Source organism: Salinicola sp. RZ23 (assembly GCF_003206675.1).
GTDB lineage: Bacteria > Pseudomonadota > Gammaproteobacteria > Pseudomonadales > Halomonadaceae > Salinicola > Salinicola endophyticus.
This window is the reverse complement of record NZ_PZJK01000008.1, coordinates 1-47,290: the sequence shown is the minus strand read 5'-3', so window position 1 is coordinate 47,290 and position 47,290 is coordinate 1. Positions and strand designations below refer to the sequence as shown.

Sequence of the window (47,290 nt, the reverse complement as noted above, 5' to 3'; positions counted from 1 at the left end):
CGCCGACGCCCTCGAGGCCCGCGAGCATCTCAAGCAGGCCGGTGAAGACGCCGACGACCGCTACGGCAATAGCGAACAGCTTGCGGATGCTGATCAGAGCAATGCCCGTGGCGCCACCGATAGCGGCGGCCGTGGCGAAGCGGCACGCATGAAAGCGCCCTGGCTGCATATGGCCTCGCCCGCCGGCATCACGATGAGCACGCCGGAATCGACGCACCTGGCCCAGGGCCGCTCGCTGAGTGTCTCCAGCGGTGAGGACGTCAACCTGGCCACCGGCAAGAGTCTGGTCGCCTCGATCTCCGAGAAGATCTCGCTGTTCGTCTATCGTGCCGGCATGAAGCTGTTCGCCGCCCGCGGCAAGGTCGAGGTGCAGGCGCAGGATGGAGAGATGGCCTTCACCGCGGAGAAAGGCGTCCAGGTGACCTCCACCGAAGGGCGTATCGAAGTCCAGGCCGAGAACGGCATTCTGTTGCAGAGCGGCGGCGGTTATATCCGTATCGAAGGCGGCAATATCGAGGTGCACTGCCCGGGTGCTGCGGACTTCAAGGGAGCACAGCACAACTTCGGTGGGCCGACGAGTCTTAGTCGGACCCAACCCGAGCTACCTGATGCGCAGGGGCCATTCGAAGAGTTCTTCACACTGAAGGACAAGGAGTCGGGCAAGCCTCTCGCCCATGCGCGTTATCGCGTGTCGACCGCCGAAGGACGGGTCATGACAGGGCGCAGCGATAGCGAAGGGAAAACCCAGAAAATATTCACGAGCAAACCTGAGGAAATTCAGGTGACGATACTGGATCGGTTCGACGACGCCGAGGGAGAACTGTCATGAGTCAGGTCGTTAAAGCCGACGGCAATACTCAGACCAGCAACAAGAGCAAAGGCCAGGACGCCTATCACGCGCCGGCGGGTCAGCTTTTCTATATGGTCGGCAAAGGTACGATTCTCGCTGTGCCCCGCGAAGATATGCCGGATCTACTCACTGAAATGCGTCTGCTCGAAAGCGTCGTCGAGTCCCAACAGAAGGCGACGAGCCATCTCAAGAGCTGTCAGGACAAGTATATTCAGATCAAACAGGGCGACTACTTCAAGCCCGAAGATCGCGTCGTGCTGTCAGAATCGGATAGTGCCGAAAAGCTAGAGAGCGAAGTCGTCAAGGCGCAGTCTGCACTGGACGAAGCGAACAACGCGCTCATCGAGCAGATAGCACCGCTGACACAGCTCAGTGACAACACCAACCACATCAGCGAACTCATCCCCATCCAGCGGCGCGGCGGCCACGCGTCTGCCGTGGGCTTCAAGATGACCTACGTTCGCTCACAGAAAATCCAGAATCACTGGAGGAAGTATCGGTTGACCTCTCAAGCCGATACGACGGGCGGTGATGACAGCGTGATCACGCAGGGCAAGGTCGACTGGAAGAAGCTGAAGCAGCAGCTCACGGATATCAGTGGAAGCACCTCGATAAAGACGGACATTCCGTGGTTCGACGACTGGATGAAGCTGGAAGATCAGCATAAGGAGCTCTTCCAGTGGAGCGAGCACATCAACGAAAACCTTCAGGTCGCCCGTTCCTATCAGAGTGGTGGCGAGCATGACGTGGACAGCCTCAAAGTCGATCTCAGCGCGGAAGCGCAACTGATGCGATGGTCCTACGGGGCGAGCGGTCTCAGCGGTGAAGCCAACCCATTCAAGAAAAAAGGCGCCATCAAGGCCAGCGGACACGCAGAGCTGATGCTGGCGGAGGCCAAGGCATCCATTGACTGTTACGAGCCGCCGGGCGGATACATGATGGCCTTTGCGGGCATGAATCTTGGCATGCTGCGCTCTCACACCATTCTGAGCGTGGCCGGCGGCATCGGCGCCAGTATCGCCGCAGAACTCAATATAGATGCGGAGTTCAACGGCAGCGGCGCCAAGATCAAGGGCGTCAGGGGCTCCTCCAAGGGTAAAGATATCCCAGGAAAGCAAACCGTCGATATGTCGCGACCCGACACTAGTAAGGGTGGCGAACTTGGTGCCTTTATCGGCGGTCAGCTCGAAGCCACCGTGGCAGGACAGGTCGAGTGGAAAAGCCCAGAGAGCGAGAAATTCGAGCCGTTTGCGAAAATTGCTCCGGCCATCGCAGGTCAGATCGGCATCGGTGGCGAGGCCACACTCAAGATATCTTATCAAGGTGGGAAGTTTCGAATATTTGCCAGAGCGGCGCTCTGCTACGGCGTTGGTGCCAAAGGCAAGCTAACACTAGAAGTTGATGCGACACTGATCTATGAATTTGCAAAGTGGGTAACCTATCAGCTTAAAAATATTAACTACAAGAAGCTGGATTTCATCGATGAAGTCACCTTTGAAGCCTTATCAAACATGCTAACCTTGGCAGTACAGACCGGAAGAGACATCAAAGAGTTCATGTATGACTCTGCATTAGAAATCCAAAACACTGCAACAGAAATGTTATCAGCCTTAGAGTCAAGCATTGAAGCGGCCAGCGAGCGAGGCGAACTTGTTGAAAGAATTAATGCCAACCCCGATATATTGCGCTACACCACACCCGATTCCAAAGGGGCGCTCTTATACCGATTAATGCAAAGAAACGCCTTTGACAACCTAGACACTTCCAACCGCACGACTGACATTACAGACAGAAACTTTTGGCGCTTCGGCTACATGACCCAAAGAAAGCGAGCCATAATAAGAACATTTACGTGGATACAATCACAAGAAGAATATCACAGCGTAATAAAGAGGATAAAATCTAGCCAAACCGAGAAAAACCTTACCGTTGAAGAGGGGGAACACAAACTGTTGAGATTTCTGGCCCTTGGCGAAACGGGTTGGTGGTCTAGCCACTATGCAGACAACTTGAAAAGATTCTACAACTCATTACGCCCAACGGCATCAAAGGGCGAGCCAATAGTTCGCAATGACATGACAGAATACCTGACGCAACTAGAGACATCTCCCAGCTTTGAAAGACCTTGCTTTAACAACACTTTGTGCGAACCTTTCAAAGAAACATACCGGGCCTAATAAAAATTGCGAGCAGGCAGCAGTCTGCTCGCAAACTCAACAGCTCAAACCTATCACTTTTCAGCGGAATTCAAAACGCACCTAAAAGTATTGGTAGACACCGGCCCCTTAGATAAATAAGGATTGTTTTCAAGCTTCAAACCGGGATCAGCGGGACGCCTATTAACGGTCAAAAGAGCAGTATCGCTTTCCCCGAGAGCTCCACCTCTACGTACCTTTTTCTCGCCCTTCTCAGGTCCCTTAGGGTTACGCTCGGGAGAGTTAGCGTAATAATCTTTAGAATACCAATCCTGAACCCATTCAAAACCATTCAAACCCATTTGATAAACACCAAGCGGGTTTGGCGGATACTTACCGACAAAATAAGGAGAAAAATGGTCTCCCGCTGGTGTCGCACTCTCTCTTTCCTCAACAGTCGGATAATTCACACCGGGGCTTAGTGTCCCGTCATTTGTGGCATAGGGCAAAAACTCGCCGCGACTCCGCGCAGCATACTCCCACTGTGCCTCTGTCGGCAGAGAAAAAGGCTCTCCGCTTTTTTCTGCAAGCCATTGGCAGTAATCATTAGCTTGATACCAGTCTACTCCTGCTGGAACATTGGGCGCTCGATACTTGGCGCTTGTGCCATCCTCGTTTATTTTCTTTTTGCCTGCCACTTGCGTATAGGTGTCATAGTCGGCATAAGACACTTGACGCTCAGAGATATAGAAGCTATCAAGAGTCACTTTGTGCAATTTTTTATTGTCGTCGTAAACACTATAAGGTAGGCCACCTGTTTTCGGGTCAATTGGACCAAAGTCCCCCATCTGGAAGGTGCCACCCTCGACACGGACAAGCTCGTCTTTCGTCTTCTTGATCAGCGCATCGACCGCGTCTTGATTTTTTGAATCAGCCTGACCATCGCCACAGGCAACCAAGCTCAAAGTCGATAGCGCCAACAAAATGAACCGAGACTTCATAGATAATTCCTTTTTTTCCGAAACCTTTAGCTATCACATGCCGCGCAACACCCGTCACGTGAGCTTGTAATCAATCCCATGCAGGTCAATTATAGTACCGTAGGAAGCCTTGCAAATCGAACACCAAAGCCAAACCGCCCCACTACCTCAGACTTTTTTCATTCAACACACAACGAAAAGTGTATGGTGCCGCTGTTCCCTTATCACCATCCGCAGCAATCAAATCAGGTTTCCGATGATAGCGCTCCATCGTTAATGCCGCACCCCAGCCCTCACCATGGGGCAGCCCCCTGACAACCTTATCCTCTCCTTGCTTCGGTCCTTGAGGGTTGTCTTTAGGAGAATCATGATAATAATCAGCCTGATACCAGTCTACAACCCAGGAATATCCATTATCTCCCATCTGATAGAGACCAAGCGGATTCGGAGGGTATAACTTGACTGGATATGGTGCTGCACTAGTCAAATCTCCTGCATTTGTAGCCTTCCCTACATCTTCCTCGGTAGGAATGCTTTTCCCTTTCTCTAGCGTTCCTGTACTGGTGCCGTAAGGTATAAACTTCCCACCCGAACGCGCCGCGTATTCCCATTGCGCCTCTGTCGGCAGAGAAAACGGAAGAGAGGTTTCCTTGGCAAGCCAATCGCAATAATCCTTGGCCTGATACCAGTCCACACCCGCGGGGACATCATCCTGGCGGAACTGCATCTCGAACTGATTAGCGCTATTAATCTTGTCTTTACCCGTCGCCTGAGTATAGATATCGTAATCGGCGTAGGTCACCTTGGTCGGCGACATATAGAATGTATCCAGCGTAACCTTATGCAACGGCTTGTTGTCTTGATCCGCGCTATAGGGCAACCCCTTGTCGCTGCCTTTTAGATTGGGATCGACCGGCCCGAAGTCTCCCATCTGAAAGGTGCCACCCTCGACACGGACGAGCTCATCTTTGGTCTTCTTGATCAGTGCATCGACCGCCTGCTGGTTTTCCGGATCAGCGTTGCTCTGCCCGCATGCTGTCAGAGAGAGTGATATTATCGCTGCCAGTATCGACCAAGGTTTCATGAGCGCCTCGCGCTTCCGATATCGCCAACATGATGCCATATAAGATGGCACGGTAGAGGGCAAAACTGTCAATACCGGTAACGGCGGGCGGTGACGGTCATGTCACCCGGTGATATGTTCAAGAAGCACTAAATTTAATGAGCAGGTACCAAGGGAGAGGCGATGCCCTTGGGGGTGAGAGCAACGCCGCGGCTTCTGAGGCACTCGCTGAGGCCGAGACGGCAGGACGTTGCGCCCTGCCACGTCTCCCTCAATCCCCCTTGAGGCGGCCGCCCATCTCCTGGGCGAGTTCGACCGCGTAGTGGTCGGTCATGCCACCGATGAAGTCGAGCATGCGGCGGTAGCTGGCGTAGAGCGACCAGGAGGGTTTGGGGGTGTTCTCACCGATCAGCGCCAGCACGCGCTGGTGCTTGAAGGATGACTGGCCGGTGTGGTGCAGCTCGTGGGCGGCGCCGATGAAGGCTTCGAGCAGGATGCCCAGGGTGGTGTAGGCGCCGATCTCCAGCTTGGCCTTGCGCTCGTTCTGGAAGATGCGCTCGCGCGCGAGCTGCTTGGCCGCGGCCACGCCCCAGGCCAGATCCGGGTGGCACAGTTCGAGCAGGTCGTCGGTCAGGGTGCCGTTGAGCAGCGCCTGCTCGTGCTGGACGAACACATCGCCGACCTCGTTGACCGCGCGCTCCATCGCCGCTCCGCGCAGGGCAGCGATACGGCGGCGCTGGGATACCCCCGCCTCCTGCATTCCCGGATAGCCTTTGGGCGGCTCTCCGGCGATCTGCAGCAGCACTTCCGCGACTTCATCGAAGCGCAGAATGCCCATCTCCAGGCCATCTTCAAGGTCGAGCAGCGCATAGCAGATGTCATCGGCAGCCTCGACCAGATAGGCCAGCGGGTGGCGGCACCATTTGGAGTCGCCAGCCGGCTTCATGCCGAGACGATCGACCACCTCGGCCAGCAGAGCTTTCTCCGACTGGTAGCAGCCGAACTTGCCCATCTTGCCGCCGTGCTCGACCGTCCACGGATACTTGAGCAGCGTACCCAGGGTCGCCGCCGAGAGCCGCATGCCGCCGCGGAACTGGTTGTATTCGATCTGGGTGACGATGCGAAAGCCCTGCGCGTTGCCTTCGTAGGTGAGCAGGTCAGCACGCTCGGCCTCGTCCAGCCCATCGAGCAAACCGCCGCCCTGCTGCTCGGTCCACTTGAACCAGTCGCGGATGGCGTACTCGCCGGCATGGCCGAACGGCGGGTTGCCGATGTCGTGCCCCAGACAGGCCGCCTGCACGATCACCCCCAGATCTGCCGGGCTGACCCACTCGGGCAGACGCTCGCGTAGCTGTTCGCCGACGATCATGCCCAGGCTGCGGCCGACGCAGCCCACCTCCAGCGAGTGAGTCAACCGGGTGTGGATATGATCGTTGTCGGTGAGCGGGTGCACCTGGGTCTTGCGCCCCAGACGCCGGAAAGAACCGGAGAAGACGATGCGGTCGAAGTCCTTGTGGAAAGGACTACGCCCCACCTCACCACGTGAGGTGCGGGCGTCGTGCAGGCGCACAGGGTCGAGCAGGCGCTCCCAGTGCATGGCGGTCATCGGTGTCTCCCGTTGTGCGGCATCGTGTGAGAGCGGCCTAGGCGGCGTACGAAACTAGCATGCCGCCACGCGGCGGCGAAGCCAAGCCGGCCGCGTTGTTGGCATCAGCCACTGGGCGTCAGGCATCGAGTGCCTTCACTCTTTGACATCCATGTATTCACGCGCCCAGATGCGGTACTCCTCCAGGGTGGAGTAGCGGGTGGAGAGGCGCGAGGCATCGAGGTCGTTGGTGGCGATATCGCGCTGCTCGCGCAGGCAGTCGTAGGTCGCCTTGATCGCGGCGAAGTAGGCGGCGTGGCCGTTGACCACGATGCGCACCCCGAGCTTGGCCAGGCGGGCACGGTCGCGCAGTGCCGGGTTGTCGTAGGTAACCAGCATCAGCGGCACGGTCACCACCGAGGCCAGCGTCTCGAGGTGGTCGAAATCGCGCACACCGACCAGGCAGATGGCATCCACCCCGGCAGCCTGATAGGCACGAATCCGCGCCACGGCGGCATCGTCATCGAGCTGACCGGCGTTGGTGCGGGCGATGATCGCCATCGCCGGGTCGATACGCGCCTCGAGCGCAGCACGCATCTTGCCCACGCCCTCCTCGACCGGAATCAGGTCGGTGGACTTGTGGCCATACTGCGCCGGCAGCAGGGTGTCCTCGATGGTCAGGGCCGCCACCCCGGCACGCTCCAGCTCGGTGATGGTGCGCATGACATTGAGCGCGTTGCCGTAGCCGTGGTCGGCATCGGCGATCACCGGCAGCCGCGCCACGCGGCCGATCCGGGTCGCCTGCTCGACGAACTCGCTCAACGTGATCAGGGCGAAGTCGGGCGCCGCCAGCACCTGCAGCGAGGCCACCGAGCCGCCCAGGATACCCACCTCGAACCCCAGGTCGGCGGCGATACGCGCCGACATCGGATCGAACACAGAGGCGGTGTAGTAGCACTCATCCTGGGCCAACAGTTGGCGGAAGGCGTTGCGCAGATCGTGCTGGGAAGGTGTCGTCACGAAAGACTCCTGTCATGTCGCCCCGCGCCTCGAATCACGCGCGGTGGTAAAGGATGAAAAGCGAACGGGCGCGCGGTCGCGCGACGGGCTGGCTCAGGCTGCCGGCAATTCTACCACTAAAGTCTTACCACCAGACGTCAGCCACGGTGAATAGCGACCCAAGTTGAGCGCGCTGCATGATCGACTTGAGGCGCCTTCATTGGTATCAGTCGTACTGATCGCCCACTATTAGCAGCCTTAGCATGCCGTCGCCTCACTACCGGAGAAAAATGCCATGTCACAAGCGCATCCCCCATTCCGAGCCGATATCGTCGGCAGTTTCCTGCGTCCGGCCGCGCTGAAAACCGCCCGCGCCCAGTATCACCAGGGCGAGATCGATGCAGCCGCGCTCGCCGCAGTGGAGGATCGTGAAATCCGGCGAGTGGTCGAACAACAGGAGGCGGCTGGCCTCGGCGTGGTGACCGACGGCGAATTCCGCCGCGCCTGGTGGCACTTCGATTTTCTCGAACAGCTCGACGGTGTCACCGGCTTCGTCGGGGATCAGGGTATCCAGTTCCAGGGCATCCAGACCGGCGCCAAGCAGATCCGGGTCGACGGCAAGGTCGGCTTCAACCCCGACCATCCGATGCTCGGGCACTTCCGCTATCTGGCCGACGTGGCCACGGCGATGCCCAAGATGACCATCCCCAGCCCCAGCGTGCTGCACTTCCGCGGTGGCCGCAAAAAGATCGACAGTGGCGTCTATCCGAGCCTGGACGCCTTCTTCGCCGATACCGCCGATGCCTACCGCGACGCGGTGCATGCCTTCTACGCTGCCGGCTGCCGCTATCTGCAGCTCGACGACACCGTGTGGGCCTACCTCTGCTCGGAGAAGGAGCGCGAAGCCGCCCGCGCCCGGGGTGACGACCCGGATCGACTGCAGGCGATCTACGCCGAGATGCTCAACCACGCCCTCGCCGACAAGCCCGACGATCTGTTCGTCTCGCTGCACGTCTGTCGCGGCAACTTCCGCTCCACCTGGATCAGCGAAGGCGGCTACGAGCCGGTGGCCAAGACGCTGTTCGGCCAGGTCGGCGTCGATGCCTGGTTCCTGGAGTATGACAGTGATCGCGCCGGCAGCTTCGACCCGCTGCGCTTCGTCCCCGAGGGCCATCAGCAGGCGGTGCTCGGTCTGGTCACCACCAAGGTAGGCGATCTCGAGGACCCCGCCGGCGTGCGTGCCCGGCTCGACGAGGCCAGCCGCTTCGTCGCCAAGTCGCAGCTCTGCCTGAGCCCGCAGTGTGGCTTCGCCTCCACCGAGGAGGGCAACGACCTGGCCGAGCAGGCACAGTGGGACAAGGTGCGCCTGGTGGTGGATCTGGCCCGCGACTACTGGGGCGCCTGAGCCTTCGGCACGGTCTGAAACGTACTGCGCTCGCCCAGGCGGCGCGCGGCCTCAGCTCGGTCGCGCGCTGTCCTCTTCGTGTCCCATCAGCGAGCTCAGCAGGCGGCTCAGGAAACCCTTGCGCTCGAGATCCGGCTCCTGCTCGATCAGCGCCTGCGGGTCGATGCTGTCACGAGCGATCTCGATGAACGCCGCCTGGAACGGCGGCAGCGTCAGTTGCCCCTCCTTCAGCTCAGGGCTGAAGCCCTGGCGGTAGATGATCTCGCCAGCCCCCTCGGGCAGCCCGGTGGTGCGGGTCTCGGCGGTCAGGTTGAACACCGCGAGGATCGCCTGATCGCGGGAGACACGCAGCCAGCCCAGCAGCTCGTCATCGAAGTCGGAGAGAATCAAGGTGCCGTCGACCATCGCCGACTGCGCCTTGCGCCAGTGCAGAAAGGCGCGGGTCACGTTCAGGGTGCTATCGGTACTGGCCAGCTGACGATCCACGCACAGGCGCCGGTGGTGGACATCCACCGGCAGCCACGGCTCGACGCTGGAGAAGCCACCACGATCGCCCTCGCTCCACGGCATCGGCGTGCGGCAGCCATCGCGCCCCTTGTACTCCGGCCACAGCGCCAGGCCGTAGGGATCGACCAGCCGCTCGTAGGGCACGTCGGCCTCGGGCAGCCCCAGCTCCTCACCCTGATAAAGACATACGCTGCCGTAGAGCGAACAGAGCATCACCGTGGCGAGTTTCGCCACCAGTGGCCCGTGCTGCTCCAGATGCTCGTGATCGGTCCAGCGCGAGACCACCCGCATCACGTCATGGTTGGAGAGCGCCCAGCACGGCCAGGCATCGACGGCGTAGTACTGGAAGTGCTCGATCACATCGCGTAGCTGCTTGGCCTCGAAGCGCGCATCGAACAGATCGAAGGTGTAGGCCATGTGCAGGCGATCGCTACCGGTGGTGTACTCCACCATCCGTTCCAGCGGGCGATCATCGGAGATCTCGCCCACTGTGGTAGTGCCGGGGTACTCCTCCATCAGCGTACGCAGCTCGTGCAGGAAACCGAGGTTCTCGGGCTGGCTGATATCGAACTGGTGGCGCTGCATCGCGTAGGGGTTGGACGCCGGCACGCTGGGTGTCTTGAGCTCGCCACTACCCAGCGCCGGATTGTTCTCGAGCCCCTGGCTGTGAAAATAGAAATTGGAGGTGTCGAGACGAAAGCCGTCGACCCCCATGTCGAGCCAGAAGCGCGCGTTGTCGAGCTGCGCCCGGCGCACCGCCGGATTGTGAAAATTGAGATCTGGCTGGCACGACAGGAAGTTGTGCAGATAGTACTGGCGCCGCCGGCTGTCGAAGGTCCAGGCGCTGCCGGTGAAGAACGACAACCAGTTGTTGGGCGGTGTACCGTCGGCCTTGGGGTCGGCCCAGACGTACCAGTCGGCCTTCTGATTGTCGCGCGAGCTGCGGCTCTGCACGAACCAGTGGTGCTGATCGGAGGTGTGGCTCAACACCAGATCGATGATCACCTTGAGCCCCAGCTCGTGGGCGCGTTCGAGCAGCATCTGGAAATCGTGGAAGGAGCCGAACATCGGATCGACGCCGCGGTAGTCGGTGATGTCGTAGCCGAAGTCCTTCATCGGCGAGGGAAAGAACGGCGAAATCCAGATCGCATCGACCCCCAGCTCGGCAACGTAGTCGAGCTTCGAGGTGATACCCGGCAGATCGCCGACCCCGTCGCCACGCGCATCCATGAAGCTGCGCGGATAGATCTGATAGATGACGCTGCCACGCCACCAGGCGGTGTTCTCGCTCATGACATCCCCTGGGTGATGGATTCACGCCCGGCCTCGGCACCGGGCGTCGTGTCAGACTAGCCGCTTTTCTGATCGAGGTTAAATTCGGTTTCAGTCGTCCGCCAACGCCGGCAACAGCACTTTCAACTTGCGCGTCAGGGTGTTGCGCCCCCACCCCAGCAGCTCGGCGGCTTCGCCGATCTTGTGGAGAGCACGCGCCGGTGTGCTCGAGCGCGGTCTCGATCAGGATGCGCTCGTGAACTCTGACAAGCGGCACGAACTCCGGGCTTCAGTCGTCCGCCAGCGCCGGCAACAGCACCTTCAACTTGCGCGTCAGGGTGTTGCGCCCCCACCCCAGCAGCTCGGCGGCTTCGCCCTTGCGCCCGCCGGTGTGCTTGAGCGCGGTCTCGATCAGGATGCGCTCGAAATCCGGCACCGCCTCCTCGAGCAGGTGGGTGTGACCCGCCGCCAGGGCGCGATCCGCCCATTCGCGGAAGGCCGCGCGCCAGTCGCCGCTGGGGGCTTCCAGACCTTCGAGATCGCGCAGCTCCAGCGGCAGATCGTCGACCAGCACCTCGCGTCCCGAGGCCATCACCGTGAGCCAGCGGCAGGTATTCTCGAGCTGGCGCACATTCCCCGGCCAGGGTAGCCGGGTGAGATGGGAGGTCGCTTCCTGGGTCAGCACCTTGGGCTCGGTGGCGAGCTCCTTGGCCGCCTCGGCGAGAAAGTGCTGGGCCAGCCGCGGGATGTCCTCGCGCCGCTCGGCGAGCCGCGGCAGGTGCACACGGATCACGTTGAGGCGGTGGAACAGATCCTCGCGGAAGCGCCCGTCGGCGACCAGTGTCTCCAGATTCTGGTGGGTTGCGGCGATGATCCGCACGTCGACCTTGACCGGGGTGTGCCCACCGACCCGATAGAACTCGCCGTCGGCGAGCACCCGCAGCAGCCGCGTCTGGGTGTCGGCCGGCATATCGCCGATCTCGTCGAGGAACAGGGTGCCACCGTCGGCTTGTTCGAAGCGTCCGCGACGCTGGGAGGTGGCCCCGGTGAAGGCGCCCTTCTCGTGGCCGAACAGCTCCGACTCCATCAGATCCTTGGGGATAGCCGCCATGTTGAGGGCGATGAACGGCTGCCCGCGGCGCGGGCTGTGCTGGTGCAGCGCCTGGGCGACCCGCTCCTTGCCGGTCCCCGATTCGCCGTTGATCAGCACCGTGATATGCGACTGCGACAGCCGGCCGATGGCGCGAAACACCTCCTGCATTGCCGGCGCCTCACCGATGATCTCCGCCGAGAGCCCCTCCGGCAGCGCCGCCGGCGAGCGCCGCTCACGGGCGTGGGCGACGCCGCGGCGCACCAGCGCCAGGGCGTCGTCGACATCGAACGGCTTGGGCAGATACTCGAAGGCCCCACCCTGGTAGGAGGCCACCGCACTGTCGAGATCCGAGTGCGCGGTCATCACGATCACCGGCAGGTCCGGGTGCATCTCGCGCACCTTGGCCATCAGGTCGAGCCCGTCTAGCCCCGGCATGCGGATATCGGTCAGCAGCACCTCCGGTGCCTGGCGCTCGATCGCCTCCAGCGCGGCATCGGCACGGTCGAAGGATTTCACTTCCAGATCCGGCTGCGCCAGCGCCCGCTCCAGGACCCAGCGGATGGCACGATCGTCGTCGACGATCACGATACGGGCGACATCGGTCATGACACTCCTCCTGCACTAAGATGAGTCGCGCTCGCGACGAGGGGATGAATCTCGCTCGTGGCGACGGAATGAATCGCACTCGTAGCGGCTGCGGCAGGGCGCGTCCTTGCGCGCCCGCGGGGATGGCGAGAGACGCTCAAGCCGGCGCCTCGAACGGAATCAGCAGACGGAACTCGGTGGCCCCGGGGCGCGATTCGCACTCGATCAGGCCCTGGTGCTGGTGCAGGATCGACTGCGCAATGGAGAGCCCGAGGCCGCTGCCCTCGGCGCGTCCGGAGACCATGGGAAAGAACAGCGTCTCGCGGATCGGCGCAGGAATCCCCGGGCCGTTGTCGATAATCGCCATCTCGCACACCAGGCGATGACGCTCCGCACCCAGGGTGAACTGGCGCCGCACCCGGGTACGCAGCAGCAGCCGCGGCTCCGGGGTGGCGTGCTCGGTCATCGCCTGGACCGCATTGCGCGCGACGTTGAGCGTGGCCTGGATCAGCTGCGCTTCGTCGCCGATCAGGTCCGGCACGCTGGGGTCGTAGTCGCGCTCGAAGGCGAGCCGGGGATGCTCCGCTTCCAGCAGTGCGCGCACCCGCTCCAGCACCTTGTGCACGTTGAGCGACTCGTGCCGCACCAGGGTGTTGGGGCCGAGCATGCGATCGACCAGATCGCGCAGGCGGTCGACCTCCTCGACGATGATGCGGGTGAACTCGGTCAACTGCGGGTCGGGCAGGTCGCGCTCCAGCAGCTGGGCCGCCCCGCGAATGCCCCCCAGCGGATTCTTGACCTCGTGGGCCAGCCCGCGGGTCAGCACCTTGACCGTTTCCTGACGCGCGATCAGCGCCTCTTCGCGGGAGATGCGCAGCAACCGGTCGCGCGGCTCGATCTCAACCAGCAGCTCGCGGCTGGTGATCGGGGTCGCGGTGAAGTCGACGGTGATCGTCTCGCCGCCGGGCAGCGACAGCGACGCCTCGCGCTGGGTGTAAGGGTGGAACTCGTGCATCGCCTTGCTCAACACCTCGCGCACGCGCCCGGACTCGCCCTCCAGGCACTCCAGCCAATGCCCCACCACCCGTGGCCGGCTGGCCGCCAGCAGCGCTTCGGCGGCGGGATTGAGCCAGCGCACCTGGAGCCGCTCGTCGAGCAGCACGACCGCAGTCGTCAGATGTTCCAGCAAGCGTTGATACATACGTCGTTCCATCGTGGTGATCCGCCATGTCCTGAAGCAGTGCAAGAACCGCGCCACCTCCACACCGCCGGGCTTTGGCGGCCTGGGCGCTGCGCTATCCTATCGCGGATGCACCAAAATGGCGCACCCGGCACGGAACGACACCCTGCCGCAGGCCCTTCTCATTGGCTCGCTTCCCGCTGACAGACCGATGCCCACGCATCGTTCGAGTCGGATGAGCGGCTCAATTCGAGCCGTCGGCGCGATTCGGGCGAGCTGGCCGATTCGGGTTGGCGGGCAGATTCACGCTGGCGCGCTGGACGTAGAGCGTGACCGGCGGCGTGGCCAGCTGCACCGTGCCCTGATCGTCGACGATCTCCGCCAGTAGCTGGTGCTCGCCGCGGTCCAGGCCGCTCACCGCGAATACCTGGGTACGCATCGGCGACTGGCGCACCTCGCCGTCGACGCGCAGCTGTACCCGATCGGAGGAGGCCAGCGGCGGCTGGATCGCCAGGCGCACCTGGACGTCACCGGCACGCCCGGTGGGCAGGGTCGTGCCGTCGGCGGGGCTCAAGATCTCGAAGCGTGAGTAGGCCGCTGCCGCCTCGGACGCCGGCGTCTTGCGCGGTGTCACTGCCGCCCCCGCGGCGCCCTCGGCCGGTTCCTGCGGGTCGACCACGCTGATCGGCGCCAGCTCGACCCGCTGGCCGCCGCTCGGGCGGTCGCTGTAGACCACGTTGCCCTGGGCATCGATATGCCGGTAGACCGGCGACGCCAGCGCCGCGCCCGTCACCCCGGCGGCGGTCATGACGCCCACCAGCGCTCCTGCCATGAACCGTCCGCGGCGGCGCCACCCGCGCCGAGTCCCACGCTGCCTGTCGCTACCCATCAGAGTGCCTCTCCGCTTGCCGTTTCCGCTCTCTATCGGCCGCAGACGAAAAAGCCCCACCGAAGTGGGGCTTGTCGTCGAGCGCGAACGCTATCGTTCACGGATCTTCGCTCACTGGCCGTCGTTTACAGGCTGTAGTAGAGCTCGAACTCGACCGGGTGCGTGGTCATGCGCAGACGCTCGACATCTTCGCCCTTCAGCTCGATGTAGGCATCGATCATGGAGTCGGTGAAGACGCCACCTTCGGTCAGGAAGGCGCGATCCTTGTCCAGCGCTTCCAGAGCCTGATCCAGGCTGCTGGCGACGGTCGGAACCTTCTTGCCCTCTTCCGGCGGCAGGTCATAGAGGTTCTTGTCCATGGCATCGCCAGGATGGATCTTGTTCTTGATGCCGTCGATGCCGGCCATCAGCATCGCCGAGAACGCCAGGTACGGGTTGGCGGTCGGGTCAGGGAAACGCGTCTCGACACGCTTGGCCTTCGGGTTCGAGGTGTACGGAATACGGATCGAGGCGGAACGGTTACGCGCGCTGTAGGCGAGCATGACCGGCGCTTCGAAACCCGGCACCAGACGCTTGTAGGAGTTGGTCGAGGCGTTGGTGAAGGCGTTCAGGGCACGCGCGTGCTTGATGATGCCGCCGATGTAGTAGAGCGCCATCTCGGACAGGCCGGCGTATTCGTCACCCGCGAACTGGTTCTGACCATCTTTCCAGAACGACTGGTGGACGTGCATCCCGGAGCCGTTGTCACCGACCAGCGGCTTGGGCATGAAGGTCGCGGTCTTGCCGTAGGCGTGCGCCACGTTGTGGACCACGTACTTCAGTTCCTGAACTTCGTCGGCCTTCTTCACCAGGGTGTTGAACTTGACGCCGATCTCGTTCTGGCCGGCGTTGGCGACCTCGTGGTGGTGCACTTCGACCGACTGGCCGATCGCCTGCAGCGTGTTGCACATGGCGCTACGGATGTCGTGGAAGCTGTCGACCGGGGGCACCGGGAAGTAGCCGCCCTTGACGCGCGGACGGTGCGCCAGGTTGCCACCTTCGATCTGGCGATCGGTGGACCAGGCACCCTCTTCCGAGGTGATCTTGTACATCGAGCCTTCGATGTCGGACTTGAAGTGGACCTCGTCGAAGATGAAGAACTCGGGCTCCGGGCCGAAGAAGGCGGTGTCGCCCAGACCGGTGCTGTTCAGGTAGGCTTCGGCGCGCTTGGCGATGGAGCGCGGATCACGCTCGTAGCCCTGCATGGTGGCCGGCTCGATGATGTCGCAGCGCAGGATCAGCGTGGCGTCTTCGGTGAACGGGTCGAGGAAGCCGGTACCGTCTTCCGGACGCAGGATCATGTCCGATTCGTTGATGCCCTTCCAGCCTTCGATGGAAGAACCGTCGAACATCTGACCATCTTCAAAGAACTCGGCGTCGACGGCGCTGGCCGGAATGGTGACGTGCTGCTCCTTGCCCTTGGTATCGGTAAAGCGCAGATCGATCCACTTGACGTCGTGTTCTTCGATAAGGGCGAGGGTTTTCTCAGACATGTTGTCCTCCACTGTGAGCCATGGCTCGATTCGTTGGCGAATGTCCAACACCGCTTTTTAGCATGTGACCCGGGCGCTTGCCCATGCGTGCAACCGCTGCCCGCGGATCGATAAAGCGTGTTACGAAACATGAGCAAGTAATGTGCCAAAATGAGGCAGACACGCATACAAGCATAATAACCCGCTGTAATAGCGTCTTTTTTTGCCAAATCCTCGATGCACTAAAATCGTCTAAAAAGGGCTTCAGGTTCATTCTGGTGCGTCATGAGCGGGCCAGCGCACCAAAAAGGTCAGCCAAAAGGCCAACATGCACCAAATTGAAGCATCCTTTAACGGTGCAAGTTTGCGCACCGCCCCTTTTCCACGGCGAGCAGGACAGAGATACTGGGGGAGAGAGGGCGCCTTCGCCGCCACCGTCGCTCCCTGATCACGGAAGGCTACACATGCCCAGGCTGGATCGACCACAGGACGTGGTACAACGCTTGCGCGGCCATTGGCGGCGCAGCCTGAGTGAGCCGCTATGGGGGCGCAGCGCCATCCTGGCGCTCAACCGCGTGCTCGACAGCGAGGACGAAGCCCGCCTGCCGCATCGACGCGACACCTGTCTGGGCCCGGAGAGCCTGGCGAACCTCATCGCCACCCTTACCGAGAGCGCCCAGATCGTCAGTCTCGAGAGCGCCCTGCAGCTCCATCACGATCAGTTGCCACGCATTGCCCTCACCATCGACGGTGGCTGGCGCGACGTCGCCACGCGGGTACATCCGCTGCTCGAACGCCTGGCCTTCCCCGCCAGTGTCTTTCTTCCCGACCCGACGGTCCGCCAGCCGTGGATGCCGGACCGCGCGCTTATCGCCGAGGCGCTCTGGCACGACGAGAGCCCCCACGGCCGCGTCGCGACCCGGCTCGCCGAGCTCGGCCTGCCGGGCGCGCCCCGCGGCGGGCAGGACGAGCGCAAGAGCCAGGCCATCGCAGAGTGCCTGCAGGCGCAGCCAGCGGCACAGGCGCCGCGTCTCAAGGAGATCGCCCAGACGCTGTGGCAGGAGGAGCTGGCAGGCAGAGAGAAGATGGAGCCGGCGCTGGATGCTTTCAGCGTGCGCCGACTCGATCAGGCCGGGCTCTTGCGCTTCGGGCAGTTGACCGACGTCGCCGCGCTCGGCGCCAGCGCCGATGCCCGGCGCGCGCTGCAGACCGGGCAGCAGCGGCTATCACGGCTGTGTCGCGAGCCGTTGACTATCCGCGCCTGCACCGACCCCGGCGATATCGAAACGCTCGACCGCTTCACCCGGCTCGATGCCGATGCCCGCTGGTTGACGCGTGCGCCGGGCTGGCTGGAGCCCAGCAGCGACACCCGGCGGCTGCCGCGTTTCGTCATCGGCCAGCCCCTCGCCAACAGTTCGGGAAAACTGTTTGATTGGCTGCTGGGGCATCTGTCCCACTAGGCTTTTCCTGACAATGACGCTGCCTGACAAGAACGCTTCCCGACAAGGGCGCTTCATGACAAGAACGCTGCCTGACAAGGACACTCTCTGAAAAAAGGGCACGTCATGAAAAGCGCGTTTCATGAAGAGCGCGTTTCATGAAGAGCGCTCTCCCGGAAAAGGAGTGCGCTCGGCCCGCCAGCCTCAGGCCGGCATGACCCACAGCTTGGGCCACTGCTGGCGCCAGCCTTTCGCGGCGATACGCTGGTAGAACACCGCCGCATCGCCATGGTGCGGGTTGTGCGACAGCTGCCCCGCCAGCAGCGAGTCGAGCCCCAGCGGGGCACTCAGCCGCAGCGCCCCCGACGCCTCTAGACGCACGCCCACTGCGGTCTCGCGCTCGACCCAGTAGCGCATCGCATCGCTCGCGGAGGCGTAGGGCGCGTGGCCGTGGCGTTGGTGCATGCGCGCCTGGTTCTTGACCGACCAGGGCAGCCCGCTGGCCGCGCGCAGCTGCTCGCTCAGCGCTCGATCGCGTGCCTCACGGGTGTCGTCGGGATCGTGGAAGATCAGATCGATATCGTTGAACGGCGTGCGCTGCGCGTACCCGTGCAGCCGATCCCACACACAGTTGCGCACGAAGCCGGCGGCCAGCCAGGCATCCGGCAGTGCCAGCTCACGCGCCTGCTGGAGGGCGGCCATACGCAGTGGGTCCTGGGCGATCCAGACCAACAGGCGCATGGCAGCGAGGTTCCCCGCCGCCTCGGCGCTCACTCGGGGCTGGCCAGACACAGCCGTACCCGACGGATACGATGGCGCTCGACATCGCGCACCTCGATACGCCAGCGCTCGATATCCACCCGCGCACCGATATAGGGCAGGGTCTCGAGGCGGTCGACCACCAGACCACCCAGGCTGGTGTAATTGCGCCCCAGCGGCAGCGGCTCGGGCAGCTGCTGGTTGACGTCGACCACATCCTCGCTGGCGTCGATCTCGTAGCAATCCTCCGAGACCCGGCGGATCTTGGCCTGAGCGCCCTGGGTCTGCGGGTCCTCCTCGGCAATATCCATGAGGATATCGAACAGGGTGACCACCCCCTCCAGGGTACCGAACTCGTCGACCACGAAGGCGATCAGCGCCCCGCTGCGCTGAAACTGCCGCAGCGCCTCGACCAGGCTGGTGTTTTCGAGCAGCACCAGCGGCTGTTCGACCAGGGTTTCCAGCGCCAGCGGCGCCTGGGTCAGCAGGGTGTCGATCAGACGCTTCTTGTGCACCACGCCGAGCGGTGCGTCGCGCTCGCCGCCCCGAATCGCCACCAGGGTGGCATGGGTACTCTCGCGCAGTTGGGCCTGCTGTACGCTAAACGGCTCGTCCAGATCCACGCAGTCGAGATCGCGACGCAGGGTCATCACCGCGCTGATCGGCTTGTCCGCCATCGACAGCACGCCGCGCACCATGCGCCGCTCGTCGGCACCGAAGACCGCCGTTTCGGCGTCATCGCCCGTGTCGCCCGGGTGCTCGCCGGCGCGCTGCTCCAGGCTCATGTCGCCACCGCTGATCAGCCGCATCACCGCATCCGCGGTGCGGGCCCGACGCGCCCCCAGGCGGGCACCGGCGCGATCTTCGTTACGCCGACGCCACTCGTGCATCAGCTCGATCAGGATCGAGAAGCCGATGGCGCCATACAGATAGCCCTTGGGAATGTGCAGCCCCATGCCCTCGGCCACCAGGCTGAAGCCGATCATCAGCAGAAAACCGAGGCACAGCAGGATCACCGTGGGATGCTCACCGACGAAGCGGGTCAGCGGCTTGCTCGCCAGCAGCATCAGCCCCACCGCGATGATCACCGCGATCATCATGACCATCAGGTGATCGACCATGCCGACCGCGGTGATCACCGAGTCGATCGAAAACACCGCATCGAGCGCCACGATCTGCGCCACCACCACCGAGAAGGCGGCGTAGTGGCCACGATTGCCGCCCTGATGGGCGGTGGCGGCATTGAGGTGGTCGTGAAGCTCGCTGGTGGCCTTGTAGATCAGGAACAGGCCACCGCCGATCAGAATCAGGTCCCGCCCGCTGAAACCGTGCTCGAACAGCCGGAACAGCGGCCGCGTCAGCCCCATCAGCCAGGAGATCGCCGCCAGCAGCACCAGGCGCATGACCAGCGCCAGCGACAGCCCCAGCACACGGGCACGGTCGCGCTGCGCCGGCGGCAGCTTGTCGGCGAGAATCGCGATGAACACCAGGTTGTCGATACCCAGCACGATCTCGATGATCACCAGGGTCAGAAGCCCCGCCCAGGCGGCCGGCTCGAGCATCCAGGAGAATTCGAACCACGCCATCATCGCCGCTCAGCCTCTGTGGTAAAGCGGTTCGATGCAGTTACGCAAGCCGCCCCTGGGGGCCGGCCGGGTCGCCGGCGGCGAACACGCGAGCGGGATCGGGAGTGCGCCGGGAAACACAGCGGCGCGGAGAGAAAAAACGCGGTGGAGCGACGACAACCGTCGTCGTTAGACGTGGACAAGCCAGGTCCCTCGTTGACTATGAAGCGGCCAGTCTAGGACCGGCAGCGGCCAAAGGGAATCCCGTCGTGTGGCGGCATCGGCGGCGATCGCCATCGAAATGTCATCGCCCGCGCGGGAAACTGCCATCAAGACCAACGACTTCCGCTGTCTACACGACGAAAGTAGCCAGTCTCGCGCCCTTGCCTGTACAATGCGCGGCCGACCTTCCTACCCGTGCCCAGGGTCATTCGTCGATCCCGTGTCAAAAGGCGATCGACAGCCAACGTGGGCGCACACATTTATATGGATACCGCCCCATGAGTGACACTGACGCTCGCATCGAGAGCATCCGCAACATTGCCATCATCGCGCACGTCGACCATGGCAAGACCACGCTCGTCGACAAGCTGCTGAGCCAATCCGGCACCCTGGACCGCAAAGCGGAAGGCCAGGAGCGGATCATGGACTCCAACGACCAGGAAAAGGAACGCGGCATCACCATCCTGGCCAAGAACACCGCCATCCAGTGGAACGATGGCAACGGCCGCGACTACCACATCAACATCGTCGACACCCCGGGACACGCCGACTTCGGTGGCGAGGTGGAGCGCGTGATGTCGATGGTCGACTCGGTGCTGCTGCTGGTCGACGCCGTCGACGGCCCCATGCCGCAGACTCGCTTCGTGACCCAGAAGGCGTTCGCCCAGGGCCTCAAGCCGATCGTCGTGGTCAACAAGATCGACCGCCCCGGCGCGCGCCCGGACTGGGTCATCGACCAGATCTTCGATCTGTTCGACAACCTCGGCGCCAGCGATGACCAGCTCGACTTCCCGATCATCTACTGCTCGGCGCTCAACGGCATCGCCGGCATGGAGCCGGACCAGCTGGCCGACGACATGACACCGATGTTCCAGTCGATCGTCGATATCGTCGAGCCGCCCAAGGTCGAACTCGACGGCCCCTTCCAGATGCAGATCTCGGCGCTCGACTACAACAGCTACGTCGGCGTCATCGGTCTCGGCCGTATCAAGCGCGGCAGCGTCCAGCCCAACCAGCAGATCACCGTGATCACCAAGGAGGGCAACACCCGCCGTGGCAAGATCGGCCAGGTGATGACCCACATGGGCCTGGAGCGGGTGCAGACCCAGCAGGCCACCGCCGGTGACATCGTCTGCATCACCGGGATCGAGGATCTGGCGATCTCCGACACCCTGTGCGACGTCGCCGCGGTCGAGGCGCTGCCGGCCCTGACCGTCGACGAACCCACCGTCTCGATGACCTTCCAGGTCAACGACTCGCCGTTCGCCGGCAAGGACGGCAAGTTCGTCACCAGCCGCAACATCAAGGAGCGCCTGGACCAGGAGCTGATCCACAACGTGGCGCTGCGCGTCGAGCAGGGCGACAGCCCGGAGAAGTTCAAGGTCTCCGGCCGCGGCGAACTGCACCTCTCGGTCCTGATCGAGACCATGCGGCGTGAAGGCTTCGAGATGGCCGTGGGCCGCCCCGAGGTGATCATCCGCGAGATCGACGGCGTCAAGCAGGAGCCGTACGAAGAGGTGATCATCGACTGCGAAGAGCAGCACCAGGGTGCGGTGATGGAAGAGCTCGGCTACCGCAAGGGCGAGCTCTCCAACATGAACCCGGACGGCAAGGGCCGCGTGCGCCTGGACTTCATCATCCCCGCCCGCGGGCTGATCGGTTTCCGTGGCCAGTTCCTGACCCTGACCTCCGGCACCGGCATCCTGACCAGCCGCTTCGACCACTACGGCCCGCTCAAGCCCGACGCCATGATCAAGCGCCGCAACGGCGTGCTGGTGTCGATGGTTTCCGGCAAGGCGCTGGCCTATGCGCTCTACGCCCTGCAGGAGCGCGGCAAGCTGATCGTCGAGCACGGCACCGAGGTCTACGAAGGCATGCTGATCGGCATCAACAACCGTGCCGAAGACATGGTGGTCAACCCGACCAAGGCCAAGAAGCTCGACAACATGCGTGCCTCCGGCAACGACGAGAACATCGTCCTGACCCCGCCGGTGCGCTTCTCGCTGGAACAGGCGATCGAGTTCCTGGACGACGACGAGCTGGTGGAAGTCACTCCCAACTTCATTCGTCTGCGCAAGAAGTACCTGACCGAGAACGAGCGTAAGCGCGCGAAGAAGAATTGAGGAAAGGCTGATACACGATTCGAAATCGGATTAAGATGGGCGGCACTCGCACCCATCGGCGTCGCGGCGGCAGGCTCTGGCCTGCCCTCCCGCGGCGGCGATGCCCCTGCGAGTTGCCGCCTTCTTGCGTTTGAGCGACCAAGAAAGCGGCAAGCGCCAACCCGACATCTCACCTCAAAAGCGACAGGAAGCATGACAGAAGCACGCTAGTCAGGCTCTCAAGACAGATACTTGAGACAAGCTCTCGAGACAGACACTCGAGCCCAGGACGCTAGCCCAAGACAACGCACATCCAGTACGCCAGCAACAACACAACATCAACAAAGCTGCAGGGGAGACGCCGATGACTCCGATCATCGATGTCCGCAACATCAAGAAGTCGTTCGGCGGCCTGACGGTCATCGACGACTGCTCAATCCAGGTCGCCCGCGGCTCGATCACCGGCATGATCGGCCCCAACGGCGCCGGCAAGTCGACGCTGTTCAACATCATCGCCGGCAGCCTCATGCCCGATAGCGGCGAGGTCCTGCTCGACGGCGAGCCGATCACCCATCTCACCGCCAATCATCGCTTCCACAAGGGGCTGCTGCGCACCTTTCAGATCGCCCACGAGTTCAGCCACCTGAGCGCGCTGGAGAACCTGATGATGGTGCCGCCCGGGCAGGAGGGGGAGAACCTCTTCAGCACCTGGTTCAAGCCGGGCGAGGTCCGCCGCCAGGAAGCCGAGACCCGCCGCCGCGCGCTCGAGGTACTCGACTTCGTCGGCCTCGCCCACGTGCGCAACGAGCTGGCCGGCAACCTCTCCGGCGGGCAGAAGAAGCTGCTCGAGCTGGGCCGCACCATGATGACCGACGCCCGCGTGGTGCTGCTCGACGAGATCGCCGCCGGGGTCAATCGCACCCTGCTGGGTGATCTCATGGGCAACATCGAACGCCTCAACCAGGAACTCGGCTACACCTTCCTGGTGATCGAGCACGACATGGACATGATCGCGCGGCTGTGTGATCCAGTGATCGTGCTCGCCCAGGGCCAGGTGATGATGGAAGGCCCGATCGCGCAGATCCAGAACGACCCGGCGGTCATCGAAGCCTATTTCGGGGCCGCCACGGCCTAGGCTGCACGGCCGGCGTACCGGGCAGCCCCGTGCGCCACTCGCCTCAATAACAAACGAGCTCACCATGCCACTACTCGAAGCGATCGACGTTCATGGCGGCTACGGCGGCATGAATATTCTCAACGGCGTCGACATGGCGATCGAAGCCGACGAGATCGGGGTCATCGTCGGCCCCAACGGCGCCGGCAAGTCGACCATGCTCAAGGCCGTGTTCGGCCTTCTCACCATCACCGGCGGCGAGATTCGCCTGCGCGGCGAGCCCATCACCAACCTGGCACCGCACAAGCTGGTGGAGCGCGGGATGGGCTTCGTACCCCAGGAGAAGAACATCTTCCCCAGCCTCTCGGTGGCGGAAAACCTGGAGATGGGCGCCTTTCTCAAGCCGGGCACAGTGTCGCGGCTCAAGCGCCAGATCTACGACATCTTCCCGCCGCTCTATGACAAGCGCCACCAGCCCGCGGGCGAACTCTCCGGCGGCCAGCGCCAGATGGTGGCGATGGGCCGGGCGCTGATGAACGAACCCAGCGTGCTACTGCTCGACGAGCCAACCGCCGGTCTCTCGCCGCGCTACATGAACGAGATCTTCGAGCAGGTGAAGCGCATCAGCGCCACCGGGGTCGGGGTGCTGATGGTGGAACAGAACGCCAAGCAGGCACTCCGTATCGCCCATCGGGGTTTCGTGCTCGCCGCCGGACAGAACCGCTTCACCGACAGCGGCGAAGCCCTGCTCGCCGACCCGCAGGTGGCCAAGAGTTTCCTCGGCGGTTGAGAGCGCCGCTGCCATGCCGACAGGACAAGAGATTTCGCCGTGAATGAGCTGATCTACTTCTTCAACTATGTGGTGGTGGCCGGGAGCGTGACCGGCTGCATCTACGCCATGGGTGCGATCGGGGTGACGCTGATCTACAGCATCCTGCGTTTCGCCCACTTCGCCCACGCCGACATGATGACCCTGGGCGCCTTCGTGGTGCTGCTGTTGACCCTGGCCTTTCCCCACGCCGGCGACGCCCTGGGGCTGCCCACCGCGATCGTGATGCTGCCGCTGGCGATGATCTTCACGTCGCTGGTGGCGGTGGGCATCGACCGCGTCTTCTACCAGCCGCTGCGCGCCCACGGGGTCAAGCCGATCGTGATGGTGATCGCCTCGCTGGGTGTCACGCTGATGCTGCAGGGGCTGATCCGGCTGTTCTCCGGCACCGGCGCGGAGAGCCTCTACGTCGAGGCGCGCAAGGCGATCTTCCGCATCGAGCTGCCCGGCGTGACGCGCCCGATCATCATCACCGAACCGCAGGTGATCCTGTTCGTGGTCACCCTGGTGGCGGTGATCGGGCTGCACCTGTTCCTGACCCGGGCACGCCTGGGCAAAGCGATGCGCGCGATGTCGGACAACCCCGACCTGGCCCGCGCCTCGGGCATCAACACCAAGCTGATCATCACCCTGACCTGGGTGATCGCCGGCTCGCTGGCGACCCTGGCGGGGACGCTGCTGTCGCTGGATGTCGCCTTCAAGCCCGACCTGAGCTTCTTCCTGCTGCTGCCGATCTTCGCCGCGGCGATCGTCGGTGGCGTCGGCCACCCCTATGGCGCCATCGCCGGCGGCTTCCTGGTCGGCTTCGCCGAGACCCTGGCGGTGTTCAACTGGTCGGTGCTGCTGCGCCCGCTGCGCGATAGCCTGCCGAGCTGGCTGGAGCTGCCCAACAACCTGGCGCTGGTGGGCACCGAGTACAAGATCGTGGTGCCCTTCTTCATTCTGATCGCGGTGCTGGTGTGGCGCCCGACCGGCCTGTTCAAAGGGAAGGTGATCTGATGAACCCGACCTCGCAACATACCCCGTCTCAGCGCCCCTTCCCCCGCCGTGAAATCCTGCTGTTCGGCGGCCTGGCGCTGGTCGTGCTCGCCGTCTTCGCCAGCATGGGGCCGGCCTACGCCACGCGCATGATGGTAGAGGCCGCCTGCTACGCCATCCTGGCCCTCGGCCTGACCATCCAGTGGGGCTACGCCGGCCAGTTCAACGCCGGCATCATGGGCTTCGTCGCCCTCGGCGGCTTCTCCGCCACCTTCTTCAGCATTCCGGTCAACCACGCCTTCTGGGCCAGCGATCTACCGGGCCGGCTGGGCTGGGTGCTGCTGGCGATCGTCGCCGCGGTCGCGCTGGTCTTCGCCGTCAGCCGCATCGATCGGCTCGGCGTGCCGCGCTGGCTGCGCACTCTGGTCACCGTGCTCGTCGCACTGGTCGCCTATCTGGTGGTGATCAGCTGGCTGCGCAGTGTCACCGGCGATATCGAGTCCCAGGTCGACTTCATCGGCGGCCTGGGGCTACCGGTATGGCTCGGGTGGATCGTCGGCGGCGTGCTCGCCGGGGGCATCGGCTACTTGATCGGGCATATCTGCCTGGGGCTGCGCAGCGACTATCTGGTCATCGCCACCCTGGGCATCGCCGAGATCATCAAGGCGTTTCTCAAGAACTCCGACTGGCTGACCCGCGGCACCGCCACCATCTCACCGCTGCCGTGGCCGGTGCCCGACCCCGGCGAGGTCGGCTTCGTCACCGCCCGCGCGCTCTACTTCTGTGTGACCGCGGTGCTGATCGCGGTGATCTTCTTCCTGCTCCACCGCGCCTACCACGCGCCCTGGGGGCGCATGATCCGCGCCATCCGCGACAATGAAGTCTCCGCCGCGGCGATGGGCAAGTCGATCAACCGCCGGCGCCAGGAGATCTTCGTCTTCGGCTGTATCCTGATGGGCCTGGGCGGCGCGGTGCTGACCAGTTTCACCGGCATCTTCGATCCCCAGGGCTACCTGCCGCTCAACCACACCTTCCTGGTGCTGGTGATGGTGATTCTGGGCGGGCCGGGCAACAACCTGGGCACGCTGTTCGGCGCGGTGCTGGTCTACGTGATCTGGATCATGTCCGGCCCGCTGGCGCTGGCGTTGATGCACCTGGTGACGGCCCTGGGCGGCGACTGGTTCGGCTGGCAGCCGGGCAACCTCGACAGCCGCGCGCTGCAGGCGCGGGTCTTCGTGATCGGGCTGCTGATCCTGATGGTGCTACGCTTCGCCCCGCGCGGCATGATCCCGGAGCGAATCGCCCAGCACGACTGATGCTCACTGCGGTGGGCGACCCACGAAAAACCCCGAGCCGGCAGCCGCCGACTCGGGGTTTTTACTATCTCGATTTTTTCCTACCTCGGGTGGCGCCGGCGCGATGACTCGCTGACCGGCTCCTGGGTGACGCTATTTATTCACCAACCGGCCCCTTGGTGACGAATTTGCCATTCTCCACCGCCATCTCGACCACCACGCCCGGCACGTCGCCGTTCTTGTCGAACTCGGCGTCGCCAGAGGCGCCTTCATAGTCGACATCCTGACCGGCGTCGATCAGCTTCTTGGCCTTCGCCCACTCGCCCGGCAGGATCTTCTCGCCCGGTGCACCGGCGACTTCGCGCAGCGCCTTGGAGAGCCCTTCGCGATCGGCACTGCCGTTCTTCTCGATCGCCATGGCGAGCAGGAAGGCGGCGTCATAGGACTGGGCAGCGAAGACTGCGGTGGGGTCGATCCCCGCCTTGTCCGCCAGCTTGGCGAAGGTCTCGGTGCCCGGCGACTGCGGCGAACCGGGGCGAGTGGCGATCATCCCTTCGAGCACGTCGGCGCCGACCGCGTCCACCAGCGAGTTGCCGACCATGCCATCGCCGCCCGCGAACTGGGTGAAGGCACCGCTCTCGTAAGCCTGACGCAGGATCGTCTGGCCCGAGGTATCGGCATAGGCGAGCACTACCAGGGTCGGTGCGCCGCTGGCCGCGAGCTGCCCGATCTCGGAGCGATAGTCGGCACGGTTGTCTTCGTGCGCCAGGTTGGCGGCGACGGTGCCTCCCTCGGCTTCGAAGGTCTTGGTGAAGGAGCCATCGAGCCCCTGGCCGTAGTCGTTGTTGACGTAAGTCACGGCGACATCGTCGATCCCCTTGGAGAGCAGCAGCTTGGCCAGCTGTTCACCCTGGAAGGCATCGGAAGGCACGGTACGGAAGACCAGATCGTTGTCGGCGAGATCGGTCACCGCCGGTGCGGTGGAGGCCGGAGAGACCATCACCACCCCACCCGGAATCGCTGCGTTGTTGGCCGCGGCGATGGTCGCCCCGGTGCACAGCGCGCCGACGATCGCAGTCACCTTCTCGCTGTTGACCAGGCGGTCGGCCGCGTTGGACGCCGCAGCGGCATCCGAACAGGTCGTATCGCCGGAAGGCATTACCATCTTCTCGCCGTCGAGCAGCCCGCCCTGCTCATTGACCTCGGCCACCGCCAGCTTGGCACCATCGAAGATCGGCGGTGTCAGACTCTCGATACCGCCGGTGAAGCCGCCGAGAAAACCGACCTTGACGTCCGCCTGCGCCGCGACGCTGCACACCGAGGCCGCCGCGACCGCCAGTGCCATGACTGTCTTTTTCATCGTTGTTGTCACTCATTGTTGGGTTACGAAAGACTCGTTAACTGTGCTGCCGGCGCGGGCAAAAGACAAGCGTTGCCCCCACTCGTGGCGTGCGTCTTTCGGCGGGGTCGGCACGCGGCAGAGGTGGGCAAAGCACGCTACGCTAGGAGCACATGAACCCCTTCGACAAGGAGAGACGCATGCACAAGCATGTCGAGTGGGACGCCCCAGGCGGCGCCAGTGTCGATGCCCACTACGCCAAGGATGAACAGCACCGGGTCGAGCCGCAGCCCGGGATGATCCTTACCGCGCGCTACCACGGTGCCACCGCACGCATTCAGGTCGAGGCCTACAAGGATGGCGTCAGTATCGGCAAGGTCGCCGCCCTGATCGGTGACGGCGGCGAGCGCCACGACAGCCTCGGCGATCTCAGCCTGGGCGACATGGTGCGCCTGCCCGACGACAAGCGCGCCTTCCAATCCCCCCGGGACGAAGACGACTGACACGACACGCGGCGGCTCCGGGCCGCCGCGCTGCTGGGAAGCGTCTCCCCGACGCTTCCTGCTGGCTCAAGATCACTCCCCTCTGACTCGAGACCGCGCACCACCGACTCAAGCCCCCTCCTCATGCCCCGGCTGCATGCCCTCGGCCAGCCCCATCACCCACTCGCGTACAGCGCGAATGGCAGGCTCGTCCCGTCGTGCCGGCGGATAGACCAGATGGAACGGCTCTCCCGGCAGCTCGGGGCCGAACGGTATCACCAGACGGCCATCGGCCAGCTCATCGGCGATCAGCGTGCGACTCATCAGGGCAATGCCCTGGCCACCCAGGGCAGCGGCGATGGTATGGGTTTCATCCGAGAACACCAGCCCCTGGCCGACTTCCAGTGCGGGAACGCGAGCCAGCGCCTGCCAGGCGCCCCAACTGAGCAGTGCGCCCTTGTGATTGGGCGGCTCATAGTGGATCAGCGTGGTGTGATGCAAATCCGCGTGGGTGCGCACCCCCAGACTCGGGCTGCAGGCGGGGACGAAAGTGTTGTCGAACAGCTTCTCGGCCTCTAGCCCCGGCCAGCTCCCGGCGCCGTAGCGAATCGCCATATCCGCCGCGATGCCGTCCAGCGCCACCAGATGGTGGGAGATCTGCAGATTGAGGTTGAGCGTCGGATGGGCTTCGCGCAGCTCACTCACCCGCGGCAACAGCCAGCGCGCCGCCACCGCCGGAATGGTCGAGAGCGTGACGCTGAGAAGCTCAGGTTCCGGGCGTAGACGGGCGATCGTGGCCGCCAGGGTATCGAAGGCTTCGCTGGCAGCGGCGAGCAACTCCCGCCCCTGCGCGGTGAGCTGCAGCTGCCGCGGCTGACGAATGAATAGCGTGATGCCGAGCTGCGCCTCCAACTGGCGAATCTGGTGGCTGATCGCGGTGGGCGTCACCGACAGCTCCGCAGCGGCGCGTTTGGCGCTGAGATGGCGCGCCGCCGCCTCGAAAGCGCGCAGCGCAGAGAGCGAGGGCAGTTTGCGAGGGCTCATGGCACGACCCTATGGATGAATTTTATTTTCCCATTATGGCAAGAAATGGTCGTTTGTCGCTGCGTTAGCGCTGATGTTCCATAGCCATGACGCCAACCACGGCTGAGGCAGGCTCATGCCTAATCCAGCCAAACGAACCTGGGCCAGCCAAAAGCGTCTGGTCCACCCAGCGACTCAGGAGAAACGCCATGACCCGCCTGCTCCATCTCGATGCCAGCCCGCGCCCGGGCCGCTCCGGCACCCACGAACATGGCTCCCTGAGCCGCCGCCTGACACATCACTTCGTCGAACAGTGGAAGGCCCGCCGGCCTGAAGATACGGTGACCCGCCGCGACCTGGGCGCCCAGCCGCCGAGCTATCTCGATGAAGCCTGGATCGCAGCAGCCTTTACCCCGCTGGAGAGCCGTACGCTGGCGATGCACCAGGCGCTCGCCGAGAGCGATCGACTAGTGGACGAAGTGATCGGGGCCGATGTGCTGATCCTGGGCATACCGCTCTACAACTACAGCTACCCGGCACCGTTCAAGGCGTGGATCGATCAGATCGTACGCCTGGGTCGCACGATCGACTTCGACCCCAGCAACCTGGAACACCCGGTAGGCCCGCTGCTCAATGACCGGCCGCGCCAGGCGGTGATCCTCTCCTCCCGTGGCGGCCACGGGCTGGGCACCGGCGGCGCGATGGCACACATGAACCATCTGGAAGCCAGCGTGCGCACGGCCCTGGAACTGATCGGGATCGAACACTTCCACGAGATCGCCATCGAGCATCAGGAGACGGGCGGCGACTACCTGCAAGGCTCCATCCGCGAGGCGCTGATGCAGGTAGAAACACTGGTGGAACGCCTGCAGACGATAGAGGAACCCTGCCCCGCCTGAGTGCGACATTGGATAAGAATTCAGACTTCGCTGATCGCACAACAGCAACACACGGATCGTGATGTCGCACTTGGCGCGATAGCCTTCGTCGACATCACGCCAAGCGCTACAGAGTTCACACGATCAGGTCTTCATCCTTCCAGAGGCGGAACCCGCCATCGAAGGCGAGAGCGTTGTCGCCGCGCCGGCATTTCGGTGGGAGTGTGTCGAGCTTTTCAACATTTCCGCCACCGATGACGATGTAGTCGGGCTCCAGTGCCGCGGAGAGACGCTCGACGACATCGAACACGCGCTTGCGCCATTTCTTGTTGCCCTTCTTTTTGCGATACGCCTCGGCGACATAGTGCTCGTAGCTTTTGCCCTTGCGATAGGGCAGGTGGGCAACCTCCATCGGCTGGGCGACATTCTCGACGATCATCGCCGCACCAAGCCCGGTGCCGAGACCGAGAAACAGCATGCGTCCGCCCTGATAGGAGCCGAGGGCCTGCATCAGCGCATCGTTGACGATCCGCACCGGGCATCCGAAGGCGGATGCGTAATCGAAACCGACCCATCCTTCGCCGAGATTGGCAGGATCATGAAGCGGCTTGTCATGGACAACCGTTCCCGGGTAACCCATGGCGACCACGTCATATTTCATGCCCTTGGCCATCTCTTTGACGGCGGCGACCATATCGCCCCCACCCATCGACTTGCCGCTGTCGGCCTTCTTTTTCCCGCCGCCGGCGCTGGAGCGGATCTTCACATGGCTGCCACCGATATCGATGGCAAGGACGACAAGGTCCGCGCCCTTGGAATTGCGTTTGCTCATCATGGTTTCCTCGGCCTCAGGCAGGATCGAGCCAACCGCCGGACAGGGCGAGGTCCTGCATGTCGTCAGGTCCTCAGGTGCCGGGCTTGTACTGCGGTGGCGCAGACGTATCGTCCAGGATCGGCTCGACGATCTTCCACGCGAGTTCGGCGGCATACTGACGGGCGAATAGCTGGCGGTCACCGGCCATGGCGTCGCCGATCAGACGTTCATCATGCGCCATTTCTCCATGTCCGTCTTCTCCCCCCATCATCGAACAACGCGCCCGGGGGCTGCTTGAAGCGCACCACGACTTCCGTTGAATGGGTGGAGAGATTGGGCAAGTCTCGAGCGCAAATACTCAAGACGAGAACGCGGGCGCTATCCGAGATCTTCGTTAGATGCCAAATAGTCCACAAGGTGGTGCCAAATTCGGCGCGACGCGACAGCGCTACGCCCATTTCGCCCCGGACCACCTCGACGACGCATTGAGACTCAACCCAGTACAGGCGTTGACACTGGGTTGACACCAAACGAAAAAAGCCACCCGAAGGTGACTTTTCTCAATGCCTAGGCCCCTGTTTTCACGGGCCTTGTTGGTGCCGGTGAGTGGATTCGAACCACCGACCTACGCATTACGAATGCAAGCAGGCACCCGCGCCACACGTGGGCTACAGCGATGCGGGCCAGTAAAACCGGGGCCTGAGAGATAACCTGACGAGTCGCGGAGGGTCACATTTTGGCACACCGACTGTACCAAAAATGCACCAAGGAACGGCGGGCAGCGCCGCCGAAAGCGTGAAGCGCACGCCCACATCCCCACGCCGCCGCCGGTGCTCGTTCAAAACGCATCAAATCGCATCAAAAAACCACCCCTTATAACCGCCGCGCAGCCCAGCAGTAGCGCGGCCTGGGGCCGCCTGCAACACTGCAATAAAACCGACCCATTTAGCGCGCAGGCGGGGCGGGGAGTCGACGGCGCGCCGAGGGGGAGAAAGGGGGGCGGCAGGGGGCCAGCGGCGGCGCGTGAGGCGTGCGCGGGATGAGCGCGACCCGGTGACCGTCGAGCGACGGCGAGGCGTAGGCGAGCGCGTTGGGTGCGTAGCGTCGACAAATGCGGATGCTAAAGCTAATGCGTATCAACAGCGATACACGGCATGCGCGTAAAAAAGCCGCCCAAGTGGGCGGCTCGATCGGCACGGCGTCAGACAAGCGGCGGTGATTCCTGCGCCGCGGAGCCAAGCTCATACGGCCGGAACTTCACCACCTCTTGCCCCAGGATGTCGTTGATCCCGAGGAACACGGCCTGCAGTGGTTCCAGCTCGTTGGTGACGAACACCCGCGCCGCTTTCTCGACGTCGCCGAACCCACCAACGTTGCTCGGCATCACGCCCATGAGCTGTGGCGGTACACGGTGCCCGGCCAGCGTGTCGTCGCGTGTCACGTTCTTGATCCCGGCGAAATCGTCCTTGGCCGCTACCTCGCTGATCGGGATCAGCTGCACCCCGTCCTTCTTGCCACCCGGTGTATACAGAAACAGGTTGCGGAAATTGCCCGGGCCCTTCGACGACTTCAGCGCCTCGCGCATCCCATCGATGTCTTCCTGATTCATCGCCTCGTCGGTGACGTTGAGGATGAACCCCGCGTGGCTACCATTGAGGTAATACTTGCGGCGAAAAAGGGTGGCGTTTTCATTGAGCAGAATCGACTGCATCGCACCCAGGTAGTCAGGCACCCCGTAGAGTTCCTGATTAATGTCAGGCTCCATAAGGTGGATGATCGAGTCGCGCTCGAATTCCACCGGCTGGCGCCAGTCGCACGTCCACCAATACTGCCCGGGTTCGATGCCCCGCCGAACGTACCGCGCCTGCGCCGGACGGAGTTCCAGCAGCCGGCCCAGACGCCCGAACACCTGCTCGGGGTAGGCGTTGCCAAAAACCAGGTAATCGGTCACCAGCGAGCGGAACGCCTGCCGGCTCAGCAACGGGTGAGGGATGAACGACCGCGACAAAATATTGCGCTTTACCTGCAAGCTGCTGCCATGGTGTGCCGTCGCTCGATAGGTCCGTGCCAGCGCGGGCAAGTCGACCGGCGGCTCATACCAGCGCGAGCCGAACATCCAGCAGCCGGTGTACAGAAAATCCTGCATATCGATGACCGGCACCGGGTCGCCGAAGGTGAACGACTCCGCGCGGGCTGGGGCCGGGGACGGCGCAGATAGCGTCGCCGGCAATCGGAGGCGGGGCTTGTCCGCTGTCGCTGTCATCCGTAGATCTCCATGATCGAGCCGCCGCGCTCGCCAGCGGCAAGAACGTCGATCGGCTCATTGCTGAGGGCATGCATCGTGGCCCACGCAAGGTCTGCGTGGCCGGTGGTGGCGTTACGGCCACCGGAGTAGGTGAACTGGCGACCGCTGGCCGTCAGCTCGCGCCGGATCGCCGAGAAAGATTGCGCGACGATCACGTCGCGGGCGTCGAACTCGAGCCGGCCGTGACTGATGATGTGCTGCGCCTGGCGAACCAAGGCGGCTTTGCTGTCGGGGGTGTAGCGGTGACGGGTGACGCGCGGGAACCAGCGCGCGACGAGCTGCGCGACCGCCTCGCCCATGCCGTTGGTGTCGATGCCGATGTGCTGGACGTTGTAGCGGCTGGCGACCGTTTTGATGAACTCGGCCTGGGCCTCGTAGTCGTGGCCTTTGATGCGGTGCTGCTCGAGGATGCGGTGACGGTCGTTGCGGTTCTTCGCCGGGGCCAGCACGACCAGCCCCGCGCCGTCGCTGCCCTCGCCGTCGCCCGCCGGGTCGTAGCCGATCCACACCGGCGCCTGGCCGAAGGGCCGCGCCGCAAACGGTTTCCAGTCGCGCCACAGATCCCAGCTATCAACCATGCACCGCTGCATGGTCATCATCGGGAACGCCGACTGGCTGTCGTCGACGAACTCGCACATCAGCAGATTGGCGAACTCGTCGTCGCTGTACTCCAATCGCTGCTGATCGATGTCGATGAGGTCATACCCCTGGGCGGCTGCATCCTCGATCGTCACGATCTGGCGCCACTGCCCATCGGCGCAGCGAGCACCGCCGGCAAGCGCCGAATGGCTCACGTCGATCTCGACGCGATTGGCTTTTGCCCGGTTCTTGTTGAATCGCGCGCCGGTCCAGAACGGATACGCCTCATGAGCCACGGATGACGGGGTGCTGAAATAAGTCTGAGTCCAGCGCTTTTGCATCGCCATGCCGGACGTGACTTTGCGGAACTGCTCGAAACCGTTGATCCAGAAATATTCGTCGAGGTAGGTGTCGCCGTGGTAGCCCTGGGCCGTCTTGGCATTGGTGCCGAGAAAATGCAGCTCGGCGCCGTTGGCCAAGACGATGGGGTCGCCCTTCAGCTCGACGCCGGTAGTCTCTTTCACGAACTGCACGATGTAGTTTCGGAAGATGTGCGCCTGAGCCTTACTCGCGCTCATGAATATCTTGTTCTTGCCTGTTTCGACAGCGCTAGCGATGGCCTCGCGCGCGAAAAACCAGGTCGCCCCGATTTGACGCGACTTGAGCACGTTGCGTATCCGCTCGTGCTGACCGGCCCGGTACCAATGTCGCTGGTGGAGATATAGCGAGGCTTCGAACGCCTCGACGATCTGAATCACGCCCTCTTCGCCGACGTCGTTCCGTTTGGGCTTGCGCTTCTCGCCAGCGTTGCGCCGCTCGATATTCGGGTTGAGGTCCGATTCGCTGCCGCCCGCCTCGTACCGATGCACCCGGGCCAAGCGCTCGATCTGTCGGCCGAGCAGGTCGATTTCCTTGAAATCCCGCCCTTCCTTGGCGTCTTTGGTGATCAGTTGAACCATGCGCGCCTCGAGCGCGCCCTCGACCCGCTGCGTCGGGCTGGCATCGTCCCATTTCTCGCGCTGTTTCCAGCTCTGAATCGTGGCGCGGGGCTGATCGAGAAATTCGGCGATACGCGAGATGCGCCACCCCATCCAGTAGAGGTGGCGAGCGCTAACGCGGTTACCGTCGACGATATCGAGCGTAGCGTCGATGGCGGCGGGCGAGTCGTGGGCGGGTGTCGTCGGTGTTTTCATGCGGCCAGCGTACCGGCGCGCCGAGCGCCATTATCTGGCGGCGACTTGTTCTCAGCCGTTCTACAACGCGGATTCGTTGAGAGTCCCCGCCGGGACGCGGAACCTGACGCCCATACAGTAGTCAGCCCGCCCGCTCCCCGGAGACCGCCCCATGCCGAAATGGCACCGCATCGCCACCGAAGGCGCCACCACCGACGGCCGCAAGATCGATGCCGTCTGGCTCGAACAAATGGCCGCCAATTTCAATCCCGATATCTACGGCTGCCGAATCAATCTCGAGCACATCAAGGGCGTATTGCCGGATAGCCCGTTCAAAAGCTACGGGGACGTAACCGCGCTCAAGGCCGAGAAGAACGCCGCCGGGAAACTGCAACTCCTCGCCGAGATCGATCCGACCGACGAGCTGAAGGCGCTGAATGAAAAGCGCCAGAAGGTTTACACCAGCATGGAAGTCGACCCCGAGTTCGCCGATACCGGCGAGGCGTACCTGGTCGGCCTGGCTGTCACCGACTCCCCCGCATCCCTCGGAACGTCGATGCTCCAATTCGCGGCAGGCGCGGGTGACGAATCACCGCTGCGAGATCGAAAACAGCGGCCCGAAAACCTGTTCTCGGTCGCCGTGGAAACGGAGTTCGATTTCTCCGAAGAGCCCCCGAAAGGCCCCTCGCTGGCTGAGAAATTCCGCTCACTGTTCGCCAAGCACGACGCCAAGACAGAGGCCGGGTTCGCCGCATTCCGCACCGACCTCGAGGAAACGCTCGGCATGTTCATGCAGCGCCACCAAGAGCTGGCCGCCGACCTCGCCGCGCGCCCCACCGCTGCCGCATTCAGCGAGCTGAAGACGGCGCACGACGATCTGCAAACCCGGTTCGACGCGCTCTATACCCAGCTCGACACCACCCCCCGACACCAACGCCGCCAAGAGTCCACCGGCGGTAACGACTCCATCGAAACGGACTGCTGAGAGAGACCATGCGCAACGAAACCCGAAAGCTACTCAACGCCTACGCCGCGCGGCTCGCTCAGCTCAACGGTGTGGAGAACGCATTCTCGACGTTCGAGGTCGAACCGTCGGTGCAGCAGACCCTCGAGACCAAGATTCAGGAATCCAGCGACTTCCTGAACCGCATCAACATGACCGGTGTGCGCGACCTCAAAGCCGAAAAACTCGGCCTCGGCATCAGCGGCACCATCGCCGGTCGCACGGATACGGATGTGCGCGATCGCAATCCGATCGACCCGACCAGTCTCGAGGCACACGACTACGAATGTCTGTCGACGGAGTTCGACACGTTCCTGAAATGGAGCAAGCTCGACGCCTGGGCGCGGCATCCCGATTTTCAAGCGCGCGTGCGCGACGCCATCATCCGTCAGCAGGCACTCGACCGGATCATGATCGGTTTCAATGGCAAGACTGCCGCGAAACAAACCGACCGCGTAGCTAACCCGATGCTCGAGGACGTCAACATCGGTTGGCTGCAGCAGTACCGCAACAACGCCGCCGCCCGCGTGATCAACGGTGTGAAGATCGGTAAGGGCCAAGAGTTCCAGAATATCGACGCCCTGGTCTATGAGGCGGTGAGTTCACTGGTCGAACCGTGGTACCGCGATAACACCGACCTTGTCGCCATCGTCGGCCGCTCGCTGATGACCGAGAAGTATCTGCCGAAGATCAACGAATGGGAGCAGCCCACGGAAGCGCGCGCCCTTGACCTGATCATGGCGGCCAAGCGCATGGGTGGGCAGACCGCGATGCAGGTGCCGTTCATGCCGGAGAACGCGATCTTCATCACGTCGACCGACAACCTGTCGATCTACTGGCAAGAGGGCTCACGTCGTCGCCATCTGATCGACAAGCCGGAGCGCAAGCGCGTCGTCAACTACGAATCCAGCAACGACGCTTACGTTATCGAAGACTACGGTTTCGGCTGTCTGATCGAGGGAATCACCTTCGAAGACGCCGAGGAAACAGCCGACGAAGCCACCGCCGGAGCCTGATCATGGTCAGCTCGATCCGTAAGCACTTCGAGCGCGTATCGGCCGCCCAAGCGGCGGCCGATGCGGGCGAGGCACCGATGCAGGGCGCCGAGTATGAGCTGAAGATGGCGCAGTATTTCGAGGACTATCGCCGGCTGAAATCGATCCAGTCCGTCGAGCGCAAGATCGAGGTCAAGCGCGAGATCCTGCCGAATTACGCCGAGTACGTCGCCGGCGTGCTCGAGACCGGCCAGGGTGCGCAGGATGAAGTCATCATGCGCGTCATGCTGTGGCGTATCGACGTCGGCGACATCGCTGGCGCGCTCGACATCGCCCGCTACGCGATCAAGCACAAGCTCGACCCCGGCGAGGAATTCCAGCGCTCAACGGCGGCGATTCTCGTCGAAGAATCGTCCGACCAGGCGCTCGCCCTGGCAGACGATGATGATTCGCTGTTGGATGCGCTGCGGGAGATCGACACCCTCACCCAGGGCGCGGACATGCACGACCCGATCCGCGCCAAACTGCACAAAGCGCTGGGCAACGGGCACCGCGCCCGCGGCGAGCTGCCCGAGGCCATCGCCAAATACCAGCGCGCGCGGGAACTGAATGAGCGAGTCGGCGTGAAGAAAGACATCGAACGCCTGGAACGCGAACTCAAGAACGCCCCGCCGGCGACCGAGCCCGAGACCGACAGCGCCACCACCGCCGAGCCGCAACCCAGCACCAGCCAGGCGCCTGACGCCACCGGCTGACACCGAGTCGACCGCCGACGCCAGGGGGCACGGTGGTAACGGAAAGCCAAGGCTCTCCCGAAACCGCCGTCCACCCCCTGATTTAGATTTAGAGGTGCGCTATGTCCAGCTTCGTCGCCGCCGGCAACGCCAGCGCCACCCCGGCGGACCCGATACCCAACGCCACGTTTTACCCCGACATAGACCCGGCCGCCTTCCGCGATGCCCACCGCATCGACGGCACGGTCACGCCCCAGCGCCTGGCCAACGTACTGCTGACCGCGATCGCCGCGACCAACCGCGTGTTGCGCGCCTGGCAGGCCCAGCAGGTCGAGGCCGGCTATCCGGTCATCGACGCGGTGCCGGCGCCGGACTGGCAGCCGGCGGGCATCTACCCGGCGCTATATCAGCGCGCGGTATTCGCCGAGGCCCACGCGCAGTTGCTCGAGCGCTACCGCGACTATGACGCCACCGCCGCGACCCGGGACCGCGGCGACCTGCACGACGAGACCGCCGACACCTACCGGCGCGACGCGCGCTGGGCAGTGAGCCAGATTTGCGGCCGCCCCAATGTGACCGTCGAGCTGATATGAGCCGCACGATTCGCAGCGTCCAGGGCGACACGCTCGACCGCATTTGTCACCGGGTCTACGGCCAGACCGCCGGCGTCACCGAAAGGGTGCTCGACGCCAACCCGGGCATCGCTGACCTCGGCCCGGTGCTCCCCAGCGCGACGGTCGTCGCGCTGCCGGACATCGCCACCCAGTCGCCCAGCACCGCAACCGTCCAGCTCTGGGACTGATGCCATGCGACCGACTCATCGAAACAGCAGGAACAACAACCGCACGCCCGATCCCATGATCGTGCTGATCACGCTACTCATCGCCCACGCAGGGACGACCATGGCCCAGCAACTCAGCATCACCACCGAAGCGATCAAGACCACGCCGCCCGCGCTCGTCTCGCTGCTACACGCCGGCGGCATGACGCCGTCCGACTGGGTCACGGTCCTGACCCTCGCGTATCTCGCGCTGCAGATCGGGCTGATCGTGCCCAAGTATCTCGGCAACCTGCGCGACTGGTGGGACCGCATCCGGGGGCGCTCATGAAGAACTGGAAGCGGTGGATGGGCGGCGCGGGAATCGGCGGCGCGTGCGGCCTGGCGCTGTCGCTCTCGATCAACGTCGTGAAGCACTACGAAGGCACCGAGCTGCAGGCGTATCCCGACCCCGTCGGCATCCCGACGATCTGCACCGGCCACACCGGGCCGACGGTCGAACTGAACCAGACCCGAACCACCCAGGAGTGCGAGGCGCTGCTCGCTGGCGACCTGGGCGAGGCATTCGACGCCATCGACCGCAACGTCGCCCCCGAGATCAATGCCACCATGCCGCCGACCCGCCGGGCGGCGCTGGCCTCGTTCATCTTCAACGTCGGCGCCGGGGCATTCCGAGACTCGACCCTGCTGGCCCGGCTGAACGCCGGCGACACGCGCGCCGCGTGCGATCAGCTCTCACGATGGGTCTACGCCGGCGGCCGGAAGCTCGCCGGACTGGTCAAGCGCCGCGCGGCGGAACGCGAGCTGTGCCTGGCGGGGCTGGAATGACGGCGCGCACCCTCGCCCTGGTCGCCGTGCTGGCCATCGCCGCCGGCGGTGGCTGGCTCAGCCGCGGCTGGTTCGAGGACGCCCAGCGCCTCACCGCGCTCGAAGCCGCCCAGGCGGCAACCAGCCAGGCGCTAGCGCGGGAGTCCGTCATCGCCGGCGTGGTCGAGGCGCGGCTTGCCACCCTCGACGCCAATCAACGGGTCATCGACCGGGGAGTGATTCGTGAGATCCAGAAGCCGATTTACCGCCGCGTCTGCCTTGAGCCTGACGCTGTGCGCCTGCTCAACGACGCCGCCGCCGGCCGCGCCCCCGATTCAGCAGACGCTGCTGACGCGCTGCCCGCAGACGCTGCCGGCGCTGGCTGACGGCACCGGCGCCACCATCGTACTGACGCTGCGCGACTGGGCGGCGCAGTACCACGCCTGCGCGACCCGGCATAACGGACTGGTGGAGACCATAGATGCGAAAGCTGCACGCTCTGCGGCAATACATGATTGACGCCGTACCCGCCTTGCGGCGCGACCCCGACCGCCTGCTGACGTTCTTCGAGGACGGCTCCGTCGAATTCGCGCGAGGTGGCAATCTCAGCCACGGCTACAGCTACACTGCGCAACTCGTGCTGACCGACTACGCCGACGCCATCGACGCCATCATGATCCCGCTACTCGACTGGCTCTCGGTGCATCAGCCAGACCTGCCCCATGAACAAGCGGTCTCGTTCGAAGCGGAGATCCTGAGTAACAGCACCGTCGACGTGGTGCTGCGCGTCCAGCTCACCGAGCGCGTCGTCGCCAAGCGCGACTGTGCCACCGGCCAGATCCTCGCCGAACACCGGATGCCCCGATTCGACACCGAGGAATGCCCCGCCGAGCGCTGGCAGCTACTGCTGCGCGATACCGAGGCCGGCGGCGACTATGAGCACATCGCGGAATGGACGGGACCGGGGGCCGGCGCTGATGGCGTCTGACGATCTCAGCCAGCTCGATGACTGGCTCGCCCCGCTGCTCTCCCGACTCGAAGCGCACGAACGCCGCCGGCTCGCCCGGCTGGTCGCCACCGACCTGCGCCGTTCACAGCGCGAGCGCATCAAAGCCCAGCGCAACCCGGACGGCAGCCGCTACACACCCCGCCGCTCACGCGATCAAAAGGGCGCCATCCGGCGCCAGGCCATGTTTACGAAGTTGCGCACGGCCAAATACCTGCGCGTGCGCACCAGCGCAGACAGCGCCACGGTCGGATTTTTCGGCCGCGTGGCCAGCATCGCGCGCACCCATCAATACGGGCTACGCGACCGCGTCGCTGAGAACGGCCCGCGCGTGAAATACGCCGAGCGCGAGCTGATCGGATTCACCGACGCCGACCGCGAGCGCGTGCGCGACGGCGTGCTCGACTACCTCTCTGGGATGTGAGCCCGCGTTCTACAACGCGCGCCGGCAGACGCCGCGCGGCGTGTTGTGGACGATGGCCAGACGACACCCAACCGCCACCGGTGCCCCATGTCCGCCGAACTCGCCCGACTGCTCGAAAACCTGATCCGCATCGGCACGGTCGCCCAGATCGACCACGCCGCGGTGCGTGTCCGCGTGCAGTGCGGCGAGCTGCTGACCGACTGGCTCCCCTGGCTGACCGCCCGCGCCGGGCAAACCCGCACCTGGAACCCGCCGACCCTGGGCGAGCAGGTACTGCTGCTGGCCCCCGGCGGCGAGCTGCGCGGCGCCGTGGTGCTCTCCGCGATCAACTCGGACGCCGTGCCGGCGCCGAGCCACGTCCCCAAGATCACCATGGTCGAGATGCCCGATGGCGCGGTGCTCGCCTACGACCACGCGGCCAGCCATCTCAGCGCCACCCTGCCCGGATCGGCCAGCCTCGACGCCCAGGGCGCGGTGAGCGTCACCACCGCCGCGGCGCTGACCGCCACCGCCGCGGGCGGCGCCACGCTCAACGCCAACACCGTCATCAACGGCAATCTCACGCTCAATGGCAACTTCACCCAGCCCAGCGGCCAGACCGCGACCATGGGTGGCGATACCCATTTCACCGGCGCGGTGACCAGCAACGGACGCGACATCAGCGCCAGCCACACCCACGGCGGCGTGCAGCGCGGCGGCGACAAGACGGACGGGGTGAGCTGATGGCCGGCATGAACCGCACCACCGGCGCGGCGCTGGATGGCGTCGAGCACATCCGCCAATCCGTCGCCGACATTCTCACCACGCCGATCGGCTCGCGCGTCATGCGCCGCGACTACGGCTCGCTGCTGCCCGAGCTGGTCGACCAGCCGCTAGATGGCGCCACCGCCCTGCGTGCCTACTCGGCCACCGTGGTGGCGCTGATGCGCTGGGAGCCGCGCATTCGCGTGAAGCAGATCACGCGCAACGTCTCCACCACGCGCCCCGGACGGCTCGATCTGACGATCAGCGCCCGCCGCGTCGACACCGGCGACGATGTCGAGCTAGACGTCGCCCTGGGGAGCACTCGATGACCACCGCTATTGACCTATCCCAGCTCCCCGCGCCCGACGCCATTGAAACGCTCGACTACGAGACGCTGCTGGCCGCGCGCAAAGCCTCGCTGATCGCGCTCTACCCCGCCGACGAGCAGGCCGACATCGCCGCCCGCCTCGAGCTGGAATCAGAGCCCCTGGTCAAGCTGCTGCAGGAGAACGCCTACCGCGAGATCGTGCTGCGCCAGCGCATCAACGAAGCCGCCCGCGCCAACATGCTGGCGTTCGCCATCGGCGCCGATCTCGACCAGCTCGGCGCCAACTTCGGCGTCAAGCGACTGATGATCGACGCCGGCGACCCAGACGCCGTGCCGCCGGTCGCGCCGACCTTCGAGAGCGACACCGCCCTGCGCTCGCGCATCCAGCTCGCCTTCGAATCGCTGTCGGTCGCCGGCCCCGTCGGCGCCTACCGGTTTCAGGCCCTCGCCGCCCACCCGGACGTGCTCGATGTGGCCGTCGAGAGCCCCGACCCGGTCGACGTCGTCGTCACGATCCTCTCGCGCACCGGCGACGGCATCCCCGGCGCCGACGTGCTCACCGCCGTGCGCGCACACATCGACGAGAGGCGCCCGCTCACCGACCGCGTTACCGTGCAGCCGGCCGATATCGTCGAGTACCAGATCGACGCAAACCTCACGCTCGACGACGGCCCGGATGCCGACGTGGTCCAGCAATCTGCCATTGCTCGCCTCAACGCCTACATCGCCTCGCGCCACCGCCTCGGCGCCTGGGTCACGCGCTCCGGCATTCACGCCGCGCTCACCGTCGAGGGCGTCGTCGCCGTGGAATTGCTCGACTGGGCGGACCTGCGCGCCCAGCCCCACCAGGCGCCGGCCTGCACAGCATCGCGCGTCGCGACAGTGAGGCGTCCATGAGTCAGCTACTGCCGCCCAACCGCACCTCGCTCGAAAGCCGCACCGCCGACGCCCTGGTCACCGACCCGCCGGTGCCGCTGCGCACGCTGTGGAATCCGCAGACCTGCCCCGCGCACCTGCTGCCGTTCCTCGCCTGGGCCTACTCGGTCGACAACTGGTCGGCCGCGTGGTCAGAGCGCGTCAAGCGCCGCGTCATCGCCGCCTCGTTCGACGTCCACCGCATGAAAGGCACACGCACGGCCATCGACCGCGCGCTCTCTGCGATGGGCGTAGACGTGATCATTAAGGAATGGTTCGAGGTCGAGCCCAACCTCGCGCGCGGCACCTTCGACGCCCTGCTCTACGTCAACGAGAACCTGACACCGGACGCCCCGGCGCTGATCGGCCCCGAACTCTACGCCGAGCTGCGCGCGACGCTGGACGCCGCCAAGAACGTGCGCAGTCACTACACCTTTCGCGTCGGCGCCCGCTTCGGCCCGGGCAGGTTGGGTGCCGCCACGGTCATGACACCAGGGGGCACGGCGTACCGGGATGCCGCCGCCGGCTACCGCACGCCCACCCTGCGCGGCGGATTCACCGCCGGCGCCGCGACCAACGTTCGCGCCGTCGGGCGATTCAGCACCGAGGCCACCAACCGCGCGGCACTTAACCCGGCTCGCCTGCTCGCTGCTGCCACCTGCCGCGCCGTCGCGCTCACGTATCACATCATGGAGCCCACCGCATGAGCACCGCCCTCGTCCCGGTCATCACCCTCGACGGCATCAATGCCGTATTCAACGCCCAGGGCGACGGCGTTGCCGCGCGCGTCACCCATATCGCCCTGGGCGACCACGGCCGCACGCCCAGCGCCGACGAAACCCGGCTGCGCAACGAGCGCCGCCGTATCGAGATCGCCGACGGCGAGCGCATCGGCGGCCAGCAGATCCACGTGACCGGCGTGGTGGATGGCGACGGCCCCGAATTCTGGGTGCGCGAGGTCGGATTCATTCTGGACTCCGGCGCGATGCTCGCCGTGTGGTCCGACACGCGGCCACTGGCCTACATCTCCAACAGCGTCCCGCTGCTGCTGGCGTTCGACCTGCGCCTCGAGGCGCTGCCAGCGGAATCGGTCACGGTCGAGAGCACCGGTGCCGACCTCTCGCTCGCCGCCTGGGGCGAGCAGTACGCGGCCAACGCCGCGGCGACGCTCGCCACCATGACCGAGACGCTGAAGCTCCACTTCCGCCTGCTCGAGATCGAGAAGCAGGCATGAGCGCGCCGCTGATCAGCCTCGTCGCCGGCACCACTTACGCCTTCGAGGTCGAGTGGTCGACCGAGGACGCCGGCCGCACCGCGCCGGTAGATCTCACCGGCGCAACGGCTCGATTCGTCATCGCCAGCAGCGAGCGGCCCCTGGTCGAGCTGCGCGATGGGGACGGCATCACGATTGCGCCGGCCACCGGCACGCTGGCGATCCGCATCCCGCCGGTGGCCACCGCCGGGCATGACCCGCTCGACTGGCGAGGCGCGCGTTACGAGCTGCGCGTAACGCTCGGCCGCGACGTCTACTCGCTGATGATCGGCGTCGCCCGGCTGCTCGACGGGGTGATCGAGGAAGACATCGAAGAAGAGATAGGGGGAGCCAGCGCATGAATGCGAGCCACCGCGTCGACGTCCGCATGAGCGGCGGCCAGATCGTTACCGTCAAGCGGCCCGAGGCGCCGCGCCAAGTCATCAGCGCCGGGCGCCAGGGGCCTGCCGGCACGCTCGCCCCAGCCGACCTGGCCCGCGTGAATGCCGCCGTCGCGCAGTCCGCCGCCGCCTCGCGGGAAGCCCGGGCAGCCAGCCAAGCCGTCAGCGACCTGGTCGACGAGCTGACGCATCTCTTCGACCACACCACCGGTAAAACCGAGGCCATGACATGAGCATCAGCGAGCAGTTGACGGGCCTGCGCACCGCGATCAGCAACGCCCTGGGCGCGATCGACGGCAAGCTGCGCAACAAGCCAGACCGCGGCGAGATCTACACGCGGGACTATCTCAGCAACGGCGAGAACACCCTCGGCGCCGGGGCGTCTCGCGCCGGCCGCCTGACCACGCCGCGCGCGATCAGCCTGGGCGGCGACGGCCAGGGCTCGGTGAGCTTCGATGGCTCCGGCGACGTCACGCTGACGCTCACCGTGCCCGCCCTGGCCGACAAGGCCAACGCCGCCGACACCCTGACATCCGAGCAGGTCGACGCCCGCATTCAGGCGCTGATCGGCTCGGCGCCCGAGGCGCTGGACACGCTCAAGGAACTCGCCGACGCCCTGGGCAATAACCCCAACTTCGCGACCACGGTGCAGCAGCAGCTCGGCGAGAAAGCGACCAAGAGCCGCGTCGACGCGCTCGAGCAGACGCTGGCCGGCGGCTTCGCCGACCTCGCCGACGCCTTCCGCGACGGCATCACCCAGATCAATAGCACGACAGGAGCCTGACCCCATGAGCCTGATGGATGAAATGAAGAACGTCGTCACGATCGGTCGCGAGCTGTTCACGACCGTCAGCGGCAAGATGAAAGAGATCGATGCCAAAGTGGATGCCGCGACGGCGAGTGTGCCCAATCGAATCCGAGAGCTATCCATTCAGAGCATTTACGTCGATGCCACTGATGGTAACGACGAAAATGACGGCACGGTCAGCTCACCCCGTAAAACTATCGCCGGGCTGAATGACATCATTGTCAACGGCTCATTTATTCAGATCGCAGTAAAAGAAGGCCAGACACACCGCGTTGATGGATCGGGAATGAACATCAACAGCGGTAACATCCGCTTCGTTCGCTGGAACAACACCAGCGGCGTGAATAAACCCGTGCTGCTCTGGGTGGCGGAGAACGTCGCCAACGACTCCCAAGCTGGACAGGGATATTACGTCGGATTGAGGAATGGTTCCGTGTCGTTGTCCGGGGTCGATATCACATGCGACGCCAACGGCTTGAAAATGAACGACTCAAGCGCCTTTCTACGTTATACCCCGGGAAATGTGGCCGTGTTCATTTACGACAGTGTCGTTAGGCTAATCGACTCGCGCTTAGCGATGGTGTCGGTTGGCTACTGCCAACGAGATCTTTCCGTCCGCAATGTCATTGTCGAAATCGGTAGCAACGCAAACGGCAAGTCGAAATTGGTCAACTGTCCTACCACACCCGCTGGCACCATTCGTTTAGAAGTAGGCGCGCTATCTCTGCCGTCGGGATATTCGATCAACGACTTGGTCGACTATGAAGCTGATACCAACTCACGACTCACCAACACGCTGTAAGAGAGAGCCACATGATCGATAAAATCGAGTACAACGGCAGGACCTATCTCAGGATTTCGGCCGTCGAAGCTACGGAAATGGGAATACCAAAGTCGGTGGTTCAGGCTGCATCAAAGCGGCAACAATGGACCGATATCCGCACCCGCCGCGACGCCCTGCTGCGCGCTTGCGACTACGCAGTCATGCCCGACTATCCGCTGACCGACGACCAGCTCGCCGAAGTGAAAGCCTACCGCCAGGCGCTGCGCGACATCCCCGAGACCGCTGGCGACCCCGACGCTGTCGAGTGGCCGGCAAAACCCGAGGTACTGGCATGAACCGCACGAACTGGGAGCACGCCGGCATCGCCGCCGGCCTGATGCTCGCCGTCTTCCTGCCGCTGGTGCTGCTCGCGGTGCCCGGCGCCCCGCTGATCGCCTTCGCCGTCGCGGTGACCTGGTTCCTCGCGCGGGAGTGCACGCAGCACGAATACAAGCTCGGCCTGGCCCGCGGCTGGCGCTGGGGCCAGACCCTGCCGGTGCGCTGGTGGGAAGGATTCGCCCGCGGCTGGTCCCGCGACTCGCTGCTCGACTGGCTCACGCCCCTGGGCGTCTGCCTGCTGCTGCTCGCTGGGCTCTGGCTGCTGCCGCTGCCGAGTTGACCCGGCCGCCGAGAGCCACCCCAAGCCCGCCGCCGGCGGGCTTTTTCGTGCGTGGCGCCGGTGATTGTCCTAAAGCCGCGTTCTACAACGGCCAGCGCTCGCCCCGCCCTCACCCGCCCCACACCATGGCCCCCTGAACTGCCTAAAACACCCCGTTTCCCTGATCAGGAATTCCCATGGCACTCGACCAATACCACCACGGCGTGCGCGTCTCGGAAGTCAACGACGGCACCCGCACGATTCGCACCATCTCCACCGCCGTCATCGGCATCGTGGCCACCGCGTCCGATGCCGATGCGGCGGCATTCCCGCTCAATCAGCCCGCGCTGGTCACCAACGTGGCCACCGCCATCGGCCAGGCCGGCACCACCGGCACGCTGAAAGACGCGCTGACCGCGATCGGCAACCAGGCGCGCCCGATCATCGTCGTGGTACGCGTCGCCGAGGGCGAAGACGAGACCGACACCAGCGCGAACGTCATCGGCACCACCCTCGACACCGGCCAGCGCACCGGCCTGCAGGCGCTGATGACCGCCAAGCAAAAGCTCGGCGTCACCCCGCGCATCATCGGCTGCCCGGGGCTCGATACCCTCGAAGTCGTCACCGCCATGGTGCCGGTGCTGCAGGCGCTGCGCGCCTTCGGCTACGCCTACGCCCACGGCTGCGAGACGCTGACCGACGCCACCGCATACCGCGACCAGTTC

49 protein-coding genes and 1 pseudogene are annotated in these 47,290 nt (G+C 64.2%); 33 read left to right on the top strand and 17 right to left on the bottom strand.

What is annotated here, in order from left to right:
- Both DOM67_RS09325 and DOM67_RS09320 read left to right on the top strand, forming a co-directional pair.
- Nucleotides 1-829 (top strand): DUF2345 domain-containing protein (locus tag DOM67_RS09325; RefSeq protein WP_157958823.1); only part of this gene is annotated, 829 nt, incomplete at its 5' end.
- A complete protein-coding gene (locus DOM67_RS09320) occupies nt 826-3,027 on the top strand; it encodes a hypothetical protein (RefSeq protein ID WP_110675373.1) in 2,202 nt (733 codons plus the stop codon). The genes DOM67_RS09325 and DOM67_RS09320, both read left to right, overlap by 4 nt.
- A 53-nt stretch (nt 3,028-3,080) precedes the next feature.
- Here the strand turns inward: DOM67_RS09320 and DOM67_RS09315 are convergent, their stop codons facing one another.
- From DOM67_RS09315 to DOM67_RS09300, 4 genes are all read right to left on the bottom strand, one after another.
- Nucleotides 3,081-3,986 (bottom strand): SUMF1/EgtB/PvdO family nonheme iron enzyme, encoded by a 906-nt coding sequence (locus tag DOM67_RS09315; RefSeq protein WP_110675372.1) that lies wholly within the window; start codon nt 3,984-3,986, stop codon nt 3,081-3,083.
- A gap of 142 nt (nt 3,987-4,128) precedes the next feature.
- Complete coding sequence (locus DOM67_RS09310; RefSeq protein WP_157958822.1) at nt 4,129-5,049, bottom strand: SUMF1/EgtB/PvdO family nonheme iron enzyme; 921 nt, start codon at nt 5,047-5,049, stop codon at nt 4,129-4,131.
- 250 nt (nt 5,050-5,299) lie between these two features.
- Nucleotides 5,300-6,634: a deoxyguanosinetriphosphate triphosphohydrolase gene (locus DOM67_RS09305; protein WP_110675370.1), complete on the bottom strand. Its 1,335-nt coding sequence runs from the start codon at nt 6,632-6,634 to the stop codon at nt 5,300-5,302.
- Between the two features lie 135 nt (nt 6,635-6,769).
- Nucleotides 6,770-7,633, bottom strand: coding sequence for an oxaloacetate decarboxylase (locus DOM67_RS09300; RefSeq protein ID WP_110675369.1), 864 nt, complete (start codon nt 7,631-7,633; stop codon nt 6,770-6,772).
- A gap of 274 nt (nt 7,634-7,907) precedes the next feature.
- Here DOM67_RS09300 and DOM67_RS09295 point away from each other — a divergent pair, with 274 nt between their 5' ends.
- A complete protein-coding gene (locus DOM67_RS09295; RefSeq protein WP_110675368.1) occupies nt 7,908-9,017 on the top strand; it encodes a cobalamin-independent methionine synthase II family protein in 1,110 nt (369 codons plus the stop codon).
- Nucleotides 9,018-9,068: 51 nt separating this feature from the next.
- Here the strand turns inward: DOM67_RS09295 and DOM67_RS09290 are convergent, their stop codons facing one another.
- The 5 genes from DOM67_RS09290 to glnA all read right to left on the bottom strand — a co-directional run bounded on the left by DOM67_RS09290 (nt 9,069) and on the right by glnA (nt 16,075).
- Nucleotides 9,069-10,817, bottom strand: a complete 1,749-nt coding sequence (locus tag DOM67_RS09290; RefSeq protein WP_110675367.1) for an alpha-glucosidase — start codon at nt 10,815-10,817, stop codon at nt 9,069-9,071.
- 268 nt (nt 10,818-11,085) lie between these two features.
- Nucleotides 11,086-12,495 (bottom strand): nitrogen regulation protein NR(I), encoded by a 1,410-nt coding sequence (ntrC, locus tag DOM67_RS09280; RefSeq protein ID WP_110675366.1) that lies wholly within the window; start codon nt 12,493-12,495, stop codon nt 11,086-11,088.
- A 136-nt stretch (nt 12,496-12,631) separates the two neighbouring features.
- Entirely contained in the window at nt 12,632-13,675 is a 1,044-nt protein-coding gene (gene glnL / locus DOM67_RS09275) for a nitrogen regulation protein NR(II) (RefSeq protein ID WP_110675365.1), read from the bottom strand.
- 223 nt (nt 13,676-13,898) lie between these two features.
- The gene (locus DOM67_RS09270; RefSeq protein ID WP_157958821.1) at nt 13,899-14,486 is read right to left on the bottom strand and encodes a DUF4124 domain-containing protein; all 588 of its coding nucleotides are present in this window, start codon (nt 14,484-14,486) and stop codon (nt 13,899-13,901) included.
- Between the two features lie 182 nt (nt 14,487-14,668).
- Entirely contained in the window at nt 14,669-16,075 is a 1,407-nt protein-coding gene (gene glnA, locus DOM67_RS09265) for a glutamate--ammonia ligase (protein WP_110675363.1), read from the bottom strand.
- A 443-nt stretch (nt 16,076-16,518) separates the two neighbouring features.
- Between glnA and DOM67_RS09260 the strand changes: the two genes are divergently transcribed.
- Nucleotides 16,519-17,514: a polysaccharide deacetylase family protein gene (locus DOM67_RS09260; protein WP_157958820.1), complete on the top strand. Its 996-nt coding sequence runs from the start codon at nt 16,519-16,521 to the stop codon at nt 17,512-17,514.
- 183 nt (nt 17,515-17,697) lie between these two features.
- On the opposite strand, the gene DOM67_RS09255 is transcribed toward DOM67_RS09260, so the two are convergent.
- Nucleotides 17,698-18,234: a nucleotidyltransferase family protein gene (locus DOM67_RS09255; RefSeq protein ID WP_110675361.1), complete on the bottom strand. Its 537-nt coding sequence runs from the start codon at nt 18,232-18,234 to the stop codon at nt 17,698-17,700.
- Between the two features lie 29 nt (nt 18,235-18,263).
- Nucleotides 18,264-19,838, bottom strand: coding sequence for a transporter associated domain-containing protein (locus tag DOM67_RS09250; protein ID WP_110675375.1), 1,575 nt, complete (start codon nt 19,836-19,838; stop codon nt 18,264-18,266).
- 479 nt (nt 19,839-20,317) lie between these two features.
- On the opposite strand from DOM67_RS09250, the gene typA reads away from it, so the two are divergent.
- The 5 genes from typA to DOM67_RS09225 all read left to right on the top strand — a co-directional run bounded on the left by typA (nt 20,318) and on the right by DOM67_RS09225 (nt 26,378).
- Entirely contained in the window at nt 20,318-22,162 is a 1,845-nt protein-coding gene (gene typA, locus DOM67_RS09245; protein WP_110675360.1) for a translational GTPase TypA, read from the top strand.
- A gap of 343 nt (nt 22,163-22,505) precedes the next feature.
- Nucleotides 22,506-23,276, top strand: a complete 771-nt coding sequence (locus DOM67_RS09240) for an ABC transporter ATP-binding protein (protein ID WP_110675359.1) — start codon at nt 22,506-22,508, stop codon at nt 23,274-23,276.
- Between the two features lie 64 nt (nt 23,277-23,340).
- A complete protein-coding gene (locus tag DOM67_RS09235) occupies nt 23,341-24,045 on the top strand; it encodes an ABC transporter ATP-binding protein (protein WP_110675358.1) in 705 nt (234 codons plus the stop codon).
- Nucleotides 24,046-24,084: 39 nt separating this feature from the next.
- Complete coding sequence (locus tag DOM67_RS09230; RefSeq protein WP_110675357.1) at nt 24,085-25,083, top strand: branched-chain amino acid ABC transporter permease; 999 nt, start codon at nt 24,085-24,087, stop codon at nt 25,081-25,083.
- Entirely contained in the window at nt 25,083-26,378 is a 1,296-nt protein-coding gene (locus DOM67_RS09225; protein ID WP_110675356.1) for a branched-chain amino acid ABC transporter permease, read from the top strand. Before DOM67_RS09230 ends, DOM67_RS09225 begins: the two co-directional genes overlap by 1 nt.
- Nucleotides 26,379-26,514: 136 nt before the next feature.
- Here the strand turns inward: DOM67_RS09225 and DOM67_RS09220 are convergent, their stop codons facing one another.
- Nucleotides 26,515-27,717, bottom strand: coding sequence for an ABC transporter substrate-binding protein (locus tag DOM67_RS09220; protein WP_110675355.1), 1,203 nt, complete (start codon nt 27,715-27,717; stop codon nt 26,515-26,517).
- A 179-nt stretch (nt 27,718-27,896) separates the two neighbouring features.
- Here DOM67_RS09220 and DOM67_RS09215 point away from each other — a divergent pair, with 179 nt between their 5' ends.
- Nucleotides 27,897-28,199 carry a hypothetical protein gene (locus DOM67_RS09215; protein WP_110675354.1) on the top strand — a complete coding sequence of 101 codons (303 nt, stop codon included), beginning with the start codon at nt 27,897-27,899 and terminating at the stop codon, nt 28,197-28,199.
- A gap of 108 nt (nt 28,200-28,307) precedes the next feature.
- Here the strand turns inward: DOM67_RS09215 and DOM67_RS09210 are convergent, their stop codons facing one another.
- Nucleotides 28,308-29,222, bottom strand: coding sequence for a LysR substrate-binding domain-containing protein (locus DOM67_RS09210; protein ID WP_110675353.1), 915 nt, complete (start codon nt 29,220-29,222; stop codon nt 28,308-28,310).
- Nucleotides 29,223-29,410: 188 nt separating this feature from the next.
- Here DOM67_RS09210 and DOM67_RS09205 point away from each other — a divergent pair, with 188 nt between their 5' ends.
- The gene (locus DOM67_RS09205; RefSeq protein WP_110675352.1) at nt 29,411-30,100 is read left to right on the top strand and encodes an NAD(P)H-dependent oxidoreductase; all 690 of its coding nucleotides are present in this window, start codon (nt 29,411-29,413) and stop codon (nt 30,098-30,100) included.
- 115 nt (nt 30,101-30,215) lie between these two features.
- On the opposite strand, the gene DOM67_RS09200 is transcribed toward DOM67_RS09205, so the two are convergent.
- The 4 genes from DOM67_RS09200 to DOM67_RS09185 form a co-directional block, all read right to left on the bottom strand.
- Nucleotides 30,216-30,911 (bottom strand): ROK family protein, encoded by a 696-nt coding sequence (locus tag DOM67_RS09200; protein WP_110675351.1) that lies wholly within the window; start codon nt 30,909-30,911, stop codon nt 30,216-30,218.
- Nucleotides 30,912-30,984: 73 nt separating this feature from the next.
- Nucleotides 30,985-31,134 carry a hypothetical protein gene (locus DOM67_RS19985; protein ID WP_198651773.1) on the bottom strand — a complete coding sequence of 50 codons (150 nt, stop codon included), beginning with the start codon at nt 31,132-31,134 and terminating at the stop codon, nt 30,985-30,987.
- A gap of 960 nt (nt 31,135-32,094) precedes the next feature.
- Nucleotides 32,095-33,156, bottom strand: coding sequence for a phage portal protein (locus DOM67_RS09190; protein ID WP_110675350.1), 1,062 nt, complete (start codon nt 33,154-33,156; stop codon nt 32,095-32,097).
- Nucleotides 33,153-34,970, bottom strand: a complete 1,818-nt coding sequence (locus DOM67_RS09185; RefSeq protein ID WP_110675349.1) for a terminase family protein — start codon at nt 34,968-34,970, stop codon at nt 33,153-33,155. The genes DOM67_RS09190 and DOM67_RS09185 overlap by 4 nt, the downstream gene beginning before the upstream one ends.
- 151 nt (nt 34,971-35,121) lie before the next feature.
- Between DOM67_RS09185 and DOM67_RS09180 the strand changes: the two genes are divergently transcribed.
- The 22 genes and pseudogenes from DOM67_RS09180 to DOM67_RS09075 form a co-directional block, all read left to right on the top strand.
- Entirely contained in the window at nt 35,122-35,934 is an 813-nt protein-coding gene (locus DOM67_RS09180; protein ID WP_110675348.1) for a GPO family capsid scaffolding protein, read from the top strand.
- 8 nt (nt 35,935-35,942) lie between these two features.
- Nucleotides 35,943-36,968, top strand: coding sequence for a phage major capsid protein, P2 family (locus tag DOM67_RS09175; RefSeq protein WP_110675347.1), 1,026 nt, complete (start codon nt 35,943-35,945; stop codon nt 36,966-36,968).
- Between the two features lie 2 nt (nt 36,969-36,970).
- Complete coding sequence (gpM, locus tag DOM67_RS09170) at nt 36,971-37,702, top strand: phage terminase small subunit (RefSeq protein WP_110675346.1); 732 nt, start codon at nt 36,971-36,973, stop codon at nt 37,700-37,702.
- 101 nt (nt 37,703-37,803) lie between these two features.
- Nucleotides 37,804-38,274, top strand: a complete 471-nt coding sequence (locus DOM67_RS09165) for a head completion/stabilization protein (protein WP_110675345.1) — start codon at nt 37,804-37,806, stop codon at nt 38,272-38,274.
- Nucleotides 38,271-38,483, top strand: coding sequence for a tail protein X (locus DOM67_RS09160; RefSeq protein ID WP_110675344.1), 213 nt, complete (start codon nt 38,271-38,273; stop codon nt 38,481-38,483). The genes DOM67_RS09165 and DOM67_RS09160 overlap by 4 nt, the downstream gene beginning before the upstream one ends.
- A 55-nt stretch (nt 38,484-38,538) precedes the next feature.
- The gene (locus DOM67_RS09155) at nt 38,539-38,790 is read left to right on the top strand and encodes a hypothetical protein (RefSeq protein ID WP_157958819.1); all 252 of its coding nucleotides are present in this window, start codon (nt 38,539-38,541) and stop codon (nt 38,788-38,790) included.
- Nucleotides 38,787-39,287 (top strand): lysozyme, encoded by a 501-nt coding sequence (locus DOM67_RS09150; protein WP_232825196.1) that lies wholly within the window; start codon nt 38,787-38,789, stop codon nt 39,285-39,287. Before DOM67_RS09155 ends, DOM67_RS09150 begins: the two co-directional genes overlap by 4 nt.
- Complete coding sequence (locus tag DOM67_RS09145; RefSeq protein ID WP_110675341.1) at nt 39,284-39,652, top strand: hypothetical protein; 369 nt, start codon at nt 39,284-39,286, stop codon at nt 39,650-39,652. Before DOM67_RS09150 ends, DOM67_RS09145 begins: the two co-directional genes overlap by 4 nt.
- A 95-nt stretch (nt 39,653-39,747) precedes the next feature.
- On the top strand, nt 39,748-40,254 hold the full coding sequence (locus tag DOM67_RS09140; protein WP_110675340.1) for a phage tail protein: 507 nt from the start codon (nt 39,748-39,750) through the stop codon (nt 40,252-40,254).
- The gene (locus DOM67_RS09135) at nt 40,244-40,696 is read left to right on the top strand and encodes a phage virion morphogenesis protein (RefSeq protein WP_110675339.1); all 453 of its coding nucleotides are present in this window, start codon (nt 40,244-40,246) and stop codon (nt 40,694-40,696) included. Before DOM67_RS09140 ends, DOM67_RS09135 begins: the two co-directional genes overlap by 11 nt.
- Before the next feature lie 87 nt (nt 40,697-40,783).
- Nucleotides 40,784-41,419, top strand: coding sequence for a phage baseplate assembly protein V (locus tag DOM67_RS09130; protein ID WP_110675338.1), 636 nt, complete (start codon nt 40,784-40,786; stop codon nt 41,417-41,419).
- The gene (locus DOM67_RS09125) at nt 41,419-41,769 is read left to right on the top strand and encodes a GPW/gp25 family protein (protein ID WP_110675337.1); all 351 of its coding nucleotides are present in this window, start codon (nt 41,419-41,421) and stop codon (nt 41,767-41,769) included. Before DOM67_RS09130 ends, DOM67_RS09125 begins: the two co-directional genes overlap by 1 nt.
- The gene (locus DOM67_RS09120; RefSeq protein WP_110675336.1) at nt 41,766-42,665 is read left to right on the top strand and encodes a baseplate J/gp47 family protein; all 900 of its coding nucleotides are present in this window, start codon (nt 41,766-41,768) and stop codon (nt 42,663-42,665) included. Before DOM67_RS09125 ends, DOM67_RS09120 begins: the two co-directional genes overlap by 4 nt.
- Entirely contained in the window at nt 42,662-43,390 is a 729-nt protein-coding gene (locus DOM67_RS09115; RefSeq protein ID WP_110675335.1) for a phage tail protein I, read from the top strand. The genes DOM67_RS09120 and DOM67_RS09115 overlap by 4 nt, the downstream gene beginning before the upstream one ends.
- The gene (locus DOM67_RS09110) at nt 43,387-43,917 is read left to right on the top strand and encodes a phage tail protein (RefSeq protein WP_110675334.1); all 531 of its coding nucleotides are present in this window, start codon (nt 43,387-43,389) and stop codon (nt 43,915-43,917) included. Before DOM67_RS09115 ends, DOM67_RS09110 begins: the two co-directional genes overlap by 4 nt.
- Nucleotides 43,914-44,297 (top strand): hypothetical protein, encoded by a 384-nt coding sequence (locus DOM67_RS09105; protein WP_110675333.1) that lies wholly within the window; start codon nt 43,914-43,916, stop codon nt 44,295-44,297. The genes DOM67_RS09110 and DOM67_RS09105 overlap by 4 nt, the downstream gene beginning before the upstream one ends.
- Entirely contained in the window at nt 44,294-44,569 is a 276-nt protein-coding gene (locus DOM67_RS09100; RefSeq protein ID WP_110675332.1) for a hypothetical protein, read from the top strand. The genes DOM67_RS09105 and DOM67_RS09100 overlap by 4 nt, the downstream gene beginning before the upstream one ends.
- Nucleotides 44,566-45,120, top strand: a complete 555-nt coding sequence (locus tag DOM67_RS09095; protein ID WP_110675331.1) for a hypothetical protein — start codon at nt 44,566-44,568, stop codon at nt 45,118-45,120. Before DOM67_RS09100 ends, DOM67_RS09095 begins: the two co-directional genes overlap by 4 nt.
- Before the next feature lie 4 nt (nt 45,121-45,124).
- A complete protein-coding gene (locus tag DOM67_RS09090; protein ID WP_110675330.1) occupies nt 45,125-45,946 on the top strand; it encodes a hypothetical protein in 822 nt (273 codons plus the stop codon).
- 11 nt (nt 45,947-45,957) lie between these two features.
- Nucleotides 45,958-46,263: a tail fiber assembly protein gene (locus tag DOM67_RS09085; protein WP_198651772.1), complete on the top strand. Its 306-nt coding sequence runs from the start codon at nt 45,958-45,960 to the stop codon at nt 46,261-46,263.
- On the top strand, nt 46,260-46,586 hold the full coding sequence (locus DOM67_RS09080) for a hypothetical protein (RefSeq protein ID WP_110675329.1): 327 nt from the start codon (nt 46,260-46,262) through the stop codon (nt 46,584-46,586). Before DOM67_RS09085 ends, DOM67_RS09080 begins: the two co-directional genes overlap by 4 nt.
- Nucleotides 46,587-46,762: 176 nt before the next feature.
- Nucleotides 46,763-47,290 (top strand): annotated as a pseudogene (locus tag DOM67_RS09075) (phage tail protein); the annotation flags it as partial.

Excerpts from the sequence above, each read along its gene's own strand:
- DOM67_RS09150 (WP_232825196.1), top strand. The coding sequence starts at position 38,787 with ATGAAGAACTGGAAGCGGTGGATGGGCGGCGCGGGAATCGGCGGCGCG.
- DOM67_RS09295 (WP_110675368.1), top strand. The coding sequence starts at position 7,908 with ATGTCACAAGCGCATCCCCCATTCCGAGCCGATATCGTCGGCAGTTTC.
- DOM67_RS09200 (WP_110675351.1), bottom strand. The coding sequence starts at position 30,911 with ATGAGCAAACGCAATTCCAAGGGCGCGGACCTTGTCGTCCTTGCCATC.
- DOM67_RS09185 (WP_110675349.1), bottom strand. The coding sequence starts at position 34,970 with ATGAAAACACCGACGACACCCGCCCACGACTCGCCCGCCGCCATCGAC.
- DOM67_RS09115 (WP_110675335.1), top strand. The coding sequence starts at position 42,662 with ATGAGTCAGCTACTGCCGCCCAACCGCACCTCGCTCGAAAGCCGCACC.
- DOM67_RS09085 (WP_198651772.1), top strand. The coding sequence starts at position 45,958 with ATGATCGATAAAATCGAGTACAACGGCAGGACCTATCTCAGGATTTCG.
- typA (WP_110675360.1), top strand. The coding sequence starts at position 20,318 with ATGAGTGACACTGACGCTCGCATCGAGAGCATCCGCAACATTGCCATC.
- DOM67_RS09090 (WP_110675330.1), top strand. The coding sequence starts at position 45,125 with ATGAGCCTGATGGATGAAATGAAGAACGTCGTCACGATCGGTCGCGAG.
- DOM67_RS09135 (WP_110675339.1), top strand. The coding sequence starts at position 40,244 with ATGGCGTCTGACGATCTCAGCCAGCTCGATGACTGGCTCGCCCCGCTG.
- DOM67_RS09105 (WP_110675333.1), top strand. The coding sequence starts at position 43,914 with ATGAGCGCGCCGCTGATCAGCCTCGTCGCCGGCACCACTTACGCCTTC.
- DOM67_RS09095 (WP_110675331.1), top strand. The coding sequence starts at position 44,566 with ATGAGCATCAGCGAGCAGTTGACGGGCCTGCGCACCGCGATCAGCAAC.
- DOM67_RS09270 (WP_157958821.1), bottom strand. The coding sequence starts at position 14,486 with ATGGCAGGAGCGCTGGTGGGCGTCATGACCGCCGCCGGGGTGACGGGC.
- DOM67_RS09290 (WP_110675367.1), bottom strand. The coding sequence starts at position 10,817 with ATGAGCGAGAACACCGCCTGGTGGCGTGGCAGCGTCATCTATCAGATC.
- glnL (WP_110675365.1), bottom strand. The coding sequence starts at position 13,675 with ATGTATCAACGCTTGCTGGAACATCTGACGACTGCGGTCGTGCTGCTC.
- DOM67_RS09190 (WP_110675350.1), bottom strand. The coding sequence starts at position 33,156 with ATGACAGCGACAGCGGACAAGCCCCGCCTCCGATTGCCGGCGACGCTA.
- DOM67_RS09165 (WP_110675345.1), top strand. The coding sequence starts at position 37,804 with ATGTCCAGCTTCGTCGCCGCCGGCAACGCCAGCGCCACCCCGGCGGAC.
- DOM67_RS09145 (WP_110675341.1), top strand. The coding sequence starts at position 39,284 with ATGACGGCGCGCACCCTCGCCCTGGTCGCCGTGCTGGCCATCGCCGCC.
- DOM67_RS09235 (WP_110675358.1), top strand. The coding sequence starts at position 23,341 with ATGCCACTACTCGAAGCGATCGACGTTCATGGCGGCTACGGCGGCATG.
- DOM67_RS09175 (WP_110675347.1), top strand. The coding sequence starts at position 35,943 with ATGCGCAACGAAACCCGAAAGCTACTCAACGCCTACGCCGCGCGGCTC.
- DOM67_RS09315 (WP_110675372.1), bottom strand. The coding sequence starts at position 3,986 with ATGAAGTCTCGGTTCATTTTGTTGGCGCTATCGACTTTGAGCTTGGTT.
- gpM (WP_110675346.1), top strand. The coding sequence starts at position 36,971 with ATGGTCAGCTCGATCCGTAAGCACTTCGAGCGCGTATCGGCCGCCCAA.
- glnA (WP_110675363.1), bottom strand. The coding sequence starts at position 16,075 with ATGTCTGAGAAAACCCTCGCCCTTATCGAAGAACACGACGTCAAGTGG.
- DOM67_RS09305 (WP_110675370.1), bottom strand. The coding sequence starts at position 6,634 with ATGACCGCCATGCACTGGGAGCGCCTGCTCGACCCTGTGCGCCTGCAC.
- DOM67_RS09110 (WP_110675334.1), top strand. The coding sequence starts at position 43,387 with ATGAGCACCGCCCTCGTCCCGGTCATCACCCTCGACGGCATCAATGCC.
- DOM67_RS09250 (WP_110675375.1), bottom strand. The coding sequence starts at position 19,838 with ATGGCGTGGTTCGAATTCTCCTGGATGCTCGAGCCGGCCGCCTGGGCG.
- DOM67_RS09260 (WP_157958820.1), top strand. The coding sequence starts at position 16,519 with ATGCCCAGGCTGGATCGACCACAGGACGTGGTACAACGCTTGCGCGGC.
- DOM67_RS09205 (WP_110675352.1), top strand. The coding sequence starts at position 29,411 with ATGACCCGCCTGCTCCATCTCGATGCCAGCCCGCGCCCGGGCCGCTCC.
- DOM67_RS09255 (WP_110675361.1), bottom strand. The coding sequence starts at position 18,234 with ATGCGCCTGTTGGTCTGGATCGCCCAGGACCCACTGCGTATGGCCGCC.
- DOM67_RS09080 (WP_110675329.1), top strand. The coding sequence starts at position 46,260 with ATGAACCGCACGAACTGGGAGCACGCCGGCATCGCCGCCGGCCTGATG.
- DOM67_RS09220 (WP_110675355.1), bottom strand. The coding sequence starts at position 27,717 with ATGAAAAAGACAGTCATGGCACTGGCGGTCGCGGCGGCCTCGGTGTGC.
- ntrC (WP_110675366.1), bottom strand. The coding sequence starts at position 12,495 with ATGACCGATGTCGCCCGTATCGTGATCGTCGACGACGATCGTGCCATC.
- DOM67_RS09120 (WP_110675336.1), top strand. The coding sequence starts at position 41,766 with ATGACCACCGCTATTGACCTATCCCAGCTCCCCGCGCCCGACGCCATT.
- DOM67_RS09130 (WP_110675338.1), top strand. The coding sequence starts at position 40,784 with ATGTCCGCCGAACTCGCCCGACTGCTCGAAAACCTGATCCGCATCGGC.
- DOM67_RS09180 (WP_110675348.1), top strand. The coding sequence starts at position 35,122 with ATGCCGAAATGGCACCGCATCGCCACCGAAGGCGCCACCACCGACGGC.
- DOM67_RS09100 (WP_110675332.1), top strand. The coding sequence starts at position 44,294 with ATGAATGCGAGCCACCGCGTCGACGTCCGCATGAGCGGCGGCCAGATC.
- DOM67_RS09240 (WP_110675359.1), top strand. The coding sequence starts at position 22,506 with ATGACTCCGATCATCGATGTCCGCAACATCAAGAAGTCGTTCGGCGGC.
- DOM67_RS09140 (WP_110675340.1), top strand. The coding sequence starts at position 39,748 with ATGCGAAAGCTGCACGCTCTGCGGCAATACATGATTGACGCCGTACCC.
- DOM67_RS09160 (WP_110675344.1), top strand. The coding sequence starts at position 38,271 with ATGAGCCGCACGATTCGCAGCGTCCAGGGCGACACGCTCGACCGCATT.
- DOM67_RS09125 (WP_110675337.1), top strand. The coding sequence starts at position 41,419 with ATGGCCGGCATGAACCGCACCACCGGCGCGGCGCTGGATGGCGTCGAG.
- DOM67_RS09210 (WP_110675353.1), bottom strand. The coding sequence starts at position 29,222 with ATGAGCCCTCGCAAACTGCCCTCGCTCTCTGCGCTGCGCGCTTTCGAG.
- DOM67_RS09310 (WP_157958822.1), bottom strand. The coding sequence starts at position 5,049 with ATGAAACCTTGGTCGATACTGGCAGCGATAATATCACTCTCTCTGACA.
- DOM67_RS09320 (WP_110675373.1), top strand. The coding sequence starts at position 826 with ATGAGTCAGGTCGTTAAAGCCGACGGCAATACTCAGACCAGCAACAAG.
- DOM67_RS09225 (WP_110675356.1), top strand. The coding sequence starts at position 25,083 with ATGAACCCGACCTCGCAACATACCCCGTCTCAGCGCCCCTTCCCCCGC.
- DOM67_RS09215 (WP_110675354.1), top strand. The coding sequence starts at position 27,897 with ATGCACAAGCATGTCGAGTGGGACGCCCCAGGCGGCGCCAGTGTCGAT.
- DOM67_RS19985 (WP_198651773.1), bottom strand. The coding sequence starts at position 31,134 with ATGGCGCATGATGAACGTCTGATCGGCGACGCCATGGCCGGTGACCGC.
- DOM67_RS09155 (WP_157958819.1), top strand. The coding sequence starts at position 38,539 with ATGATCGTGCTGATCACGCTACTCATCGCCCACGCAGGGACGACCATG.